Annotated in this window: 51 protein-coding genes (2 of these 51 cut by a window edge); 36 read left to right on the top strand and 15 right to left on the bottom strand. The window is 40.5% G+C overall.

What is annotated here, in order from left to right; all coding sequences use genetic code 11:
* Positions 1–802 carry the start of a PKD domain-containing protein gene (locus tag HY58_RS12195; protein WP_039132342.1) on the bottom strand. 1,562 nt of this gene lie to the left of the window's left edge, so the window shows 802 of its 2,364 coding nt (coding positions 1–802); it begins with the start codon at positions 800–802; its stop codon lies beyond the left edge, outside the window.
* Between the two features lie 244 nt (positions 803–1,046).
* On the opposite strand from HY58_RS12195, the gene HY58_RS12190 reads away from it, so the two are divergent.
* The 18 genes from HY58_RS12190 (at position 1,047) to HY58_RS12105 (ending at position 21,525) form a co-directional block, all read left to right on the top strand.
* The gene (locus HY58_RS12190) at positions 1,047–1,844 is read left to right on the top strand and encodes a polysaccharide biosynthesis/export family protein (protein WP_039132340.1); all 798 of its coding nucleotides are present in this window, start codon (positions 1,047–1,049) and stop codon (positions 1,842–1,844) included.
* 28 nt (positions 1,845–1,872) lie between these two features.
* Positions 1,873–4,170 carry a GNVR domain-containing protein gene (locus tag HY58_RS12185; RefSeq protein ID WP_039132337.1) on the top strand — a complete coding sequence of 766 codons (2,298 nt, stop codon included), beginning with the start codon at positions 1,873–1,875 and terminating at the stop codon, positions 4,168–4,170.
* Positions 4,171–4,301: 131 nt separating this feature from the next.
* Positions 4,302–4,835 carry a hypothetical protein gene (locus tag HY58_RS12180; RefSeq protein WP_039132335.1) on the top strand — a complete coding sequence of 178 codons (534 nt, stop codon included), beginning with the start codon at positions 4,302–4,304 and terminating at the stop codon, positions 4,833–4,835.
* 31 nt (positions 4,836–4,866) lie between these two features.
* Positions 4,867–5,787: a glycosyltransferase gene (locus HY58_RS12175; protein WP_039132333.1), complete on the top strand. Its 921-nt coding sequence runs from the start codon at positions 4,867–4,869 to the stop codon at positions 5,785–5,787.
* 5 nt (positions 5,788–5,792) lie between these two features.
* The gene (locus HY58_RS12170) at positions 5,793–7,049 is read left to right on the top strand and encodes an O-antigen ligase (RefSeq protein ID WP_039132330.1); all 1,257 of its coding nucleotides are present in this window, start codon (positions 5,793–5,795) and stop codon (positions 7,047–7,049) included.
* A gap of 12 nt (positions 7,050–7,061) precedes the next feature.
* Positions 7,062–8,522, top strand: coding sequence for an oligosaccharide flippase family protein (locus HY58_RS12165; RefSeq protein WP_039132329.1), 1,461 nt, complete (start codon positions 7,062–7,064; stop codon positions 8,520–8,522).
* Positions 8,522–9,706, top strand: coding sequence for a glycosyltransferase family 4 protein (locus HY58_RS12160; protein ID WP_039132326.1), 1,185 nt, complete (start codon positions 8,522–8,524; stop codon positions 9,704–9,706). The genes HY58_RS12165 and HY58_RS12160 overlap by 1 nt, the downstream gene beginning before the upstream one ends.
* A 445-nt stretch (positions 9,707–10,151) precedes the next feature.
* On the top strand, positions 10,152–10,883 hold the full coding sequence (locus HY58_RS19630; protein ID WP_172644657.1) for a glycosyltransferase: 732 nt from the start codon (positions 10,152–10,154) through the stop codon (positions 10,881–10,883).
* Entirely contained in the window at positions 10,880–12,034 is a 1,155-nt protein-coding gene (locus tag HY58_RS12150) for a glycosyltransferase family 4 protein (RefSeq protein ID WP_039132321.1), read from the top strand. Before HY58_RS19630 ends, HY58_RS12150 begins: the two co-directional genes overlap by 4 nt.
* 155 nt (positions 12,035–12,189) lie before the next feature.
* Positions 12,190–12,894 (top strand): polysaccharide deacetylase family protein, encoded by a 705-nt coding sequence (locus tag HY58_RS12145; RefSeq protein ID WP_172644656.1) that lies wholly within the window; start codon positions 12,190–12,192, stop codon positions 12,892–12,894.
* A 167-nt stretch (positions 12,895–13,061) separates the two neighbouring features.
* Positions 13,062–13,670 (top strand): hypothetical protein, encoded by a 609-nt coding sequence (locus HY58_RS12140; RefSeq protein ID WP_156123677.1) that lies wholly within the window; start codon positions 13,062–13,064, stop codon positions 13,668–13,670.
* Between the two features lie 34 nt (positions 13,671–13,704).
* On the top strand, positions 13,705–15,129 hold the full coding sequence (locus tag HY58_RS12135) for an MBOAT family protein (RefSeq protein WP_039132313.1): 1,425 nt from the start codon (positions 13,705–13,707) through the stop codon (positions 15,127–15,129).
* Positions 15,130–15,161: 32 nt separating this feature from the next.
* Positions 15,162–16,088, top strand: coding sequence for a hypothetical protein (locus HY58_RS12130; RefSeq protein WP_039132311.1), 927 nt, complete (start codon positions 15,162–15,164; stop codon positions 16,086–16,088).
* Complete coding sequence (locus HY58_RS12125) at positions 16,081–17,139, top strand: hypothetical protein (protein WP_039132308.1); 1,059 nt, start codon at positions 16,081–16,083, stop codon at positions 17,137–17,139. Before HY58_RS12130 ends, HY58_RS12125 begins: the two co-directional genes overlap by 8 nt.
* Positions 17,132–18,307 carry a delta-aminolevulinic acid dehydratase gene (locus HY58_RS12120; RefSeq protein ID WP_039132511.1) on the top strand — a complete coding sequence of 392 codons (1,176 nt, stop codon included), beginning with the start codon at positions 17,132–17,134 and terminating at the stop codon, positions 18,305–18,307. The genes HY58_RS12125 and HY58_RS12120 overlap by 8 nt, the downstream gene beginning before the upstream one ends.
* On the top strand, positions 18,298–19,032 hold the full coding sequence (locus HY58_RS12115) for a WecB/TagA/CpsF family glycosyltransferase (RefSeq protein ID WP_039132306.1): 735 nt from the start codon (positions 18,298–18,300) through the stop codon (positions 19,030–19,032). The genes HY58_RS12120 and HY58_RS12115 overlap by 10 nt, the downstream gene beginning before the upstream one ends.
* A gap of 3 nt (positions 19,033–19,035) precedes the next feature.
* Positions 19,036–20,127: a non-hydrolyzing UDP-N-acetylglucosamine 2-epimerase gene (wecB, locus tag HY58_RS12110; protein WP_039132303.1), complete on the top strand. Its 1,092-nt coding sequence runs from the start codon at positions 19,036–19,038 to the stop codon at positions 20,125–20,127.
* A 12-nt stretch (positions 20,128–20,139) separates the two neighbouring features.
* Positions 20,140–21,525, top strand: a complete 1,386-nt coding sequence (locus tag HY58_RS12105) for an undecaprenyl-phosphate glucose phosphotransferase (protein WP_039132301.1) — start codon at positions 20,140–20,142, stop codon at positions 21,523–21,525.
* A 4-nt stretch (positions 21,526–21,529) separates the two neighbouring features.
* On the opposite strand, the gene HY58_RS12100 is transcribed toward HY58_RS12105, so the two are convergent.
* Entirely contained in the window at positions 21,530–22,399 is an 870-nt protein-coding gene (locus HY58_RS12100; protein WP_156123676.1) for a hypothetical protein, read from the bottom strand.
* Between the two features lie 113 nt (positions 22,400–22,512).
* Here HY58_RS12100 and HY58_RS12095 point away from each other — a divergent pair, with 113 nt between their 5' ends.
* The 3 genes from HY58_RS12095 to HY58_RS12085 all read left to right on the top strand — a co-directional run bounded on the left by HY58_RS12095 (position 22,513) and on the right by HY58_RS12085 (position 24,899).
* A complete protein-coding gene (locus tag HY58_RS12095; protein ID WP_039132296.1) occupies positions 22,513–22,821 on the top strand; it encodes a hypothetical protein in 309 nt (102 codons plus the stop codon).
* 88 nt (positions 22,822–22,909) lie between these two features.
* Positions 22,910–23,395, top strand: a complete 486-nt coding sequence (locus HY58_RS12090; RefSeq protein WP_052324083.1) for an FKBP-type peptidyl-prolyl cis-trans isomerase — start codon at positions 22,910–22,912, stop codon at positions 23,393–23,395.
* Between the two features lie 76 nt (positions 23,396–23,471).
* Positions 23,472–24,899 carry an L-serine ammonia-lyase gene (locus HY58_RS12085; RefSeq protein ID WP_039132294.1) on the top strand — a complete coding sequence of 476 codons (1,428 nt, stop codon included), beginning with the start codon at positions 23,472–23,474 and terminating at the stop codon, positions 24,897–24,899.
* Positions 24,900–24,907: 8 nt separating this feature from the next.
* On the opposite strand, the gene mqnE is transcribed toward HY58_RS12085, so the two are convergent.
* Together mqnE and HY58_RS12075 are read right to left on the bottom strand one after the other, a co-directional pair.
* Positions 24,908–26,080: an aminofutalosine synthase MqnE gene (mqnE, locus tag HY58_RS12080; RefSeq protein WP_039132291.1), complete on the bottom strand. Its 1,173-nt coding sequence runs from the start codon at positions 26,078–26,080 to the stop codon at positions 24,908–24,910.
* A gap of 1 nt (position 26,081) precedes the next feature.
* Positions 26,082–29,708 carry a T9SS-dependent choice-of-anchor J family protein gene (locus HY58_RS12075; RefSeq protein WP_172644655.1) on the bottom strand — a complete coding sequence of 1,209 codons (3,627 nt, stop codon included), beginning with the start codon at positions 29,706–29,708 and terminating at the stop codon, positions 26,082–26,084.
* 180 nt (positions 29,709–29,888) lie between these two features.
* Between HY58_RS12075 and HY58_RS12070 the strand changes: the two genes are divergently transcribed.
* A complete protein-coding gene (locus HY58_RS12070) occupies positions 29,889–31,151 on the top strand; it encodes a NupC/NupG family nucleoside CNT transporter (protein WP_039132287.1) in 1,263 nt (420 codons plus the stop codon).
* Positions 31,152–31,153: 2 nt separating this feature from the next.
* Here HY58_RS12070 and HY58_RS12065 read toward each other — a convergent pair whose 3' ends face one another.
* The 3 genes from HY58_RS12065 to dnaE form a co-directional block, all read right to left on the bottom strand.
* Positions 31,154–32,929 (bottom strand): carboxypeptidase-like regulatory domain-containing protein, encoded by a 1,776-nt coding sequence (locus tag HY58_RS12065; RefSeq protein ID WP_039132285.1) that lies wholly within the window; start codon positions 32,927–32,929, stop codon positions 31,154–31,156.
* A gap of 186 nt (positions 32,930–33,115) precedes the next feature.
* A complete protein-coding gene (gene trxA / locus HY58_RS12060; RefSeq protein ID WP_256381584.1) occupies positions 33,116–33,460 on the bottom strand; it encodes a thioredoxin in 345 nt (114 codons plus the stop codon).
* A 66-nt stretch (positions 33,461–33,526) separates the two neighbouring features.
* Entirely contained in the window at positions 33,527–37,165 is a 3,639-nt protein-coding gene (dnaE, locus tag HY58_RS12055; RefSeq protein WP_039132281.1) for a DNA polymerase III subunit alpha, read from the bottom strand.
* A 73-nt stretch (positions 37,166–37,238) separates the two neighbouring features.
* On the opposite strand from dnaE, the gene HY58_RS12050 reads away from it, so the two are divergent.
* A complete protein-coding gene (locus tag HY58_RS12050; protein WP_082022156.1) occupies positions 37,239–37,919 on the top strand; it encodes a C40 family peptidase in 681 nt (226 codons plus the stop codon).
* Positions 37,920–37,937: 18 nt separating this feature from the next.
* On the opposite strand, the gene HY58_RS12045 is transcribed toward HY58_RS12050, so the two are convergent.
* On the bottom strand, positions 37,938–39,593 hold the full coding sequence (locus tag HY58_RS12045; protein WP_039132279.1) for a M1 family metallopeptidase: 1,656 nt from the start codon (positions 39,591–39,593) through the stop codon (positions 37,938–37,940).
* Positions 39,594–39,595: 2 nt separating this feature from the next.
* Here HY58_RS12045 and HY58_RS12040 point away from each other — a divergent pair, with 2 nt between their 5' ends.
* A complete protein-coding gene (locus HY58_RS12040; RefSeq protein WP_039132277.1) occupies positions 39,596–41,230 on the top strand; it encodes an ABC transporter substrate-binding protein in 1,635 nt (544 codons plus the stop codon).
* Positions 41,231–41,284: 54 nt separating this feature from the next.
* On the top strand, positions 41,285–42,019 hold the full coding sequence (locus HY58_RS12035; RefSeq protein WP_039132274.1) for an acyl-CoA desaturase: 735 nt from the start codon (positions 41,285–41,287) through the stop codon (positions 42,017–42,019).
* A 10-nt stretch (positions 42,020–42,029) separates the two neighbouring features.
* Here the strand turns inward: HY58_RS12035 and msrA are convergent, their stop codons facing one another.
* Both msrA and HY58_RS19755 read right to left on the bottom strand, forming a co-directional pair.
* Positions 42,030–42,719, bottom strand: coding sequence for a peptide-methionine (S)-S-oxide reductase MsrA (gene msrA / locus HY58_RS12030; protein ID WP_039132273.1), 690 nt, complete (start codon positions 42,717–42,719; stop codon positions 42,030–42,032).
* Between the two features lie 150 nt (positions 42,720–42,869).
* Positions 42,870–43,325 carry a YqaE/Pmp3 family membrane protein gene (locus tag HY58_RS19755; RefSeq protein ID WP_216593803.1) on the bottom strand — a complete coding sequence of 152 codons (456 nt, stop codon included), beginning with the start codon at positions 43,323–43,325 and terminating at the stop codon, positions 42,870–42,872.
* A gap of 57 nt (positions 43,326–43,382) precedes the next feature.
* Between HY58_RS19755 and prfB the strand changes: the two genes are divergently transcribed.
* From prfB to HY58_RS11985, 8 genes are all read left to right on the top strand, one after another.
* A protein-coding gene (prfB, locus tag HY58_RS12020) for a peptide chain release factor 2 (protein WP_371197912.1) occupies positions 43,383–44,481 on the top strand; the annotation gives its coding sequence in 2 pieces (ribosomal slippage) (positions 43,383–43,433 and positions 43,435–44,481; 1,098 coding nt in all).
* Positions 44,482–44,499: 18 nt separating this feature from the next.
* Positions 44,500–46,131, top strand: coding sequence for an L-glutamate gamma-semialdehyde dehydrogenase (gene pruA / locus HY58_RS12015; RefSeq protein WP_039132267.1), 1,632 nt, complete (start codon positions 44,500–44,502; stop codon positions 46,129–46,131).
* Positions 46,132–46,518: 387 nt separating this feature from the next.
* Positions 46,519–47,067 (top strand): porin family protein, encoded by a 549-nt coding sequence (locus HY58_RS18915; RefSeq protein WP_052324082.1) that lies wholly within the window; start codon positions 46,519–46,521, stop codon positions 47,065–47,067.
* 286 nt (positions 47,068–47,353) lie between these two features.
* Entirely contained in the window at positions 47,354–47,806 is a 453-nt protein-coding gene (locus HY58_RS12005) for an outer membrane beta-barrel protein (protein WP_082022160.1), read from the top strand.
* Positions 47,807–47,904: 98 nt separating this feature from the next.
* Positions 47,905–48,426 (top strand): bifunctional pyr operon transcriptional regulator/uracil phosphoribosyltransferase PyrR, encoded by a 522-nt coding sequence (pyrR, locus tag HY58_RS12000; protein ID WP_039132261.1) that lies wholly within the window; start codon positions 47,905–47,907, stop codon positions 48,424–48,426.
* Positions 48,427–48,445: 19 nt separating this feature from the next.
* Entirely contained in the window at positions 48,446–49,375 is a 930-nt protein-coding gene (locus tag HY58_RS11995; RefSeq protein WP_039132259.1) for an aspartate carbamoyltransferase catalytic subunit, read from the top strand.
* A 42-nt stretch (positions 49,376–49,417) separates the two neighbouring features.
* The gene (coaD, locus tag HY58_RS11990) at positions 49,418–49,894 is read left to right on the top strand and encodes a pantetheine-phosphate adenylyltransferase (protein WP_039132256.1); all 477 of its coding nucleotides are present in this window, start codon (positions 49,418–49,420) and stop codon (positions 49,892–49,894) included.
* Between the two features lie 2 nt (positions 49,895–49,896).
* Positions 49,897–50,373, top strand: a complete 477-nt coding sequence (locus HY58_RS11985; protein ID WP_052324081.1) for a hotdog fold thioesterase — start codon at positions 49,897–49,899, stop codon at positions 50,371–50,373.
* Here HY58_RS11985 and HY58_RS11980 read toward each other — a convergent pair.
* Positions 50,339–50,965, bottom strand: a complete 627-nt coding sequence (locus HY58_RS11980) for an NUDIX hydrolase (protein ID WP_039132254.1) — start codon at positions 50,963–50,965, stop codon at positions 50,339–50,341. The two genes, HY58_RS11985 and HY58_RS11980, sit on opposite strands and share 35 nt — an antisense overlap.
* A gap of 44 nt (positions 50,966–51,009) precedes the next feature.
* Between HY58_RS11980 and pyrE the strand changes: the two genes are divergently transcribed.
* Complete coding sequence (pyrE, locus tag HY58_RS11975; protein ID WP_039132251.1) at positions 51,010–51,645, top strand: orotate phosphoribosyltransferase; 636 nt, start codon at positions 51,010–51,012, stop codon at positions 51,643–51,645.
* Between the two features lie 23 nt (positions 51,646–51,668).
* A complete protein-coding gene (locus HY58_RS11970; protein ID WP_039132249.1) occupies positions 51,669–52,031 on the top strand; it encodes a heavy-metal-associated domain-containing protein in 363 nt (120 codons plus the stop codon).
* A gap of 137 nt (positions 52,032–52,168) precedes the next feature.
* Here the strand turns inward: HY58_RS11970 and HY58_RS11965 are convergent, their stop codons facing one another.
* Positions 52,169–52,597 (bottom strand): LEA type 2 family protein, encoded by a 429-nt coding sequence (locus tag HY58_RS11965; protein WP_172644654.1) that lies wholly within the window; start codon positions 52,595–52,597, stop codon positions 52,169–52,171.
* 318 nt (positions 52,598–52,915) lie between these two features.
* On the opposite strand from HY58_RS11965, the gene HY58_RS11960 reads away from it, so the two are divergent.
* Positions 52,916–53,566: a WbqC family protein gene (locus tag HY58_RS11960; RefSeq protein ID WP_039132244.1), complete on the top strand. Its 651-nt coding sequence runs from the start codon at positions 52,916–52,918 to the stop codon at positions 53,564–53,566.
* 17 nt (positions 53,567–53,583) lie between these two features.
* Here HY58_RS11960 and HY58_RS11955 read toward each other — a convergent pair whose 3' ends face one another.
* From HY58_RS11955 to HY58_RS11945, 3 genes are all read right to left on the bottom strand, one after another.
* Positions 53,584–55,053: a M56 family metallopeptidase gene (locus tag HY58_RS11955; RefSeq protein ID WP_039132242.1), complete on the bottom strand. Its 1,470-nt coding sequence runs from the start codon at positions 55,051–55,053 to the stop codon at positions 53,584–53,586.
* A gap of 1 nt (position 55,054) precedes the next feature.
* Positions 55,055–55,438: a BlaI/MecI/CopY family transcriptional regulator gene (locus HY58_RS11950; RefSeq protein ID WP_039132240.1), complete on the bottom strand. Its 384-nt coding sequence runs from the start codon at positions 55,436–55,438 to the stop codon at positions 55,055–55,057.
* A 348-nt stretch (positions 55,439–55,786) separates the two neighbouring features.
* Positions 55,787–57,671: the 3' portion of a sodium-translocating pyrophosphatase gene (locus HY58_RS11945; RefSeq protein ID WP_052324080.1), read on the bottom strand. The gene runs 542 nt beyond the window's last position; the window shows 1,885 of its 2,427 coding nt (coding positions 543–2,427); its start codon lies off the right edge, out of view; its stop codon occupies positions 55,787–55,789.

Raw genomic sequence — 57,671 nt, 5'->3', positions numbered from 1 at the left:
AGGGCCATTTGTAGATACCCATCTTGATATATGGAAGTTTGGCAAAATTACCTCCATACCAATTGGGGCCTCTATGATCTACAAGAAGTTTTCCATTTTTATAAACCTTCACGAACCCATCATCAGCAATTGTCCAGTTGCGGTTTATTGCCCAGTCTGTCCATTTATCAGTTTCGATTGGTCCCATATCATACTCCTTTGTTACCAATGTTGCTCCCGAATTGGCCTGAACATCATTTTTATCAGCAGTGATGGTTAGTATCCAACGGTTATTTCTCACCCAGATATTCATAGGGTTAGTCCAGCGTGAACTTGTTCCGCAAGGGAGAGGATAATCATGCACATTAAACACCACGCTTTCAGGAGCTCCTTCAGGTATACCATAACACCATTCAGGAAGGTAAACGGATAAAGCCATCCATGCCAGATCATAATCTGGGTTTTTGCAGGCATCATTCCATATCAGTTCAGAACCTGCATTGATTCTTTTTATATTGTCGGGATATTCAGCCCTGTCGAGCTGAAAGCGAGCACTGTACTTACCTGAGCGGGATACAGAATCAGTTCTCATCAGTGTGCTGTAAGGTTGGGAAACAAACATGCTGTTGGTTTCCTGCCAGTATTTAAGCCATCCTGTTGTTGGATCAGAGGAAAGAACCGGGAAGTTAATATCTTCAACCCCCTCCTGGAAGATGAATTTCTGCGCATTAGCAGGCAAAATTTTCAACAGCACAAGGCACAGCACTACAAAGGAATGCAAAATAATTTTGCTGACCTTTTGTTCGATGCAGGGTACATGCATAAACAAGGTTTTTACAGGGATTCGGATTAAATTCTATTGGTATTAACGCCAAATGAAGCATTTTCGTATCAGAGTTGGAATTGGCAATACCCAGATTCAATGATTTTTATGGTAAAAGCAATAGATTCTATATTTATTCCGTTTGAATAAGCTTGATAATCAATTAATTTTCGGTTTTTTACTGTATTGTTAGCTATATAAATAAATAAGGCCGTACCAGTATTTTTTTTAATATTAGCAGATAATGAAGTTGCGTATGCCCTATACAGTTTTTGGTGTTAGAAATTTATTTGTTTTGAGCCTGGTTGTTTTGACAGTTTCGTGCGCGAGTCCGGAAAAAGCCAGGTATTTTAATAAGCTGGGTGATGAGACCTTTCCCCGCCAGGAGCTGGTTTCTGCGCATGTTATACGCAAAGCTGATATACTTAGCATTAATGTTAGCAGTATCAATATTGAAGAGAACCAGATTTTCAATGCACCCAATATAGCGGTAGTTCCCGGCCTCGTTAATGAGAATCCAACACATGGCGCGGGATACCTGGTTGATAATGATGGTATGATCAGTTTTCCGATGATCGGTAATGTAAAGGTGGAGGGCCTCAATAAGAAGCAGGTTTCCGAGTTGATTCGCGATAAACTTATTTCAGCCAAGCTGATGCTCGATCCTATTATCACGGTTCGGATCCTTAACTTCAGGGTGACCGTTCTTGGTGAAGTAGCCAGCCCCAAAATCATAAATGTTCCCAACGAAAAGATCACCTTAATGGAAGCATTGGGTATGGCAGGTGACATGACGCTTTATGCTAAAAGAGATAATGTACTTCTCATTCGGGAGGAAGGTGACGAAAAGATCACAAGAAGATTAAACCTGAATAAAAAAGAATTACTTGAGTCGCCATATTATTATCTGAGAGCAAATGATGTGATTTATGTAGAATCAAATAGCGTGAAGCTTCAGAATACCAGCAGGCTAAATCAATTACTACCTACAGTGCTCAGCGGACTGGCCTTCCTCGCAATTATCATTGACCGTTATCGTTAAGACATCAACTTTAAGCTGTATACCTACAATGTCAAATGACTTTTCATACGACCCAAGAGAATCCGGATCGAATATCATTACCATAATAAAGAGGAAATTTCTTCCTTACTGGCCCCTGTTATTTCTTTTGGTGGGAGTGGCTCTGTTATTGGCAAATCTTTATGCACGGAGCCTCACGCCTGTTTACCAGATTTCTTCTTCAATTCTTATAAAGGATGAAAAGAAAGGGATCAGTGAGTCGAAGATGGTGGAGAGTATTGATTTTTTCGAAATGAATAAGATCGTTGAGAATGAAATCGAAGTACTTCAATCGCATACCCTCATGCGGAAAGTAGTGGAAGATCTTGGGCTCTATTGTACTTATTATGAAAATGGTGAAGGTAAATTGAAATCCGCCTATGCGACCGTGCCGGTGAAGATGAAACTTAAAGAGGTTTTGAAATCTACAGAAGGAAGCCCTATACCATTTATTATAAATGAGAATGCAACTATTGTTACGATCAATGAAAAGCAATATCCTGTAAACCAGTGGGTGCAAACAGAATGGGGCAATGCTTATTTCTACAGTGCCATCCGCGACAGTGCCGATCTTCAATGGAAGAACAAGAAATTTTACTTTACACTGGTGGATCCTAAAGTAGTGGAGAATGGTTTATTGGCCGGCCTCAAAGTGGCAGCTATTAATAAACTTGCTACTGTAGTTCATCTTAATATGAAGGATCCTGACCCGAGGAAGGGTGAAGATATTTTGAATGGATTAATAAAGGTATATCTGCAGGCTGAAGTTGATGATAAAAACCAGGCAGCGCTTAATACCCTTGCATCTGTTGAAGGCCGGCTCGACTTTGTTGTTGGTCAATTAGATTCAGTTGAAAATGCTATTCAGAAATTCAGGACCCGATCAGGAGTAATTGATATCAGCCAGCAGGGAAGACAGTATCTTGATGCCATCGGAATGTATGACAGGCAGTTGCAGGATATAAATATTAAAATGTCTGTACTGGATGAAATTGAAAACTATGTTGCTGATGGATCGAATGCAAGCAATATAATGCCTTCCACCATTGGAGTAAATGATCCTGCCCTTACACAATTGATGGGTAGATTAAACGATGCCCAGCTTCAGTTCGAGAAACTTAAGCACACAACTGGTGAGAATAGTCCCGTGCTACTTGCGGTCAAAGACCAGATAAAACAGATCAGACCTTCCATTCTTGATGCGGTGAAGAACCAGAAGGTGAATCTTGCTATTGCAAAATCAAATCTCAGTACAGCTTCAAGTAAATATTCTTCCCTGTTAAATTCAATTCCGCAAAAAGAAAAACAGTTGCTGGAGATTAGCCGTCAGCAATCTATAAAGAACCAGATTTATTCCTATCTGCTACAGCGGAGAGAAGAAGCAGCACTTTCCTATTCTACCACAGTAGGCAATACAAGGGTTATTGATTATGCAAGGTCATCGCTTGCCCCTGTTAGTCCAAACCGGCTTTTGCTGATGGTCATTTTCTCTTTACTGGGAATAATTGCTTTCATTGGATTTGTATTTTTTAAGGAAGATATCTCTTCGAAGATGCTTTTCCGTAAGGATATTGAAACCATTTCTGATTATGCTGTGGCAGGAGAGTTGTGGAAACATCCGGGAGGGGTTAAAGGTAAAAATAATTCACGGGTTGGGCAAGTGGTTGAGGAGCAGGTCAGGTTACTACGCAATCAGTTTTTCCTGAGTGATATTAAAGCAGACAGGTCGCTGCTGATAACTTCAGCCGTTAGAGGGGATGGTAAATCGTTCCTTGCGAAGAAACTCGCTTCAAGCCTAGGAGCAATTGGCAAAAAAGTACTCTTAATAGATTTTGATACAGTAAATCAAAAGCTGACCAATGAATTCAATATGTCTGGCAGGAAGGGGCTGGCTGACTTTTTGAATAAGAAGGCAACAATGGAAGAGTTAGTTCACAGGGTGGATCATGGTGGAGAGTACTATGTGCTTCCCGCCGGTAGTCGTGTTTTTGAAAGTGATGAATTGTTGGTTGAAGAATTGATCCCCATGCTTCTTAAAGAACTAGAAACCCGTTTCGATAATATTATTGGTGTAACCGCCCCGCTTGAAAATGATACAAATATGGTTTTGCTTAGCAAGCATTTTTCAAATACCGTTTTTGTATTGAAACAGGGGCATACCCCAAAGGCACAGGCAGCCCATTATATCGGCAGGAATCAGCCGCTTTTGCCCTTTGGCGCAAAGATTATTTTTAATGCAGTGCCAAAGAGAGGAATGGGCGCCTGGGGAGAAGAATTCGGATATGGATATTACTATACTACTACGTAAGTCTTATAGTAAAAATCCTATTTATTAGTAATATATACGATTAAATGTCGTTTTATAATTGACCTCTTTAGTACCCTAATGTGACTGAAGTGGCGAAGCTTTTGTGTAGACTGGAATAATTTTGAATATTTATGAATTGGTTTGTTACGAAATGTGAACGTGATCAGTTAAAGTCTGTATCCAGGAATCTTGAAAGGTATGGTTATGACATATTCAGCCCATACCTGATTGCAACCAGGAATAACAACAAGCACTTCATCCGTGGAAACGTGGAAAAGGATTTTTATCAGTTGTTGTTTATAGCAGGCAATAACTATCCATCGGATAAGGAACTGAGGAATTCAGGTGCCATACATCCTATGTATTATCTGAAGGAGAGGGCAATCATTACTGAAAGCGAGATCTCTATTCTCAGGTTATTGTTTCAAAAGACTGTACCCCTCATTGTTGAAAAATGTACTGTAAAATCCGATAATGCTGAATTTTCATATGGTCCATTTCTAATGAACCAGGAAATTGACATTGAAGTGGATAATGTTTATAAGATATCTATTCATCGCCTGGGTTTTTGCCTGCTTATAATAGATCCACTTAAAAATCTGGTAAATGATATTGAACAAATGATCAGAAGCAAATCGTCTGAGAACGTGATTAGGATTGTCTGATAGTCATTTATTTCAATCAAAATTACCATTAATGTTTTCAGTACTGCTTCCGGCATTCAAGCTCACCTATCTTCGTGAAGCTATTGATAGCGTGCTGGCTCAAAGCTTCCCTGATTTTGAACTTATCATTGTTAATGACCGATCCCCGGAAGATATTGCCGGCCTGGTAGCCACTTATTCAGACAATAGGATTTCCTATTTTGAGAATGAGTTTAATCTGGGAAGCAAAAATCTTGTTTATGCATGGAATCGCTGCATTGAGTTTGCAAACAGGGAATATGGGATCATTTTCTCAGATGATGATATTTTGCATCAAAGGTTTCTGGAGGAAATTTCCCTCCTTATAGCAAAATATCAGGCTCATGATCTTTTTTATGCCCGACCAGCGGTTATAGATAAAAATGGTGCACTGTTGCGTATGACCACCTCATCGCCCGAGTGGGAAGATGTTTATGATTTTATCTGGCATCGTGTAAGTGGTAAAAGAGACTTGTTTGCGCAGAATTTTGTTTTTCGCCTATCAGCCCTAAAAGCCATAGGTGGGTTTGTGGACTTCCCCATGGCCTGGGCCTCTGATGATGCCACCTGGTTCCTTCTTTCTAAATCGAAGGGAGTAGTCGCTTCCAGCAAGGCCCTGGTTTACTGGAGATGGAGTGAGATCAATATTTCCAATGCAGGAAATTTTAAGCACAGACTAGAAGCAGTTAAACTGTTTCAGGAATGGTGCCATAATTTTGTTGAAGGCCTGGATGATTTAAGCGGAGAACATCAGTTTATTAAAAACCAGATCATCCGGCAATTGCCCCTTCGGACCCTTCATTCTGAGCAGTATCTTTTATCGAGATTGTTCAGAACGAAAGGATCTCTCCGGGGCATTTTATTTTATATCCGGAACAGGAATCATTTTGGATTTGGTTTTAAAGGAATGTTGAAATTAATGTTTAGGGCCTGAAAGCTATGGTGCAATCGCTTCAGAAAATTGTCTTTTACCTCGTATTGTTACTGACAGCAATCAACATAGGCGTGTTTTTTTGTCCCTCCCCATATATTTATCTCGCCGATGCATTAAATATTGGATTGCTTGGTTTGTGCGTATGGCATAATAAAAAATTGGGAGCACTTCCTGGTACTGTAATACAGGCATGGAGTATTTTATCAGTTTATACACTTGTTCTGGTATTGAATACTGAAAATATCGTGAATCTTTCCAGCGGTCTTGCGGCAATGCGATCGATGTATCCTTATATGCTTTTTTACTTTATTGCATTATTAATAAGGAAAGAAGATATTCCGCGATTTATTAATTATCTGAATATCTTTTGTATCTCAGGTGTTGTACTGGCTATTATACAAAGTTTAAGGGGCTTGGAGCCTTTATTTCCTTATGGAAGTTTTTATAATACCGGTCACTGGGCAGGTCAGCAAATGATGATTAATGCATTCATGGCAAGAGTAATGCTACCTACACTTTATACAATACTGATAATGTTTCTTTTCAGTGTCACTTACCTTTTAGTAGTTCGGTTTAAACTGAAGTATGTGCTATTGGCTTTGGCATTTCTGATAGCAATATTTATTGGATACGCACGCTCACAATGGATTGCAACAATTATTTCTGTTATTCTTATCATGGCGCTCATTTTCGGATACAGACAGAACAGGATCCTCATGGTTCTATCAGTATCTGCCTTAAGTGTATTCACGCTTGTATTTTTATTGTCAAGTATTGACCTCCCTGTTTTGAGTGATCTTTCTCAAAGTCTCACCGAGAGGGTACGTGAGTTAACTTTTGATATACAAAACAGGGATGGAAACCTGGGTTCCAGAATAAGAACAGTTGAAAGGAGTATGCAAATATTTCAACGGAGTCCATGGTTTGGTGTGGATTATAATTTTCCTGCCATTTATGAGATGGGAGAGCTGACTGATGTGGGCTTTACCTATATGCTGATTACAACTGGAATAGTGGGGGTTACTCTGTTTGCTTATCTTTTCTTTATAGCATTAAGGAGTGCATGGTTAATGTACAAGCAAAGCTTTCGTGCAAATGATATCCTGGGTTTACTACTATCCATCCTGGTAATTGGGAATATCATTTTGTTTATGATTACACAATCATTTAATCAATTTTATTTTGTTACTGCAACGTTTGCAATAAGCTTCGGGCTTTATTGTAACTATTTTTCCCGGGAGAAAAAAATAGAAATAAGCTAGAGTACTGGAATAATGCAGAATATTGAAAATATTAGCTCCGCAGGGTTAAGAGGAGTTCTCGGAAAACTATTTAAGAATAAGGTTTTCAAGAATTTCTCTGTGCTAAGTGCCAGTAACGTTCTTGTACAGGCCCTAACTATTTTTTCCAGTATTAAGATTGCAAGAAGCCTTGGACCCGGCGATTTTGGAAAATATGGCTACTTCATTACGCTGAGTGGAATCTACAGTGTATTTGCTGGTTTTGGGCTTCGTACTATTATAACGCGTTATGTTTCAGCGAGAAATTATAATGGCATAAAGCTGGTACGGAACGTAATGTTAATAAGGGCTTTATTGCTTATCCCTATCAGCGTTATAATTTTCGTTCTAAATGCAATAAGTACTGAGTTGGTATTTGATGAGCTGCTTTTATTCATACTCATTGGCTATATATTTTCACTCCTTGCCTGGGATGCGCTTGAGGCATATGTTTTCGGACAGCAGAAGATGAGTTTTTCCTCTGTAGTAAATCTTTCCAGTGCCGTTCTATGGGTGTTAATTGTCCTGCTTATACCTAAAACACATATAACGGTAACATTATTATTAGTAATAACTTTTTTATTGGCATTACTGAAATCAGCATTTCTGTTTTTTCGTTTAAGGAACAATTCCATGTTGTCTGCTGCAGCAGTAAATGAAGAGATCAGTTTCATGGAACTGTTAAAAGAAGCATTTCCTTTTTTCTTACTCGCAGTATTCACGGTTTTCTCAACCAGGGTGCCTTATACTTTCCTGGCAATGAACTCAACAAAGGAAGAAGTTGGATTCCTGAATATTGCATTAAGAATTGCCAGTCCACTGCAGATGCTGGTACTTACCATGATGTCCGCAGTATTCCCAAATATTAATAAGAAATATAACGAGGATAGGAGTTCATTCATTGGAGGTGTTTCCTCATTGCTTGTACTGGTTGTGGGTGTGGGTATGGTGGGCGCTTTTGTAATAAGCATTTTCAGTAACGAAATTGCATTATTGATTTATGGGAAACAATACCTGCCTTCAGCTGATGTCATTGCATCACAGGTGTGGTATACCTTATTGTATGCTATCTTATGTTATATCGGAACTATTTTTAGTGTGCTTCATGAGCAGAACCTTATGGCAAGGTTATCTTTTGTGAATGCTATTTTATGTTCAGTTGTACTTTATATTTTCTCCTTTCAGGGGGCTGTTGGGCTCTCTAATGGTTTTATTGTGGCTTCAGTTATAGGAATAATTTTCCATTGGTATTATTTGCATTTGAAAATGCCAGTGAAAATTTCCATCAATCTTGTTTCAATGCTTGGGATAATAATGGCTTTACTTTATGTAGTGTCAATCCTGTTTGCAGATTCTGGTTTGATAATAAGATTATTAGTTGCAGGAGCAGCTTCTGGTATTATTGGAGTTGTTCTTTATAATTATTTTGTCAGGAATAGATTAAAGTTCCGTTAATGAAGATCTGTATAGTTACAAATTATCACGAGGAAGCTACTTCCTATCTTTATAAGCATCTGTCTGAACAACATGATGTGTCTATTATATACCTTGTTAATTCAGGAAATAAGAAGACGCATATTTTTGATTTAAGTATAGTGCCAGAAGGTCATTATGGTCTCGTGGAACCGGCGCTTTCAAGAGCTGTTCTGGAACCGTATACCAGCTACCTTACCAATACCAGCAAGATCCGGTTTTACGTATTTTCTAATAAAGGTTATAGTTCCGGTATAAATTATAAACTCTTTTCCAGATTATCTAAGATCCTTAAGCAGGAGAGGTATAACCTGGTGCATATTATAGGACAGAACCCTTTCCTGATGGTTCTTCATTATGGATTGGGCAACACTCCCATAGTTCAAACTTTACATGAGAGTTATGCTCATCTGGGTAAAACACACTGGAGTACCAGGCTATTCATGCGTTACCTTAAATCTGGTAATGTTAAAATGATATTTCATTCTGAAAATACGCGTAATCGGTTTTATCGGGGGAATGAAAAAAGATACCATGAATCAGCTGTAATACCGCTTGGTTTTCATGAGATACTTGGTGTATTCCGAAAGAATTCTTTACCCACCCTTAATAAGACAATATTATTTCTAGGATATGTGAAGCCATACAAGGGGGTAGAGTATCTTGTTGATGCGTTTAATCAGGTCAGGGAGCGTATAGCTGATGCGCATTTACTGATAGCCGGAAAGTGGTCAATGCCCGAACTCTATGAATCAATTAAGGAAAGGAAGGATATCACTATAATAAATAAAGTTGTTGATGTTGAAGATATGGTAGAGCTGGTTCAGCAATGTTATTTTATTGTTTGCCCTTATGTTACTGCTTCACAAAGTGGCGCTCCCTTAACAGCATTTGAATTTGATAAACCAATCATCACCACTGATGTAGAAGGTTTATCTGATATGGTTGAGCATGGTGTTAACGGATTTGTTGTAAAGAAGCAGAATGCCGCATCTCTTGCTGATGCAATTGAAGAGCTTTTAATTAACGAGAGCCTTTATTCAGAATTTATTTCTAACATCAATAAGTTCAGGTTAACCTCTGGCAAGTATACTCAATCAGTAATCAATAAAACGGTTTCGGTATATAGAAACGCAATGGGGATTTCATCTTTAGAGCATGACTAATTATACTATTGCCTACATGGGCACTAAAGGTTTCCCTTTTGGCTATGCCCAAATTGAAAGACAAAAACTGATAGCAAAAGGATTGATCCAAAATGGTGCGGAATTGATAATTGTATCAAGGTATGGGATCCATAATTCTTTTCCAATTCAATATGAACAAGGGGTTAATATATATGAGGGAATACCTTTTGTTTATAGTTCGGGCCAACCCATAAGGCCTGGAGGAATGCTGAAACGCACAAGCCTTAAAATACGTGGTCTTTTGAATGAGATCCGTTTTGTTCTGCAATGGAAAGGGGATAAACGTATTATGCTTGTCTCAACCAATTATTTCAGGAATATTCTTTTTTACAGGGTTCTGTCATCATTAAGCGGGTCGACACTGGTAGTAGATAATGTTGAATATTGGTCATCACATAAGAGAAAAGTATCCTTGCTTACTAAAATGGATAATTTTCTATATGACAGGTTCAGTCATAGGTTGGCTGATAAAGTTATTTGTATAAGTGACTTCCTGGTTAAAGAGGTAAACAGGGCAGATCCTTCAAAATTGTGGATTAAGATTCCCTGCATTGTTGACTACAGCGTTTTTGATGCTTTACCTGTAAAGAGGGAAAAGAGGATTTTATATTGCGGCTCATTGAATTACCTGGAGGTAATTTATTTTGTAATTGATGCATTTGAACAAAGTGGCATAGATGATCATACACTTACACTTGTTGCAAATGGCTCAAAAGAAAATTCTCTCCTTTTACAGGAAAGAATACAAAAGTCGCCTGTATCAGACATGATAAAGGTTTATCAGAACATGAAATATCCTGAGCTTGTTGAACTATATAAATCAAGTTTGGCCCTGGTCATTCCATTGAGAAATTCAGCTCAGGACGTTTCCAGGTTTCCTCATAAGATCGGTGAATATTGTGCATCATCAGCAGCGATCATTTCCACTAATATTGGAGAGATTAAAAATTATTTTACAGATGGCAATAATGCATTGATCGCTGGCGATTATAATACTGCGCAGGTTGCTGCAAAAATGAAATATGCAGCAATGTATCCTGATAAAGCCGTTGAAATAGGAAAGCATTCTTACTTAACTGGTAAGAAATACTTTGAGATGAACGCACTGGGTAAAAAGCTAATGGAATTTTTCGATTTAAAAGGTTCTACTGAATGAAGGTACTCTTTCTAATTCCTGATTTTCCGGTAGATCCTGCTAACATAAAAGGTGGCGTACATTCGTCATTGGTTAATTTGCTACAGGAATTCAGGGGAGTTGATGCTGAAGTATTGGTGATTACCTATACAAAATCGGTAACTGTACCTGCCATAGTGCAAATGTCCACTAATGTTAAGGTGATATATTATCCTAAAAGGTATTCGTCATTTCCTTTCATTCCTTCACTATTAGCTGCGGGAAGGGACCTTAAAGAAGCTATCCGAAGTTTTGCTCCTGATATTGTTCATTTTCAAATGGGCGGAATATTTCTTTTGTTCAGGTATTTCATTGATCCCTCCATTCCAGTTGTACTTACCATACATGGTATGTCCAAAATGGAATTAAAAGATGCGAAGGGATGGAAAAAGAGATCCCAGCTTTTTTTACATAACCAGGTATCAAAAATCACTATACCCGATAACCTGATACATCTTTCGGAGTCTTCCCGCCAATTGTCAGGATTCACTGAGGCAAAAAATCTTGCTATTATTCCAAACCCGGTAAGTCCGGTTTTTTTTCAAATTGATAGTTGCCATTTCAATCCCGGAAAATTATTATACCTGGGCGCTATCAATCCGAGAAAGAATTTGATTTTATTGCTGAATGCATTAGCAGAGTTAAGATCACTAGGATGTTTGTATGAGCTTACTATTGTTGGTGATTACCAGGAAGAAACCTATCGGAAAGAAGTTGAGTCAGTTGTAAGCAGTCTGAGATTGGAAGATAGTATTAGCTTTTTGGGATGGCAATCGCAGAAAAAGATCCTCGACATCATCAGGGAGATTGCAATTCTTGTAATGCCTTCAGAGCAGGAAAATATGCCAATGGCAGCGTTGGAAGTTATGGCTTCAGGCAAACCGGTAATAGCAACTAAAGTTGGTGGAATACCTGAGATCATCGATGATGGCAGTACGGGCTTTCTCTTTGAGAAAGGGGACGGCAAAGCATTGGTAGAAATCCTTAAGAATTTGTATCATAATCCCGGAATGATAATAAAAGCGGGTAAAGCAGCAAAAGAAAAAATGGAAGAATCATATAAGGCTGAGAGAATAGCTTCCCGGTTATTGCAATATTATCAGGATGTTTTAAAAAATGAATCCGGACAATGAAATTTCTGAAGGATAGCTTTGGTTTTTTGCTTTATAGGATAGGGAGATTATTTCCATTTGATCAAAAGACGAAGGTTCTTTCCCTTTATTGCCACCGTCCATCTGTATCATTTTTTGAAAGTCTGATCATATGGTTAAGGGAAAATGGTTTCAGAATGATCAGTCTTTCGGAGTTGGAAAAATTGCTTGAAGAGGGAATTGCAAAAGATAAATGCGTGGTTATCACACTAGATGATGCGCATATATCGAATAATAAATTATTGCCATCGATAGAGAAATATAAAGTGCCTGTTACTATTTTCGCACCTGTGGATCCTCTTTATGAAGGTTCTTATTGGTGGGACTATGTTAATGCAAATAGTGAAGGCATGAACGCAAAGCATTTGCTGAGGAAATGGAAGATGATGGATGTCAATTCATTTGATGTTATGATGGCTGATTTGAGATCTCAAAAATCAGTTCCCAGAACGTCTATGACTGTAGAGGAACTGCAGAAAGCTGCCAGTATAAAAACAATAGAGATCGGGGCTCACACCGTATCTCATCCCATATTAACTCAATGTGAGGAAGCAAGGGTCAGGATGGAACTGGAGGGTGGAAGATCAAGATTGCAGGAGATAGTTGGAAAACAAATTAAATATCTTGCCTATCCAAATGGAAATTATTCAGAAAAGATAAAGTCAACGGCCAGGTCTTCAGGATATAAACTCGCATTTACTGTTGAACAAAGACTGATTGATTTGAAGACTGATGACTGGCTGGCCTTACCCAGGTTTGCTCTTAATGAAGAAGGAGGACGTTTCGAAAATCTGGCTCGGGTAATGGGAACCTGGCAAAAGTTTTTTTTCTGGAAATTCTAAATTTCTAATACTAGTTTTTTAATAAAATAATTATGGCTTTATTGAGGAAGAGATTTTTATTTCTGTATGTTAATGAATATTGGTACACATATAAAGGGGGCTTATTAAATTGGATATCGTTAACAGCATGCTGTCATATGAAGGTGCCCTTCAGTAACAGTAACTTGATGAAAGAATCCCGTTCCTGGACTATAGAGAATGATCTTACCTTATCAGAGGAAGAAACACTAGCTGCTTATACCAAATCTATACGCCAGCAGATAAGGCAGGCCAGGGAAGGAGGTGTGATAGTTGTTTTTGCAAAAGAGATTAGTGAGTTTGTTGAATTTTTCAACGATTTTGCTGCGCGTCATAATTTAAACCCTACAAGTATAAGAAGGCTGGAGGAACTTGGAGATGATTGCCTGTTCAGTTATGCGGTTTATGAAGGCCAGAAATTATCGGCACATTCTTACCTGGTTGACCGTCCCAATAAAATTGTTCGTTCATGGCAATCAGCCTCAGGCAGAAACATAGAAGGGGTTGATAAATCTCTTGTTGGGAAGGCTAATAAATTGTTGCATCATGAGGATATGAAATATTTCAAGAGCCAGGGCTTTGAGGTTTATGATTTTGGGGGCTATACTATTGATCCACCCACCGATTCGCTGGCGGGTATAAACACCTTTAAAGCCTCATTCGGTGGAAAAGTGGTGGAGTGCAAAGATTACTATTCTTATCCTTTTGTGTTCCTGAAATGGTTGGGAGGTTTGTTTGGGCTGGTTGGTCGGGGATGACCTTCACCTATACAAAGATTCAAAGTAAGTAATTATGCTTTTTAATTCAATAGAGTTTGTTTTTTTCTTCATAATAGTTACGGGACTTTATTTCCTGTTACCACACAAGTACAGATGGTTCCTGTTGCTGGCGGCGAGTTGTTATTTTTATATGGCATTCGTACCGGTTTACCTGCTAATACTGGCGTTTACTATTGTGGTGGATTATTTCGCAGGAATTTATATTGAAAACAGCAGTGGACATAAAAGAAAACTATTACTGATTGCAAGCCTGGTTGCCAATATTGGTGTTCTGGCTGTATTTAAGTACTATAATTTCATCAATGATAATATAACTCATATCCTGGGGAATTTCGGCATACCTAATAATATACCGTACCTGCAGATCCTTTTACCCATCGGACTTTCCTTTCATACATTTCAGGCGATGAGTTATACCATTGAAGTGTACAGAGGCAATCAGCCTGCTGAGCGTCATTTTGGAATATATTCACTATATGTTATGTTCTATCCGCAGTTGGTGGCTGGACCAATTGAAAGACCACAAAACCTTCTTCATCAGTTTTATACTAAACACAGATTTGACTACAATAATGTAGTAAGCGGACTAAGGTTGATGTTATGGGGGTTTGTAAAAAAACTTTTTATAGCAGACAGGCTGGCCATTTACGTGAATGCGGTTTATGGCAACCCCGAGGAACATACAGGTATCACATTGATAGTAGCCACTGTATTCTTTGCATTTCAAATTTACTGTGATTTTTCAGGTTATTCTGAAATAGCCATTGGATCGGCGAGGGTAATGGGCTTTGACCTGATGAAGAATTTTAATCGTCCCTATCTGGCTCAGAATATCTCTGAATTCTGGAAAAAATGGCATATTTCACTATCAACATGGTTTAAGGATTACCTGTACATTTCTCTTGGAGGTAACAGGGTATCCCTGCCGCGTGTATATCTCAATCTGTTCATAGTTTTTCTTATAAGTGGTCTATGGCATGGGGCTAACTGGACATATGTTATCTGGGGGGGATTGAATGGAATTTACCTTATCACAGCCATGATGCGAAGGAAATATATAGATCAGTATATCGGGAAAATAATACCGGTGAATAACAGATTCATCAAGGTTGTAAACATCCTCATCACCTTTATCCTAATCTGTTTTTCCTGGATATTTTTCAGGGCTGAATCTTTGGACGATGCCATGCTTATAATAAGCCGTGTGTTTACTTTTTCGGGACCGTTATTTTATTACAATCCTTTAATGGCTTATTGTATAATGGCCATTGCATTCCTGCTGATTTCTGAAATTTTGCTCGAAAGGCATGGTAATATTATATGGAAGACCTATAATAGCAACCGTTTTCTTCGATACTCAAGTTATGTAGTTCTGGTATTGATCATTTTATTATTTGGAGTGTTTGATGGGGGGCAATTCATTTATTTCCAGTTTTAACTCCAATGAATTTAGTTAGTATTAACTCCGATATGAAAGCGTTCTTCAAGAATCTTCTGATTGTTTTATTTTTTATCGTATTGGCCGACCAGGTGGTGGGTGCAATGCTGAGGTATTTCTATTTCCGGCAGGAATCGGGACTTGAGTACCAGACCATATACTCAATGAACAAAACAAGTGAAGATGTACTTATATTCGGATCGTCAAGGGCAAGCCATCACTATATACCCTCAATCATTACAGACTCAACTGGATATTCTTGCTATAATACTGGCAGAGAGGGGAATTTTACGTTGTATGAACTTGCAATATTGCGAGGGGTTTTGAAACGCTATAAACCCAAGTTCATAGTTGTTGATTTTACAGTGAAGGAGTTCCTCGAATTCCCAGGCAGCTATGATCCTTTATCTAATTTATTACCCTTTTATAGGGGAAATCCTGATATACGTGATATTATTAAATTGCGGGGTGATTATGAACCATTAAAGCTCAGCTCCGCTATTTACCCTTTCAATTCATTGATGCCTGTTATATTAATCGGTAATATGGAATATAACAAGAAGCGAAAGGCGAATGATAATGGATATTTTGCCCTTCATGGGAAGATGAAACATCCACCACAGGAACTAAAACTAGACAGAACATATCCGATCGACAGTAACAAGGTCAATGCTTTTCGTTCCATTCTTGAACTATGTAACGCTAAAAACATTCCGGTAATGGTTGTGGTTTCTCCCTATTATGATAAATATTCATCACAGGATTATTCCGTTGAACTGGCAAAAGAAATGGCAGCCAAATATGATGTTCCTTTTTATGATTTTTTACAATATTCTCCGATAGCAGGAAACCCGGAAATGTTTCAAGATAAAGACCATTTATCATATTCAGGTGCAAGGATATTAAGTGGAAAAATTGCGAGCCTTATTAGGGAGAATATTTCCAGCAGCAATGAGTGATAAAAAAAGAATTTTAATTGCGGGACCTGTATTCCCCCCGGCTGGTGGTGTGAGCATACACCTGAAGCGATTATTTGATTTTTTTTCGGGCAGCTTTGATATTAATTTTGCCGATGAATCCAGAACGATAAAACCAGGCATCTTTAATATTCGTTCATTCAGACCCGGCACTTATATCAAATTGATCTTTGAGTCTGAACTTGTTTTCATTCATAGTGGAAGCCAGCTATTACGCTTTATTCATATTCTCATTGCAAGGTTATTCCAAAAACCGGTTCTGTTAACTTTTCATTCCTATCCCGTAACAAGACATGGTTTTGCAAAAAAGCTCGAATCATTTTTTTTAGCACGTGTAAATAAGATCATCGCGGTAAATGAAATTATTGCAAAACGAATTAATCTTCCGGAAAAGACCATTGTCAGGCATGCCTTTCTACCCCCAATATTAAGTATGGAGCCGGAATTGCCTGAATTTATAAGAAAATGGATTGATAATAAAAGGGAAGAGGGATGCCAACTGGTATGCTGTAACGCCTCTCAATTAGTTAAGTTTAAGGGTGAAGATCTCTATGGCCTGGATCTCTGTATTGAATTAGCGCGCAGATGGAAATTACAAAATATGAAGCTGGCGATTGTATTTGTAGTGTCATCGCTGGAAAAGAATGAGGAATATTATAATGAATCGGCGGCAAAGGTTATAAGCCTGGGTATTTCAGACCTATTCCTTCTTGTTAAGGAGCCGGTATCCTTTGTGAGCCTGATCAGGCACTCAGATATCGTATGCCGTCCAACAATGTCAGATGGGGATTCATTGACCGTTCGGGAGGCAATTGCTTTTTCAAAGCCGGTTGTGGTTTCAGATGCTGTGGAACGTCCAGAAGGGTCTATTCTATTCCGTTCGAGAGATATCAATGATCTTGAAAAAGTGATCGCCCAAACAGTAAACGAAAAGCTGGATGGCCTCAAAAAAGAAACAGTAAGTTTTGATGGATACTATAAGCCATACGAGATATTATTTAATGAACTTATGGCAGGGAAAAAGTATGAATAATGATATTTTGGAAGCTTTCGAAAAGCTGAAAACTTATTGCATTAAGGAAGGATTCAAGGGATATGATCCTTACGATGGGTTAAATAGTAAATTATTTAACTCAATACCTGTTTTTTCAAAGAATCGTTTAGCCAGGCTTGCGTGGATCCAATTTTTTAAAAGGTTTCCTTTTAATCTGAGACCATTGGCAGGTATTGAAAAGGATTATAATCCCAAAGCATTGGGATTATTTCTTTCAGCTTATTGCCGCATTTTCAGAAATGACCCCGATCCCGAAAATGAAAAGTTGCTTCGATTTCTTGCAGACAAAATAATTGAACTCCGTCCTGATGGGTGGAGTGGTGCCTGTTGGGGTTATAATTTTGACTGGCAGGCCCGTGCTTTTTTTCAGCCACGCAATACTCCCACAGTAGTAGCCACGAGTTTTATTGCCCATGCATTATTTGATGCTTATGAAATTTTTAAGGAAGAGAGTTGGTTGCAGACGGCTATTTCTTCCGCTGATTTTATATTGAAAGACCTTAATCGGACAATGGGTGAAAACGATGAATTTACTTTTTCCTATTCTCCATTGGATCATTCCGTAGTTTATAATGCAGGCTTACTGGGCGCGGGGCTTTTAGCCCGGATATCAAGCTATACGGGTGATATAAAACTCGCGGGTATATCGCGGAATGTTGTGGCATTTAATACCAGAAAGCAGCAGCAAAATGGATCCTGGGCTTACGGTGATCTCAGCTATCATCAATGGATAGATAATTTTCATACTGGATTTAATCTTGAGAGTATATCAAAGTACAGGACTTATACTGGGGATCAAAGTTTTAATGCGGCATTAGAAAAAGGTCTGGATTATTATTTGAACACATTTTTTACTCCCGAAGGCATTTCCCGGTATTATAGTCATAAAACATATCCGGTGGATATTCATGCACCTGCGCAGTTGGTCGCAACAATTGATGCCCTTGGTGAATGGGATAGGGCAGGAGGAATTATTGAGTCTGTTCTTGGCTTCACAATTAAGAATATGCAACATAGGGATGGATATTTCAGTTACCAATTAAACCGCTTTATAAAGTCTGAGGTTCCCTATATGCGCTGGGCACAGGCGTGGATGTTCTATGCGTTTTCGATTTACATAAATCATGAGAAAGAGGTATGCGAGTAACAATTTGTGATATTCCTATTGATGCCCTTACAATGGCGGAAACATTAGGAAAAATTGATCAGGCAATAACCAGGAATGAAAGAATTCACCATGTTGTTGTGAATGCCGCAAAAATGGTGAATGCACAGCATGATGTAGCACTTAAAGCCAGCATTGTTGATTGTGATATAATAAATGCGGATGGACAATCAATTGTTTGGGCATCGCGTATTCTCAACCAACCACTTCCTGAAAGGGTTGCAGGAATAAACCTGATGGAACAATTGGTGGAACTGGCATTTATGAAGGGTTATAAAATATTTTTCCTGGGTGCCCGGGAGGAGATAGTAAAAAAGGTGGTTACTGTTTACACCCAAAAGTATAGTTCAGATATAATTGCCGGATACAGAAACGGATACTTTGGGAGAGATGAAGATAGCGTGGTGGCAAAGCAAGTAGCGGATTCAGGGGCACATATCCTTTTTGTTGCCATTTCATCACCCCGAAAAGAGATATTCCTCAATGAATACAAAGATATTATACGTACTCCCTTTATTATGGGAGTAGGGGGAAGTTTTGATGTGGTAGCAGGTTTTGTAAAAAGGGCACCAATATGGATGCAGGAGTGGGGACTGGAATGGTTTTACCGCGTGATACAGGAGCCCAGGCGCATGTGGAAACGCTATCTTGTGGGCAATACCAAATTCATCTTACTTATACTTAAGGAAAAATTCAGAAAGAGCTGACCAATGAAAATTACAATCGTAGCAGGAGCAAGGCCAAATTTTATGAAGATTGCTCCCATCATCAGGGCGATAAAAGAACATAATAATGAGGGACCTAAAATTGAATTCAGACTGGTTCATACCGGGCAGCATTATGATAAGAAGATGAGTGATGATTTTTTTGAGCAATTGAGAATCCCGCAGCCGGATAATAATCTGGGTGTGGGAAGTGGAACCCAGGCTGCACAAACCGCGGCAATTATGGTCGGATTTGAAAAGGAACTACAGGAAAATCGGCCTGATCTTGTTCTGGTAGTTGGGGATGTGACTTCTACCATGGCTTGTGCAATTACGGCAAAAAAACTTTGCATTGATGTTGCCCATGTGGAAGCAGGTATCCGTTCGGGTGACCTCACTATGCCCGAGGAAATTAATAGAATAGTTACCGACTCCATTACTGATATATTCTTTACTACAACCCAGGAAGCTTCCCAAACTTTGGAGACCTCCGGTAAAACAGCTGAAAGTATATATTTTGTAGGTAATACAATGATTGATACTTTATTCCAGAACCTTGAAAATTTGCAGGCACCCACCTGGTGGAAGGAAGAGGAGTTTACTTCAAAGGAATATTTCCTGGTAACACTGCATCGTCCGGGAAACGTTGATGATATGAACAACCTTGTCAATCTCTTGCAGAATATAATGAAAGGAACATCTCCTTCCCGTGTTATATTCCCCGTTCATCCACGAACAAAAAAAGTAATAGATCAATCCGGCTATGCTCATCCCGACCTTTACTTAACCGACCCGATGCCCTACCTTGAGTTTTTGTATCTTGTCAAAAATGCTAAAGCTGTAATTACTGATTCGGGCGGAATAACTGAAGAAGCTACCGTTCTATCAGTTCCATGTATGACATTGAGAAGCAGTACGGAAAGACCTGAGACCATAACCATTGGTTCCAATGAACTTGTAGGAACGGATCCTGTCAAACTGGTACCTTTTCTGGTAAAGGTTAATGAAGGAAAATGGAAAAAAAGTTCTATCCCTGAATTATGGGATGGTCACACATCCGAAAGAATAGTTAAGATCATTGCTGACCGTTACCAATAGCCGTTTGTTTTTATGAATAAACTTTCCTTCATTTTTTACAGGTCAATATTATGGTTGTGGGACCTTATATCATTGAATGCCGTTCTGCTGCTTGTAAGCCTGAATGTTGAATGGGCCGATTTGTATGCAAAAAGGGAATACCATGTTTATATGGCCTTCTTCAATATAGCCTGGCTTTCAGCGGGGTTTCTCTCCTCCCTTTATCTTAGTAAGCAGTGGCTTGACTTCTCTGTTTTTATAAGAAAGACCATTAAGAGCTTTGTAATAACCATTGTTTTTTTAATGGTGTTTCTCTATCTGTATGAGTTCCAGTTTTCAAGATTCTATATTATCTCATCTATTGGTTTATTTGGACTACTCACCCTTATCAATAGGGTTTTATTCAATGTGCTTGTTATGGCACTTCGTAGTAGATTCCGCATGGAAAAGAAAGTTGTTATACTTGGGTATAATGATATTTCAAAAAGACTGATCAGGTATTTTCGAAGTGAGTCCAAACTGGTAAAGGTTTCTGGTTGTTTTGAAGATAAGGAAAGGGTCAATGAACTTTCTGATTTCCCCATTCTTGGCGGGCTACAGGATTGTCTGGAATATGTAAAGACAAATAATATTGCTGAAATATATTCAACCCTGGCTCCGGAGAAATATCCTTATTTATATGATCTTGCCAAAGAAGCGGATAAACTATTTGTACATTTCAAATTCGTTCCTGATTACAATGTGTTTGTGAACCGGAACATCTATGTTGACTTTGTTGATAATATCCCAGTTCTTTCCCTGCGTTCTGAACCATTGGAGGATACAGGCAACCGCATTAAGAAGCGTCTTTTTGATATAGCCTTCAGCCTCTTTGTAATCATTTTTATATTGTCGTGGCTGGTTCCCATTGTTGCGATCCTGATAAAATTGGATTCAAAAGGTCCTGTTTTCTTTATACAGCAGCGTTCCGGTAAAAATAATCGTCCCTTTGCCTGTATCAAATTCAGAAGCCTTCGTCTTAATGATGAATCAGATACAAAACAAGTAACAAGGAATGACAGGAGAATTACTTTTTTTGGGCGATTCCTTCGGAAGTCAAATATTGATGAGCTCCCTCAGTTTTTTAATGTATTGATTGGAGACATGTCGGTTGTAGGACCAAGGCCGCATATGTTAAAACATACGGAGGATTTCTCAAATATTTATAAGAAATACATGATCCGGCATTTTGTAAAACCCGGACTGACGGGATGGGCCCAGGTGCACGGTTTCAGAGGTGAGATCACCAATAATGAGTTATTACGCCGAAGAATTGAATATGATCTATGGTACCTTGAAAACTGGACCATTTTCATGGATGTGAAAATTATATTCATGACGATAATGGTAACAATCAGGGGCGATGAAAGGGCATATTGAGTTCTTACTCTACAATAACCTTTTTGCTATTATAGAAAAGTTTTAATGAATCCCTGATTCGCGCGGTATCAGATGGGCTTGCCGGCAAGCTGAAGTATAATTTGTAGGTAACCGAATCACTGGTTTCCATTAAGATAGATTTACCCATTGTTTTCAATTGGTCATATCGCCTTAGAGCCCTGCCCCTGGCTGCTTCTTCGATAATAAATTTCCATCTTCCTGTTTCAACGGAACCAGCCAATGTTACTGGCCTTCGGCTGATAGAAGTATCTGAATTCCGAAGGCTATCAACAGGATTCATAATTGTATTAGAATCAGGAATAATATTCAGGCTGTCTTGTTCTGGTTCGGATATGGGAACTGCTGTTTGTTCAGGTAAATTAGTCTCACTATTTTGTTTGAATAAATACCATGCGCCCCATCCTACCAGACCAATCGTGAGCACTATCAGAAATATCACAATTAATCTGGAGGCTACATTTTGCTGGTCATACCTCGGTGCTGTTTCATCAAAAGCCGAAGGTTGAGTTGGTCGGAGGTCCTCCAGCCGTTCTGTAACGACGCCCCCCGGCGTAAATTCAAAATCACCTTCCTTTGTTTTTACAAGTGTTCCGATACCTTCCATGTACAATGCTTTCCCGATATTCAGAAACTGTTTATTAAGCATTATAAAAGATTCAAGGTCGGAAATGGCAAGGGATTGCATTTTGCCGGTATGTGTCTTTATGTAGTTAACCAGGTCCTGGCTTAACTCCTTATCAGAATCATTATCAAATTGTACGGATCCGCCATCAGTAGTAAAAGTTCCGATTCCAGGCAGGCTCAATCTCTTATGCTGGTATAAAAACTGGGTAAGTAAATTATCAACTTTCAAAGCTGGATAGATTGGTTTGACACAAAATAAGGAAAAATCGGCTCTTCCTGCTATTACCATTTAAAGCAAGGCAATGGGCCACTGAATGTTCTTAATTTTGCAAAAAAAGGTTCATGCTTACACAAGAGGAAAAGGATTTCATAGTGTATTGGGAAGCAAATCGTTTGAAACAAAAGAAATATTTTCGTTCATGGTTGGTGGGTTTACCGGTGGGACTGCTTTTTGGTATACCCATTATTCTTAACTATGCAACTGGTTGGTACAAAAGAGCAGCTATGGTAGCAGGTTCCAAATTCAATCCCATGGTGCTGATCATAGCGATTCTCCTTATAATAACATTTTCTGCCATATTTTACCGCCAACACCAATGGGAGCAGCATGAACAGAAATACAGGGAACTAAAGCAACAGGAAGGCCTTTAGGCATTCATTTTGATGTGTGATGCAACAGATGGGTCTGAAAAGGGGTCATTATCAGGTCAACTACTATATTTGCGCATAATTTAAAAAAATGGTGAAAAGAATCGGTTTTGTCTTATTGTTAATGATGGTTGTGCTGGGAACCTGGCATTGCTCCAAAAGTGATACCAGCTGTAATCCTGTTCCCCCGCAAAATGAAGAATCTGCAATTAAACAATATATAACAACCAATAACATTACTGCCGTAAAAGATCCTTCGGGTCTTTATTATCAGATAATAGAAGAGGGGTCGGGTTCTGCTCCCACAGTGAATTCCAGGATAGCTGTCACCTACAGCGGTTACCTTACGAATGGCAATAAGTTTGATGAAATGACAAGTCCAATCCAGGATCCAACAAAATGGTGGCCATTGGGGGGATTGATACAAGGTTGGCAGATCGGAATTCCTAAAATCAAAAAGGGGGGAAAGATCAAGATGATTCTTCCCTCTGCCTTAGCCTATGGATGCACCGGCGCGGGTTCCATTCCAGCCAACTCTATTCTTGTTTTTGATGTGACTCTGGTAGATTTCAATTAATACCATTTACATTAATATTTCAGGGCCCCTGTTTAGCTGCAGGGGCTTCCTTATTTTCGCATTAAACCAGAAAACTTTGCCAAACGAACCGATCTCCGTATTCGATATTTTCAAGATAGGTGTGGGGCCATCCAGTTCACATACACTTGGACCATGGCGCGCTGCCCAATACTTCACCGCGTCTTTGGAAACTGCCAGCAAACTTGAACTTGTTACCCAGGTGCAGGTTTTGTTATATGGCTCACTCGCTAAAACGGGGAAGGGGCATGGAACTGATATCGCGGTACAAATGGGATTATTGGGTGAAGATCCAGTGACCTGCGACGTAAACGGGATAGCACATATCATATATAATCTTCAGAACAACAAAGAACTCATTCTTGCAAAAAAGCATCCTATCCCATTTGATCCATCAGGAGATATTATTTTCCTGATGAACGAAACACTTCCTTATCATCCTAATGCGCTGAGTTTCCTCGCCACCCTTTCTAATGGAGAGCATATTTCTGAAACCTATTATTCTATAGGTGGGGGATTTGTTCAGCAGGAAAATGAGCAGGTGGATTCCAGGAGCCAGGTGCAACTGCCTTTCCCGATCGATAAGGCTGACGATCTCCTGCATTGGTGCAGGAAAACAGGCCTGGGTATTCATGAGATCGTACTGGAAAATGAATCAGCATGGCGCTCACCGGAAGAAACCCGCCAAGGCCTTGTTCGGATATGGAATGTAATGAAAGATTGTATGTACAGGGGATGTCATCATGAAGGAGTACTTCCCGGTGGGTTAGAGGTGAAGCGAAGAGCAGCAGCACTCAATAAAAAATTACTTGCAGGAATTGAATACTCAGGATATGATGAATGGATCAATGCAATAAGGCAGGGGGGGAATGATTTTAAGTATATTCTTGACTGGGTGAGTTGTTTTGCACTGGCCGTAAATGAAGAAAACGCTTCTTTCGGAAGAGTAGTAACAGCGCCTACCAATGGTGCCGCCGGTGTGATACCAGCAGTGCTTCAATATTTTGTTGTTTTCTGTAAAGGCGATTCAGAAGATGCAATTCTACAGTTCCTGCTCACAGCATCAGAGATCGGAAGTATATTCAAAAAGGGATCTACTATTTCAGCGGCCATGGGAGGATGCCAGGCTGAGATCGGTGTGTCTTCTTCCATGGCCGCGGGGGCAATCACTGAAGCTACCGGAGGCACTCAAAGGCAGGCCTTGATGGCTGCTGAAATTGCCATGGAACACCACCTTGGGTTAACTTGTGATCCAATAGGCGGACTGGTTCAGGTTCCCTGCATTGAAAGAAATACAATGGGAGCCATAAAAGCTATAACGGCTTCTCAGCTTGCATTGCAAAGTTCGCCTGATTTCGCAAAAGTATCTCTTGACGCAGTGGTAAAAACTATGTGGGATACTGCCCAGGATATGAGCAGTAAATACAAGGAAACATCCGATGGTGGCCTTGCGCTGAATATCCCACTGAGCCTTCCTGAATGCTGATCAAATCTTTAATTGTGAACAGGATTCACCTGTTGATCAACAATGACGGAATCTGAATAATCATTTATGACATTATAAAGCGTGTCCCTTTCAACCGGCTGTCTTTTAACCTGCCTGATAAGGCTTACTAGTTCTGCAGTAGTCATAGAAGGAGATTGTTCCTCAGAACCTGCCATTGAATAGATCTTTGTTGAATCGTCAATTGTGCCATCCAGATCATTAACACCAAATGATAAAGTTAGCTGGGCACTATTTCTCCCAAGCATAGGCCAGTAGGCTTTCAGATGTGGGAAATTGTCCATATAGATCCGCGCCACAGCATACATTTTCATGTCTTCCACAATAGTACTTTCCGGGATATGACTCATCTCATTATCCTTATTACGGAACTTTAATGGGATGAATGTATTGAAGCCCCTTGTTTTATCCTGCAGGTTTCTCAATCGCTCCATATGATCAACACGATGATGGTATGATTCTATGTGACCGTAAAGCATTGTAGCATTGCTATGCATACCCAATGCATGCGCCACTTCATGTATCTTAAGCCATCCTTCCGCATCAACTTTGTCGGCACAGATCTGCTCCCTGATATCAGCACTGAAAATTTCGGCCCCACCTCCTGGTAAGGATTGCAGGCCCGCTTCATGCAGATACTTCATTCCTTCTTCCACACTAACTTTCGCTTTCCTGAACATATAATCCAACTCAACCGGTGTAAAGCCTTTTAGATGCAGGTCGGGCCGGTGTGATTTTATTTTGCGAAGAAGATCGGCAAAAAACTCCAACGTTAATTTGGGATGTACACCACCAACAATATGCACTTCCGTAACTGGTTGACCATCATATTTTCGAACTATATCGAGCATCTGTTCCGTTGTCAGTTCCCAGCCCTCTTCCTTGTGAGCATACAATCTTGAATAAGAACAAAACTTACAACTGAATACACAAACATTAGTTGGCTCAATATGAAAATTCCTGTTGAAATAGGTTTTTTGTCCATGCAGTTTTTCCCTGACATGATTTGCCAGACTACCCAGCCAGGAAAGGGATCCTTTTTCAAATAATATCACTCCTTCTTCAGGAGTTATCCTTTCTCCCGCAATCACTTTCTCCCCGATCTTTCTTAATGACTGATCCGTAAGAGTAATATTCAATTGCCCTAATTCTATATTGGTCATATTATCTGATGGTCTTTATGATTCTGGTTGTTCTAACCTTATTATTGTAAATCAAACGTACAATGTAAATACCTGCTGGTTGCCGGGATATATCTGCATACACCAGGCTGGATGCATTTCCATTATAACTGGTTGCCCAAACCCGCTGCCCCACCATATTGATCACCTCTATTTTCTTCAGCTTTTCGAGATCGAGATAATGTCTTATCTGAATATTTCCGGTAGTGGGATTAGGAGTTACGAGCCAACCCTGTTCCTTCAATTTAGTTGGCAAAGTTACATCATAGAGCCTAATATCATCCAGATAAAGATTGTTGTTGCGGTTACTGGTATTTCGGAAGATCACCTGTATTACATCGTTTTCCTGCACTATTCCGGTAAGATTTACTGAATCAGTTCGCCAATGGGCCTTTTGAGTTGGTTTAAATTCTACAGTGCCGGGGAAATTCGGGTCATTAACAGTCTGTAATGCTGTTCCCCATTTCTTATAAACCAGTTGGAGTGGCAAGTTACAATTGCGGGTTATAAAAATTTCTAATGTATCGGTGGGGTCACCCTCCGCTCTGGAAGCGATATGGGCCAGATCAAATCGGAGGAAAACAGAATCCGGGTTTTGAAAATTTATTGGTGAAGAGTAGAGTTCGTCGATATCCCCTGGAACGGGATTAATGTAATTACGAATAATAGCCGATCTCGAACCATTCGTAGCAGCTTCTTTATTTAATTGCCATCCAATACCATTATCAGGGTTTATTACATTCCAGTTAACGGGTGGGAATGAATTCTGCTCAAAGCTTTCCTTAAGGGGAGGCTGTTCAATGCGGAATAAAAATACCTCCTGGGTGATAGTGTCATTTAAAGGTTGTTGGTCAGCACTTCCATTAGGTTGTGATACCCATACCCGGAATTGATTTCTTCCCAAATTAGTTGCACTAAATAAACTGTCATAATCTAACTGGTAAAGCTGACCGGTATTGATATTTATCCCATCAATCAAACGGCTTATGATTTCACCATCATTCCATTGCAAACTTACCCTGAAAGACTCTACCGTTTGAAGGCCGTTGTTACGAATTTCGATTAATGGTTCAAAGTTTCCCCTGCACTCATTGGGTAAAGGACTAATGAGTTTATTGATACTGATGTCTAATTGAGGTAGCGTATATGCCTGCACGTTAATATCATCGAGATATATATTTTGGCCGAATTTGTTGACCGATACCCATGCGAATGAAACATTTTCTGCACCATCAAAATAACTCACCGGTAGCCGGATTGAATTATCAGCCCATTCATTGTCACCCGGTACCCAGTTAATATCTCCGGTAAATCCGGCGGTGCTTGCTAATCCTGTTCCACCTTCTTTCCAAAGTACGTTGGTAAAGCTGTTTCCACAATCAAGGGAGGCCATCAATTTCAGTGTATCGGCAAAACTAGAGGAGCCCGAATATGCTTTATAAGCATGAGAAAAATTGATAAAGACAGAATCGGTATTTATTAAAGAAATTCCTGGGGAAACCAGGTAATCCTCATCACCAACACCATTATAATTAAAGAGATTCATGTAAGTGGATGCAATGCCGGTTCTGCTGGCATTAAGTGTTCTGGTCCAGGTAACCGAGCCTGCATTTGGATTTAATACTGTCCAGCCATTTGGAGGAAACACAGCATCTTCAAATCCCTGGGAGAATGATCCGGTTGCAGGTTGACGTACATTAATATTTACTGAAAGAGTATCATTCGAATTTCTTTGATCAATACTATTATTAGGATTAGTAATAAATATTTTTATGATAAAGGGTCCATTACCTGTAATGGTTACCGGAAGTGTAATTTCTTCCGATTCCCCATAAGTCAGGGAACCATTCCAATTGATCATTTGAATGGTTCCATTGTTGATTTGCCAGTTAATACGTGCAGAAGTGAGTGTGGTATTACCGCTATTCCCTATACGAATTCTTGAAACTATATCGGCGGCATCGCAAAACACTTCGCCATTGAGAGGGGATAGTATTGTATAAAGCTTGGCATCCAGATCTTTATTGGCTGCCAGTTTCACTGAAGCAACTTTTGTTCTCCACCCGCCCGGGTCACCATACATCGAGGTGAGCCAGAATATTGAATCATTTACAGGGTCGGGTGCCATCATATTATAATCTCCCCATCGTGAGGAGAAGGTGCCATATCCTGTTCCATTTACAACCATTGTTTCATCTGCCGGCAGACTTCCTGGCGGGTCATTTGCATTTCTGCCAGTTACCGTAATGGATGGCCAGATAGTTGTTGAAGAACTGTTATAGACTGCCATGATCTGTCCAAAAGCATTCATATTCATCGAGGGGTAAAATCGGTGTGTATCATCCGGTGAATAGGTGCCCTCCTGGAACAACTGCCAATCACCCGAAGTTCTTCGCAATTCGTGCCATCGAATACCAGCGATGCCTGCCCCCCCTGCATTTACAGTGTGATAAACTAATATCGATTCATGGGTATCGTACTTACGCCAAATGGGTTTGTCCATCACAAAAGACGTGGTGGCCATAAGTTTACTATTGTTACCGGGAGTAGTAACACAAGCCTGGAAATAGCCGCCCTCATTACATAAGGTAGTGTTGAAAGGTGCTGTAAGGTGAGAGCTTAAGGTATAAAAATTACTGTTGGAAGGATTTTGAAAGTCTACATCAAAAGCGAGTAACACCACACTGTCAGCATCAGCTGCAATAGTTCTTCCATCATCATTACGAAAGGTGAACAATCCCGGTGAACCCTGAGTGGGTGCTGATGGACCAAATGCATTGATTGGTGCTGCTCCATCATATTTCTCCGCATCGGTAAGCCTCACCCGCTGCAATTGCACATTGGGTTCGCCAGCTATCATTTGGGATTTATTGAATGCATAAAATGAAATCCCGGCAAAATTGTTATCGGGTAAGGTAAAATCGCGACTGGTTGCAAACCAGGCATCCGTCCACACAGAGAACTTGGGATAATCAGGGAAATAACCCGGGTCAGTGAATTTATATATATACCAGCTACCTAATGGATTATTGGTAGCAGATACAAACATCACAATAGTATTAATGTCAGTACTTCCATCAGGTGTTCCAAATTCTGTCATTACAAATCTGTCAGCATATTGGTCATAAAGGCAAATACCATCACCTGCGCCACTATAACCTGCACCATCAACAAGGTTATCTAAATATATAGCCTCTGTAAAAGCATTTCCCGATTTGTCATACACCTGAAAATAAGCACCGGATGGCCCATTCACCATTTGAATGATATTATCTGGTCCAACACATAGGGTGGGGTCGGCAGGAGTAATTCCGGTTGACCCAATGCCCTCCCTGTTGGTGATAAATTCAGGTGATAATGTTTTGTTTTCACTAAGTGTTTGGGAAGGCCGGCGTACAGGTCTGTTCCGTAAGGGATCTTCTTTAAGGAAAACCGCTTTTGGATCATTACTGATCACAGGCGGCTTTCGTTTACCACGATTCCACAATAACCCTTTGTTATCTCGAACAATGGTATTCTTTTTCCCCTTTTCCGGAACAAAGCCACTGAGCTCACGGGAAATACCTATCCGCTCACCATTTGTGATCACGATCTTACCTTGCTGGGCCATAAGCCATGGGGATAGCAGGAGTAGGAAAAAGATAAGGAATAAAATATTTTTTATCATTGGGCTGGGCCTGGCAGAAATACAAATATAACTGCCTGTGACCAAGCTTACAACAATGCAGGAGGCTAACCGTGCGATTAAACCAAAATCTTTTATCTTTCCTGCCAGTAAAACTTCAACTGCATGGGTCGGTTTCAGGGAATCATTGGAATAATTCTGATATTAGGTATTGCTTATCTGTTCTCCAATAATAAAAAAAAGATCAACCTGAGGGTTATCGGAAGTGGCATTGCACTTCAACTCCTGATAGCTATCCTGGTTTTAAAAGTTCCTGCTGTCACAAATTTTTTCCAGATACTCGGAAAGGGTATGGAGAAGATCGAAATATTTGCCCGTAAGGGTGCATCTTTTGTTTATGGCGGTATTGCAGTAGCCCAGCCAGATGGTTCTGTCGGGAATTATCTCAATTCAGGTTTTGTATTCGCGTTCAATGTTACTGCCACGATCATTCTTGTTTGCGCACTTGTTGCGATCCTCTATCATTTCGGGATCATGCAGAGGATTGTAGCTGTGATCGCTAAAGCAATGAATTGGGTAATGAGGGTAAGTGGGGCAGAAGCGTTGAGTAATGTTGCCAGTGCTTTTGTTGGACAGGTAGAAGCCCAGGTGATGATCAGGCCTTATCTTCAAACGATGACCATGAGCGAACTTCTTGCGAGCATGAGCGGTAGCCTGGCCTGTATTGCAGGTGGCATTCTTGTGGTTTATGCTAATATGGGTGCCCAGGCAGGGTTTGATCTTGCCCCCAAATTAATTATGGCATCGCTGATGGCTGCTCCTGGTGCATTGGTCATTTCCAAGATTGTGTACCCCGAAACGGAGGAAAGCCAAACAATGGGACGTGTAAAGCTTGAAGTAAAAAGTCATTATACCAATGTAGTTGATGCCATTTCTCATGGTGCGGGAGATGGGTTTAAGATCGCAATGAATGTAATTGCCATGTTGATCGGCTTCATTGCGGTGATTGCATGCGTTGACTGGATCCTCATTAAGGCAGGGCATATTTTTAATCCCAACTTTGATCTTAGCCTAAACTTTATTTTTGGAAAAATATTCTATCCTTTCGCGTGGGCGATGGGAGTTCCCGTTGACGATGTTGACAGTGTGGCAACATTACTCGGACAAAAGCTAACTATCAATGAATTTGTTGCATTTCAGAATCTGACCAATAATTCAGTTCCCGTTGTAACTGATAAAGGATTATTAATTGTGAGTATTGCCATTTGTGGTTTTGCAAATTTTAGTTCAGTTGGAATGCAGATAGGTGGCATCGGGGAGATAGCTCCGGGTAGAAGGGCCGACCTTGCGCGGCTTGGAATGAAAGCACTGCTTTGCGGTACCCTTGCTTCTTACCTCAGCGCTACCATTGCAGGGATTTTAATGTAGGATCAGAATTTCCTCAATACTTTAAAATGGATGGAGAAAGGAATGATTTTTCCTGTACTACTGTCCCGAAGTTTGCCTGAACAACTCCCCTTTATAAATTCCCCGGGCGCACCATAATCTGTAACTTCCATCGCTATAACACCTGATGGCGTAAACTGCAGTTTTTCCTGTCGGATGCTCAATGTACTTACAGGATAATTGCCCGGCTTGGATGCACCCGCAAATGTAAAGCTCACTGCCTCTTTATTCTTGTCAGCCTCCCTATAACAAAGAATTGTGGTCTTATTATCCTGGTTGATTGCTGCCTGAACCAATGAATCAGTTGGTGCCTGGAGAAGATAGTTAGTGCCATTTATTGTGTAACTTATATATTGATCGGTCTGCTTGTTACAGGCATTAATTTCTATATTATCATAATGTCCACTGCTTACTTCCTGCTGAAAAGGATGGCTCTCAATACCACCTGCATCATCAACAACTATGAGAGTAGCTGTTGTTATTTCTTTGGTACACCTTGGAAGGCTGATCTCAAAAAAACCATCACTTATACTTGCCCTGAAGAGTTTACCATCCAGCATTATTTTTACATATCCTGAATGAATAGGGGCATTCTTGCAATTCATCATTTTTCCGGATAGCACAACTGTTGTTGATTCGTTATTTTCTGAAACTAATTTCCCCAGCCAGGTGGTGCCTGTACCAGTCCCGAATTTTCTGGTGCCAATTACTGAACCACAATCATCTGAAATTTTCATCAGGAGCGAATAGTTGCCATGTACAGGCATATTAATATATCCTTTATCATCCGCACGAAGAATACCTGAAAGAACACTGCCATCATTTGCATCAAATAATTGAACCCTTGAAAAGGAAAGTCTGTTTCCAGACTTGTCAGTGATGTTAGCATTTATTGTTGCTATTGGGTCACCTATTGCTACCGACCATGTTGCTATTCTGCTCAGATTAGCTTTGTAGATATTTCCTTCTTTAATTGCCTTTCCTTCTTCAATCCATTGCCCATTAACTTCATCATAATACCATAATGAAGCTGTTGCAGGCGCATTGGTTGCATCAGCAATCGGAAACTGAACAGATAAGTGGTCGCCTGCTGAAATTTCAAGTGGTTGACCGGATGAGCCTGTGAGTTCAAGCAGTAGCAAACTGAAAAATCGAAGAGCTGCGTCTGATCCGTCTAATCGGAGGCCTCTTATGGTGGGAATAAGCGAATAAAATGATGTTGATGACGGATCAATTATGAATCCGTCCATTCGTGTATTTCCTGAAAATGAGGTATTGCTGACCTTATCAATGATCACGCCCGAAGGGATAGAGATCTGTCCATCTTTTTGAAGCAATAGCGTTCCGCCGGATTCAGCACCAAACAAAAGATGTTGGTCTTTCTGCTTTAAGGTTATGTTGTTATATTGTTTCGACCCATCAAGCACTTCAAGTGACTTATAATCCCGGAAATATCCCTGCGCTTCCACTTCTATCATAGTGGCATTTGCACATGTATAGATAGATGAGAAATGGTAATGACCATTTCGATCTGTTTGGGTGAGTTGGTTGCCAGCTCTTACAAAGGCATTGCTTAAGGGTTCGTCTTTCTCATTGGTTATTCGTCCACTGAGGCCTATCCTTGCATATTTTGTAATTGATTTATTGAGGGACGGAGAATCAGGAAGCGAATCTTCATTCACTCCTGTTTTGGAGCAGGCATTGGTAAGCAGCACCAATAGGGCCAGAAGCAGGCTGACACCTGGAATTGGACGTATCATAGGCTTGGATCTAACCCTCTAACGAAAAATCATCATCTTTCGTATGTATGGCTGACCAATTACAAATAAGGGGGGAAAATGCTACTTTCAATTAAAAAGCGCCGGGTATTTCCCGACGCTTAAAATAGTATCTGACTAAGGTACTTATAGCTGTCTGACATCTGTCATGACCTGTGTCAGAAGGGATTAAATGTGTGCTTCTATTTTTTTGATGAAATTAGCCTTGGGTTGGGCGCCTACAAGTTTGTCTACCACCTGTCCGTTTTTCACAAACAAAATTGCTGGGATAGACGTAATTCCATAATTAATAGAGAGTTGTGGGTTGTTGTCCACATTCACTTTACCGATTTTCACCTTACCATCGTATTCTTTGGAAAGTTCCTCAATAACCGGCCCGATAGCGCGGCAAGGGCCACACCATTCAGCCCAGAAATCGATTACACTGAGTTTATCTGAAGCCAATACTTCGTTCTGGAAGTTGGCGTCGGTGAATTCTAATGCCATAATTATTGTTGTTTGTTTTGTTTTTATAAGAACGCAAAAATAGTTCCCTTGGTTTAAATGAGCTGTTATGACATCCCTAATTGTTAAGTGCTGTTAATTTGTATCCACTTTTACTTCCATTTCTGGCATATCCAGTAACCAATCGGTCAATTCGTCATTCATTTCCAAACCATTTTCTATACTATAAAGGCTTGTTATTGATTGAGTCCTTTGTTCCATCAAATTTATACGCAGACCTGTTTTGCCAGGGAATTTTCTAATATTGTTCTCCAGAAAGCTTATTATTTCATTTGAAAGATGCCTGGGTTCAACATAAAGCACCAATTGTTTGGTCAGTGACGCCTTAATGGTTTCAAGCAGGTTTATTCGCTCCACTTTGAATTCATATTTTTCACTATTGAATCTCGAGCGAAAACTGCCCACTACAAAAAGGTTTTTCCCTTTATCCAGGTAATCTTTGAACCGCATATAATCATCCCCCCAAAGCATAATTTCAGTTTTGCCGGAATAATCTTCCAGAGTGAGGGATCCGAAATTTCTCCCTGTGCGGGTCATGCGGTGCTGACCTTCTATTACTAATCCGGCCAAACGGAACTGTTTTCCACTTGCCTGAAGAAGCGGATTTTCGGCAACTTCATTAAAATCTGCCAGTGACATAATATTATAATGGCGCATTTCGAATTTGAAATGATCTAGCGGATGGCCGCTCATGAAGATACCCGTTACTTCTTTTTCATGATCGAGCCTATCGGTGAGCGACCATTCATCGCAGGCAGGGATCTTTGGTGAAGGCAGGTCTAAAACTGCTGGCAGGTCACCAAATAAAGTATTAGTACTGCCCTGCGATTGCGCCTGGTAAACATTTCCGAATTTGATTATCTTTTCTAACCCGGTAGAGGTATCACCGGCAGGAATATGGAAATACTGTGCACGGTGCAATTCAGGAAAACAATCAAATGCTCCTGCATAGGCAAGACTTTCCAGGGTTTTCTTGTTTACTGCTCTCTGATTGATCCGTTTGATCATATCAAAAATGGAAGTAAAGGGGCCGTTTTGCTGGCGTTCACTTATTACACCCTCTACAGCGGCTTCTCCAACACCTTTCAGTCCACCCAGTCCAAACCGGATGGCACCACCTTTATTTACGGCAAAACCCTTCAATGATTCATTTATGTCAGGTCCCAATACTTCAAGCCCCATTCGTTTACATTCCTCCATAAAGAATGTGATCTTTTCAATGCTGCCCGCGTTATTCAGAACCGCTGCCATATATTCTGAGGGGTAATGAGCCTTCAGGTACGCAGTCTGGTAGGCTACAAATGCATAGCAGGTTGAATGTGATTTGTTAAAGGCATATTGTGCGAATGACTCCCAATCGGTCCATATTTTTTCAAGTTTATCGGCCGGGTGGCCTTTTTGAACGGCACCTGCTACAAACTGAGCCTTCATTTTATCAAGTACTGACTTTTGTTTTTTACCCATCGCCTTTCGAAGGACATCAGCATCGCCCTTACTAAATCCACCGATCTTCTGCGCCAGTAGCATTACCTGTTCCTGATACACCGTGATTCCGTATGTTTCTTCCAGGTATTCTTTCATTTCTTCCAGGTCATAGGAGATTGCCTCTTTACCATGTTTCCTGTCGATGAAATTGGGGATATATGCCAGCGGACCAGGACGATATAACGCGTTCATAGCAATCAGATCGGCAAACTGGTCGGGACGAAGGTCACGGAGATATTTCTGCATTCCGGGACTTTCAAACTGAAAGGTCCCAATTGTATCAGCGCGCTGATATAATTCAAATGTCTTCAGATCATCCAGCGGAATTTCATCAATCTCGATCTCTACACCGTGGTTGGCCTTGATCAATGCAAGAGCATTTTTGATGATGGTTAGGGTTTTCAACCCAAGGAAGTCCATCTTGATAACACCTGCATCCTCAATGATGCTACCTTCTATCTGCGTTACCAGCAATTCCGAATCCTTTGCGGTGCAAACCGGAATAATATTCATCAGGTCATCTGGTGCGATGATAATTCCTGCCGCATGTAAGCCCGTGTTCCTAACTGAGCCTTCTAAGCGTTCTGCTTCTTTGAGAACGTGTGAGCGGATATCGGTACCATTGTAGATCTCCCGCAATTTTTTCACATTATCAAGGTCCTCCGACTGAAGTTGCTCTTTTTCCTCTAATGATTTTGGACCATCTTTTACTGTTAGAGGAGCTTTCAAGACCCGGCGAAGTTCGATTCCGGGTTTATCAGGTACCATCTTGGCGAGCGCATTTGATTCGGAAAGAGGCAGGTCAAGAACCCGAGCCACGTCCTTTATACTCATTTTGGCGGCCATAGTACCATAGGTAACGATTTGAGCCACCTGGTTCTTACCATATTTCTGAACAACGTAATCGATAACCTTCTGCCGGCCATCATCATCAAAATCAGTATCAATATCTGGCATGCTTTTTCGATCGGGATTCAGGAAACGCTCGAAAAGAAGGTTGTATTTAATCGGATCGATATTAGTTATACCTATACAATAAGCTACTGCCGAACCCGCTGCCGATCCCCGGCCCGGACCAACAAATACGCCCAACTCACGTCCGGCGCGTATAAAGTCACTCACGATGAGGAAGTACCCGGCAAACCCCATTGTTTTGATGGTGAACAATTCAAAGTCAAGCCGCTCCTGGATATCAGGAGTAAGGTCGTTGTAGCGGTTCCGTGCCCCTTCATATGTCAGGTGACGCAGAAACTCCCACTGATTGAGGTTGGAATCTCCATGCACCTGAAATTCTTTTGGAATGGGAAAGGCAGGGAGGAGGATATCTTTTTTCAGGTTAAGCAATTGCACCCGATCCACGATCATGTTGGTATTGTCAATTGCTTCCGGAACATCGCTGAAGAGCTTTTTCATCTCATCGGTGCTCTTGAAATAAAACTGGTCGTTGGGAAATTTGAATCGCCTGTTCCGGATATTGGCATCATCATTCACGAAATCGTCAAAACCCGGCGTGCTCTGTTTTTCACCTGTATTGATACAGAGAAGAATATCGTGTGCGTTTGCGTCATCTTTATCTGTATAGTGACTGTCGTTGGTAGCAATCACGGGCACCCCGTATTTTTTTGCAAACTTCAGCAGGCTCTGGTTGATGATTTCCTGCTCCTTCATTGCATGACGCTGCAGTTCTATGAAATAATCTTCCCCAAACATTTCAAGCCACCATTTGAACTCTTTCTCCGCAGCATCTTCACCTTCATTTAATATTGTTTGCGGAACATATGCTCCGATACAACAGGTTGTTGCTATTAGACCTTCATGATATTTTTCTATAAGTTCCTTATCGATACGAGGGTATTTACTATACATCCCCTCTGTAAAACCCAGAGATGTCAGTTTTATCAAATTCTGGTAACCAACTGCATTTTTTGCAAGTAATACCTGGTGAAATCGCTGGTCTTTCTGTTCCTTAGTAAAAGTTTTTCGATGCCTGTCCTTTACCACGTAGAATTCGCATCCTACCACGGGTTTCACAAGTGGATTCCCATCCTCTCCCTTATGCTTATACGCTTCCGCAACAAATTCAAATGCACCAAACATATTACCATGATCGGTAATGGCAATAGCGGGCATTTTATCGTTAACCGCTTTTTTATATAGTGACTGTATAGAAGCTGCACCGTCTAGCAGCGAATATTGCGTATGACAATGAAGATGTGAGAAGCTGGACATAGACCTGCAAGTAACAAATTTTCCCCTTTCGGCCATAAAATCAAAAAGCGTTATTTTTGCACCAATTCATCCCATGGCAAAACAGATATCCTTTAAGAAAATCATATATGTTCTGGCAGTATGCATAACTGCATCTGCCTGCGGCATTTCAAAAAATGCAGATGGCAGGGTTTCTTCTACAGTGAAGCGTACCAGGCACTCAACTCCCAGATTTATCGAATCAATTAATATGACGCCGGGGGCCGAAGCACCTGGAAGTGGTAATGAGGCTAATACCGGGATGCTTAATGGGCCATCATCCAAAAATACTTCTGGTTTATATACCAATATTGAAAGCAGTACTGAACTTCAGTTTAAATACGCAGTGATGTTAAATGAAACGGTTGAGAATCTCAACAATTTATCACTGCTTCAATTTATCGAGCAATGGTATGGAACAAGGTACCGGTATGGTGGTTCTACCCGAAGTGGTATTGATTGCTCAGGGTTTACCTGCAATTTAGCCAATTCTGTGTATGGCAAAACACTGCCGAGGACTTCGCGAGAGCAATTCGAGCGGAGTCAGAAAATTCCGGTTGAATACCTGCAGCAAGGTGACCTTGTCTTCTTTAATACAAGCGGTGGTGTTTCTCATGTAGGCGTTTATCTTACTAACAACAAATTCGTTCATGCATCAACGTCAAGTGGTGTAATAATAAGTGATCTTAACGAAGATTATTTCAGGCGCAGATTTATTGGTGCAGGAAGATTATAAATTAGCCATAAAAACCGATTAACTTTTTTTCAGGGTAATATAAAAATTCCTGTCTGCCTTGAGGGTAGCCGGATTTCCCTTTTTCTTTTTCCAGGATGTAGTTGCTGATAACCAGGTTTCCTTACCATCAAGAAACACTTTAACAGGCATTTCAAATCCAGGAACTGTGTTTTCCCATCGGTAAAGCATTTTTTTGCCTTTGGGTTTGTAAGTAAGTTGCGGAACCTGTGTTGTTCTCAGATACTGGTCAAAAATTTTCGACAAGTCTCTTCCACAATAATCACTAATATATTTTTCCAATACTGAAGAACTGACTGTCTGGTGGTAAAATTTCTTATTCATATCGCGCAGCAATGACCTGAATTTCTGATCATCATTGATCACCTGCCTGATATTATGGATCATATTGGATCCTTTATAATACATATCGCCACTTCCTTCCCTGTTTACTCCATAAGCTCCTATAATTGGGATATCATTCTTAATATTTTTGCGGATGCCCACCAGGTAATCATTTCCTGCCTCTTTTCCATACTGGCATTCAGTGTAAAGGGTTTCACTATAATTGGTAAAACTTTCATGCACCCACATATCTGCAATATCATTTGTAGTGATATTGTTGCCAAACCATTCGTGGCCAGTTTCATGGATTATGATAAAATCCCATTTCAATCCCCAGCCTGATCCTGAAAGATCGCGTCCCAGATAGCCATTCTTAAATTTATTACCATAAGCAACAGCACTCTGGTGTTCCATTCCCAGATGTGGTGATTCAACCAACTTATAACCATCTTCATAGAATGGATAGGCACCAAACCAGCTTTCAAAACATGTCATCATTGGATGTACCTGGCTGAATTGCTTTTTTGCGCTATCAAGGTTTTCCTCAAGCACCCAATAGTCTAGATCGAGAATTCCTTTCTCCCCTTCATGTTTTTCACTCCAGTGAACGTATTTTCCTATATATGGAATGATATTATAATTATTAATGGGATTAGTCACTTCCCAGTACCAGGTGCTGCTACCATCGGGCATGGAGTCAGTTTTGAGCAATCTGCCATTACCCACCCCTGTGAGCCCGGGAGGTACAGTAATAGCAAGTGATGCACCCTTTTCAGGTTCATCAGACTGATGGTCTTTGCAGGGGTACCAAACACTTGCGCCTATTCCCTGGCAGGCAACACTCATCCAGGGATTACCACGACTGTCTTTGCGCCAGATCCATCCACCATCCCAGGGAGGCCTGATAGCCTCAGTAGGTATTCCAGAAAATGATAAACTGATAGATTGTAAAGAACCCCTTTCCAGGACCTCGTTTATGTTGACATGATATACATTTCCCTCTCTGTTGAACTTCAATTCCTTTCCATTTAGAACAGCCTCATTTAGTTGCATGGGGTGCTGCAGGTCTATCTGCATCATATTCCCTATTTCTTTGACTGTAAATTTCATGATTACCTTACCATTGATGGTCTTGCCGGCAAAGTTGGGCGTAACACTGATATCATAGCGTGTTACATCCCACCATGAACGTTCATTATTAATACTGCCTCGAAGACTATCCTGCCTTGTTGGAATGGCGTTCCCTGTTCCGATCTGGGCTGTAGCAGCCAATGCAATAGAAAATGTAATAAGGGATGTGATAAATGATCTGGCGATTGATGTAAGTTGCATAGATGCAAAATAAACATAACTGTTTAATTCTGTTGTTCGTTGGATTGTTTGTTTTCCTGGTTTCCTGCAGTAGTACCGAGAAGCAGGAAGAAGGTTTTTTTCTGTATAATGAATCATCGGGAATTGCTTCCTTAGATCCGGCGTTTTCTAAGAATCAAAGTATCATGTGGGCTGTCCACCAATTATACAGCACATTGGTAGAGGTAGATTCAGCATTGAAAATAAAACCTTCAGTAGCCAGCCATTGGGAGATTTCTGAAGATGGTCTTACATATACTTTTTACCTCCGAACTGATGTTTTCTTCCATGATAATGATTGCTTCCCCAAAAGCAAAGGCCGGAAACTAGTTGCAGAGGATGTCGTATACAGTCTCAAAAGGATTATGGACCCGGTAACCTCAAGCAGTGGGGCATGGATATTCAATGATCGCGTGAAGAGAAAGAATGGTTTCAGGGCTTTAAATGATTCAGTATTTCAGCTTGAACTGATCCGTCCCTTTCCTCCAATTCTGGGTATACTAAGCATGCAATATTGTTCAATTATTCCAGAGGAAGCTGTTTTACATTATGGTAATAAATTCCGCGACCACCCTGTTGGATCGGGACCCTTCCGGTTCATAGCTTTGGAAGAAGGACAGTCGCTCATAATGCGAAAACACGAGAACTATTTTGAAATTGACAGTGTCGGAAATAGACTGCCTTATCTTGCTGGCATCAAGGTTAGCTTTTATGATAGTAAAGCAACTGAATTTCTTCTGTTCAGACAGAAAAAATTGCATTTTATAAATGATATTGATCCCTCTTTTAAAGATGAGGTTCTGAACAAGCGCGGACAATTGCGAGAAGAATGGAAGGGGAGAATTATCCTTTCAAAGTATCCATACCTTAATACAGAATATCTTGGTATCCTTGTTGAGAGCGCAAACCCTGCTGTAAAAAATTCTCCATTGCGATTCCGCGAAATAAGGCAGGCAATCAACCACGGATTTGACCGAAAAAAAATGATGCTCTATCTGCGTAATTCAATTGGTATCGCCGCGGAAAGTGGATTTATACCTGCTGGTTTACCTTCCTTTAATGCGGAAAAGGTAAAGGGATATTCATATGATCCGGAGCGCTCAAAAGAATTGATACGAAAGGCTGGGTTCACCAATGGTAAGGAAATGCCTTCCATCACCCTGTTAACAATTCCAATATATGCAGACCTTGCAAGTTATATAGCCCGTGAGCTCGAAGAGATTGGTATTATTGTCAAAGTGGAAGTGGTACAGAAAAGCCTCTTACTTGAACAAACTGCACAGGGGACGGCGTTTTTTTTTCGCGGCAGCTGGATCGCAGATTATCCTGATGCAGAAAATTATCTCAGTGTATTTTATTCAAGGAATCCAGCCCCACCAAATTATACGCGGTATAAGAATAAAGAGTATGACCAATTATATGAAAAAGCGCTGCAGGAACCAAATGATAGTAGTAGATATACTTTATACCAGGAAATGGATGCTATATTAATAAATGATGCGCCTGTAGTTCCTTTATGGTATGATGAGGTAATTCGGTTAGTACAACCCGGAGTATCAGGATTTTATCCAAATGCACTTAATCTTTTAGAGCTCCGGACTACAGTTTTAACTCGATAAATTTATTTTAATGTTGTAACTTTGCACCTTAATTTTTGTCTTTAATAGTGCAGTATGGCAGTTATTCTCATTTTCTTCTTTACACATTGGTTCCTCTCTTTGTTTTTCCACACTTTTTTCCTGCATCGATATGGTTCCCACCAGATGTATACTACAAGTAAAACCTGGGAGAAAATATTTTATCTGGGTACATGGATCACACAGGGTTCATCATATCTTGTTCCCCGGGCTTATGGTGTTATGCATCGAATGCATCATGTTTATAGTGATACAGAGAAAGATCCTCATAGTCCGCATTTTTTCAAAGATGTATGGGGGATGATGATGCATACACGGAATATCTATAATAGTTTCGTGACGCGCACAAATATGCCGGAAGAGCAATTCACTAAAGAATACCTTCCTGTTTGGGAAAAGCTTGATCGCTTTGCAGATCATTGGATAGTGCGATTGAGTTTCGGGATAATTTATACGCTGGTATATGTATTTTTCGCACCAAGTTTTTGGTGGTTCCTGTTGTTGCCAATACATTTCCTGATGGGTCCAATACAGGGTGCAATAGTTAATTGGTGTGGTCACAAATATGGATATGCGAATTATGAGAATGGCGACCATTCAAAAAACTCCGAGCCATGGGGAATATTTCTGCTCGGAGAATTGTTTCAGAACAATCATCACAAGCAGGGCACCAATCCAAACTTTGCGCGTAAATGGTTTGAGATGGACCCAACTTACATAGTAATGAAACTTATGAATGCGGTGGGAATAATAAGGTTAAATAAACAATAGAAGCTTTTTCCTATTGTTTCTTCGTTTGAGCCTGGTTTGTGCGTTTCAATTTATCGCGGAATACCTTTTCAAATTTTTCCACTTTAGGACGAATAACAAAATAACAATAGGGCTGGGCGCCATTGTTTAAATAATAATTCTGGTGTTCCGCTTCTGCTACGTAGAATCCTGTAAAAGGCGCTATTTCTGTGACAATTGGATCCTTCCATGCACCGCTTTTATTCAGCTGGTCCTTATAATATAATGCTTTTTCTTTCTGCGCCTCATTGTGATAAAATACAGCACTCCGATATTGGGGGCCAACATCATTACCCTGCTTGTTAAGTGTGGTGGGATCATGTGTTTGCCAGAAAACTTCCAGAAGTTCATCAAACGTAATTATAGCAGGATCAAATACGATCTGTATAACCTCTGCATGACCTGTATTCTTTGCACATACCTGCTCGTAAGTTGGGTTCTTCACATGGCCTCCTGAATAACCAGAAGTCACTTTATGAACACCATCTAATTGCTGGAATAATGCTTCCACACACCAGAAACATCCTGCACCAAGGGTGGCAGTATCAGTACCGGGCCTGTAACCGGCATAGGCGACATCATTACTCATGCTTTTATTTGGGTTTTCTTTCTGTGCACAACCCGGGAGCAGTTGCGAAAGGGAGAGAAGCACTAATCCTAGGTATAAATTCAATCGCTTCATAGTGACTTTAATGATAAACAGTGCAATTTACGAAGGCCAACACTTACTGTATTACAGTATATGTTAATTCCTAAACCTTTAGGAAAGCCTTAACGCAGGAAGGAAATAAAAAAGGGAGCGGTGGTTACCACTCCCTGAATTATGAAGTTGTCAGATTGCATCAAAAACAACAAGAAGCGCGAGAATAACCGCGGCTAGCCATAGATACCAGCCACCAAAGAAGATCGGCAGGATTAAAATCAGACTCACCCAAAACTTCCAGGTCAGGGCTCTTTCTTTCAGGTAAATAGCCAGAGGTGGAAGTAGAATTGCCAGGATAGCTAACAAAATCAGGTTGGTGTCGGCATCCATTAACCGCCCGGCTTTTTTATCAGCCTTAAGATCTTTTATCATTTTTTTGACTTCCTTGAAACGGCTCTTTTTTTCTTTTTTATTCAGTCCGTTAAATTCTGCAACTGCTTTTTCCAATTCGGCCTGGGCAGCCAGGTCGGGATTGGTGACCGGTTTTTCTGTAGAAGTCTTTAGGGGTTCAGTTGCCACTGCAAACATAACCGGAGCAAAGGCCAGCACCAGCAAAGTGGTGATAAGGATGGAGAGTTTCTTCATAGTGTTAACATTTGATGCCATGAAAATAGGTCTTTTCACAATATATTTGCAACCTCTATGACACAAGAAAATTTGAAAACATTACGGGAGCGGGTTTCGGTTCTAAGGAGGTTTCTTTGACGTCGCTAACAGAAACGACAAACTCCAGCAAGACAAACAACTAACCCTGGCCTCCGGCTTCTGGGATGATAACCAGCGGGCCACAGCCATATTAAAAGAGATTAAGGTTCAGGAATACTGGCTCGGACTGTTCAACAATGTTGATACGGCCGTGGAAGATTTTGCTATCCTGCATGATTTCTGGAAAGCTGGTGAAACATCTGAAGAGGAAGTGAAAGAGGCTTATGACAAGGCTCAGGAGATGATTGAAGAGGCTGAATTCAAGAGCTCACTAAACCAACCTGAAGATGAATTGCCTGCTGTTGTTCAGATCAATAGTGGGGCAGGAGGAACAGAAAGCCAGGACTGGGCCCAGATACTTTCACGCATGTACAGAATGTACGGTGAAAAACAGGGCTGGACAGTTACTGAACTCGATTGGCAGGATGGTGATGGGGCTGGTATTAAAAGTGCAACCTTTCAGTTTGATGGTCCCTTTGCTTATGGATTCCTCAAAGGAGAAAGTGGCGTACATCGTCTCGTTCGTATTTCCCCTTTTGATTCCAATGCACGGAGGCATACATCATTTGCTTCAGTTTTTGTTTATCCGCTGGTAGATGATACCATTGAGATAGAAATAAAGGATAGTGAGGTAAAAATGGAAACGGCCCGGAGTGGGGGTGCAGGTGGACAGAATGTAAACAAGGTTGAAACAAAAGTGATGCTAACGCATATTCCCACTGGTATTGTGGTTATCTGCCAAACGGAGCGTACCCAACTGGGTAACCGCGAAAAAGCAATGCAGATGTTGAAAAGCCGCCTTTATGAGGAAGAACTACGCAGGCGGGAAGAAGCTAAGAATGCAACCAACTCTACCAAGAAAAAAATCGAGTGGGGTAGCCAGATCAGGAGTTATGTATTCCATCCCTATAAAATGATTAAAGACCACAGAACAGATTTTGAAGTGGGTAACGTTCAACCGGTTATGGATGGGGAACTGGATGGTTTTATTAAAGCTTATCTGATGAGCCAGGCTGACGAAGTACCTTCTAATTAACAAATAAAAAAATCTAACATGAGTTTAGGTTATTTCTCATATCCTATGCCCGCCAATGAGCCGGTATTAAATTATGCTCCCGGTTCACCTGAGAAAGCAACACTTAAAAAAGTGCTGGCTGAGCTTAAGAAAAAAGAAGCGGATATACCAATGTACATTGGAGGTAGAGCAGTGCGTACCGGAAATAAAGTAAGTATCCATCCTCCTCATGAAAGAAATCATGTTCTTGGTTATTTTCATGCCGGAGAAAAGAAACATGTGCAGCAAGCGATTGATGCAGCGCTAAAAGCAAAAGCATCCTGGTCTGTAATGAGTTGGGAAGAACGTGCCGCAATATTTCTTAAAGCCGCTGACCTGATCGCCACAAAATATCGCCCATATCTGAACGGTACAACTATGCTTGGACAAAGCAAAAATGTTTACCAGGCAGAGATTGACAGTGCATGCGAGATCATTGACTTTCTTCGTTTCAATGTTCATTTCCTAAGTGAAATTTATAAGCAACAGCCGATTAGCGGAGCAGGTATGCATAACCGTATGGAATGGCGACCACTGGAAGGATTCGTACTGGCAGTTACCCCTTTCAATTTCACAGCTATTGGAGGCAACCTGCCTACCTCCGCAGCTATGTGCGGTAATACAATTGTTTGGAAACCTGCCAATACACAGATTTATTCTGCCCAAATGTTTATGCGCATTCTCCTGGAAGCAGGGCTGCCCGACGGTGTTATCAACCTTGTTTATGTTGATGGGCCTACTATTGGTGAAGCATGTTTCAATCATCCAGATTTTGCAGGCGTACATTTCACCGGATCTACGGGAGTATTCAATCATATGTGGGCAACAATTGGAGCTAATATGCCAAAGTATAAAAGCTACCCCAGAATAGTTGGGGAAACCGGTGGTAAAGATTTCGTTATCGCACATAGAAGTGCAGATCCTGATGTTGTTGCAACAGCACTTGCCCGTGGGGCATTTGAATACCAGGGACAGAAATGTTCAGCAGCATCAAGGGCATATATCCCTTCCAATATTGCAGAAGCAGTTAAGAAAAAACTTATTGATCAGGTATCTCGTATGAAGATGGGAACCGTGGAAGATTTCACCAATTTTGTGAATGCAGTTATTGATGAGAAAAGCTACGATAAACTTAAGAAGTATATTGATAATGCCCGGAAAGATAGAAAAGCGAAGATCCTGGTAGGTGGAAACTGCGATAAGAAAAAAGGATTTTATATTGAACCAACAGTTATTGAGGTTAAAGATCCCAGATATGTTACCATGTGCGAAGAATTGTTCGGACCAGTTCTGACAATCTATGTGTATGATGCCAACCAATTTGAAAAAGCACTTGACCTGGTAGACAGTACATCCCCGTATGCGTTAACCGGATCAATAATTGCGGTTGATCGCAGTGCAGTTGAACTCGCTACCAGCAAACTTCGAAACGCTGCTGGTAATTTCTATATAAATGACAAGCCAACAGGAGCAGTTGTAGGTCAGCAACCTTTCGGAGGTGCTCGTGCAAGTGGTACAAATGACAAGGCTGGTTCAATGCTGAACCTTTATAGATGGCTGAGTGCGAGAACTATCAAAGAAACATTTAATCCACCAATAGATTTCGGGTACCCATTCCTGCAGGAATCCTAATTTCTAATAAATTTTTACATTATAAGAAGCCTTCTCAGAAATGAGGGGCTTTTTTTTCTTTGAGATTGAAGGTTAAATCAGAACGAAATAAACCTGATTTTACAGAATCAATTCCGAAGATGGCTACTACAATTGACGCCACATTATTAGAAGCCGTAATGGCACCGAGTACCAAATTTTGCCATATCCTTACTTACAACTTGTAATGGTGAATGAGTTTATAAATTGCTATGCCAGCTTTTTTGCCATTTGAATTATAACAAAGGACATAAGGACTGGAGAATTGAAGAAAAATCTATCAAATACTTATCGAGATCGTTTTTTTTAAAAAAAAAACGAAATAAACAAATGATTTCTAGCGTTCAATGCCGCATTAAAACATTTCAAATGAAAAAACTAATAACCTTTACCACATGTTTCTTTCTCGTATCATCATTTGCTTTTGCCCAGACTGAAACTGGCAGGTTGATGATTGGTGGCGATGCACAATTTGCGTCGGCCAAAACATCTGAGTTTGATATTAAAACTACAACACTTGCATTTAATCCTAACGTTGGTTATTTCTTTATTGATAATCTCGCCGGAGGTATTCGAGTTGAAATAGGGAGTACAAAAGTGAAATTTAACGAATTTGAAGCAACGTCAACTTCTACATCAATTTCACCTTTCATCCGCTATTATTTCTTGCCGCTTTCCGATAATATTAAATTGTTCGGTGATGCATCATATGGTTTTGGTTCAACCAAAGAGGAGAGTGAGGGTGATGAGGAAAAAACTGATTATAACGGTTTTACTATTTCCGCTGGACCTGCGATATTCCTAACGGATAATACAGCCTTGGAAATTAAAGCGTTTTATAATTCCACTAAGATTAAAGATATTGATGGAAGAACAAATATGTTTGGTCTGGGAGTTGGATTCCAAATTCATCTATAGAATCTGAATATTTTATTGGCAAGGGGAGGCTCATCATTTTTGATGAGCCTCTTTTTTTATTGTGAAAATTCTGATAATATGTTTTCAGTAATGCCATAGACACAATCAAACCAACAGACAATTAACTAGCTTATACATGCGTTTATTATTCAATGTAATTCGTATATTCATATGGTAATTTAAACATATAAGCCTTAATCCAACACGTATGAAAAGCTGTTGATAATCTGCTATTACCATTTCTGCCGTTCCTTAATTTTCTCAGAAAGGCCATAATCAGCTTGGAATCGGGGCCGATATTGCGTTTCCTACAGGAGATTTTAAAGATGGAGTAAATACCGGATTCGGCGGCTATGTCAAAGGATTACTTGGTGTGGGCACCAACGGCCAGGTTACATTCACGTCAGGATACACATCGTTGGGCTGGAATGATGATTTTGAAGTAGATGGAAATTTCACCATTATTCCTTTACTGGCAGGATATCGCCAGAATTTTAATAGTTTTTATGTGGAGCCTCAATCAGGCTTGGGTATCTATAATTTCAGAATGGAATTTATAGGTGAAAGTGAATCGGATTCTGAATCTGCATTCACATGGGCAGTGGGATTGGGTTCTGTGATAAACCAGGCATTTGATATTGGCTTTAGATATCAGAGTGCTTCAAAAGATGGAGATGAGTTAAATCATTTTGGATTGCGATTAGGTTATAATTTCAGTCTAGATGGAAGGGCCCAATAATACGGTTATGAAATTTTCCGGATATTTTTTTAAAGAGCCGCTTGCGGTCCTTTTTTATTTAAATTGACGATACATTAATTTAGCTGAAATTTGACGAATTGAAAACCATACTAAGTGATCAGCAGCTTGCCATAACCATCAAGCGGCTTAGTCACCAGATTCTCGAAAATAATGATGACCTCAGTAATACCTGCATAATAGGCATCCAGCCCCGTGGGGTATGGTTCAGCAATCGTATTGCTAAAGAGATCAGAGCCATTGCTCCCGGTACCAGTTTGGAATATGGAATTCTGGATATAACCTTCTACCGTGATGATGTCAGAAACGAGCTTCATATTGCAAATCAAACCGATATCCCATTTTCCATTGAGGGAAAAAATGTGGTTCTTATTGATGACGTTTTATATACAGGCCGCACTATCAGGGCAGGCATGGATGCACTCCTAGATTTTGGCCGTCCCCGTAAAGTTGAGCTCTGTGTACTTATCGACAGGCGCTTCAGCAGAGAGTTACCTATCCAACCCGACTACTCCGGTAAAGCCATAGATTCTATCATTTCGCAGAAAGTTAAAGTCTGCTGGCAGGAAAATGAAGGAAAGGATGAAGTGGTATTACTGTAACAATTAACTTTGCACCCTAATGCAACTTAGTACAAAACATCTTCTTGGCATTAGAGACCTTCTACCGCAGGATATCCAGACTATTTTAGACACTGCCACACAGTTCAAGGAAGTATTACAGAGACCTATCAAGAAAGTACCCTCACTTCGGGATGTTACAATAGTCAATCTTTTTTATGAGAACTCCACCCGAACAAGGATATCCTTTGAGCTTGCCGAAAAAAGGCTTAGCGCCGATACCATCAATTTTTCATCCAGTGGCTCTTCAGTTTCTAAGGGCGAAACCTTGTTAGACACGGTTAACAATATCCTAAGCATGAAAGTTGATATGGTTGTTATGCGCCATAGTGCCAGCGGTGCCCCTCATTTTCTTGCTAAACATATTCCGGCCGCCATTGTAAATGCAGGAGATGGTATCAATGAACACCCCACACAGGCACTCCTTGATGCATTTTCAATCCGTGAAAAACTAGGCACTCTGGAAGGTAGTAAGATTGCCATAATTGGAGATATTATGCATTCAAGGGTTGCCCTCAGTAATATCTACCTTCTTAAAAAAATGGGAGCCGAGGTTATGGTAGCCGGTCCTCCCACACTGATCCCCAAACATATGGCAGAGGCTTTTGATGTTAAGGTAGAGTACAACCTGAAAAAAGCATTGGAGTGGTGTGATGTTGCCAACGTGCTGAGGATACAACTGGAACGACAGAACCAGGTGTTGTTCTCATCCCTACGTGAATATAATCTGGCCTATGGCGTTAAAAAAAGCATGCTCGATAACCTTAACAAGGAGATACTGATAATGCACCCAGGTCCTATTAATCGCGGAGTTGAACTGGACAGTGATGTGGCTGATAGCCATCATAGCCTGATTCTGCAACAAGTGGAAAATGGTGTAGCCGTCCGTATGGCAGTTTTATACCTGTTGGCAGGCAGAGGTGAGTCGTAAAGAATTGTAGCATTCAAAAATTTATTTACACAAATTCTGATTATGGAGCGTATTTGCTTGTTTCCCGGCACATTTGATCCTATCACCCTTGGTCATGTGGACATCGTTACGAGGGCGCTTCCATTATTTGACAGGATTATCATCGGCATTGGACTTAATGCAGCCAAAGCACCTATGTTTTCACCCGAACAACGGTTACTCTGGATCAGAGAAATATTCAAAGGAGAACCACAGGTTGAAGGAGCTATTTATGAGGGACTTACAATAAAATTCTGCCAGGATATTGGTGCACAGTTCATACTGAGAGGGATCCGTTATGTGAGTGATTTTGAATATGAGAAGACGATTGCAGATGCAAATCGTACTATGGACAAAAAAATTGAAACTATCTTCCTCACCGGTGAGCCTAAATACACATCTGTGGCCTCTACCATTGTACGCGATATTATTCGTAATAATGGCGACGCCTCACCATTCATTCCCGATGTTGTATTTAATAGTTTACAAAAAAGCAGCTAATCATGTCCGTTATTTGGTTCGATCCCGGGCTCAACATCGAGCAGCTACGCTTATTATCGACAGACACAATGGGCGATCACCTTGGTATAGAATGGATTGAAGTAGGTCCGGATTATATCAGTGCACGTATGCCTGTTGATCATCGTACCAGGCAACCTTATGGCCTCCTCCATGGAGGAGCATCTGTGGCCCTTGCCGAAACATTGGGTAGTGTTGGAGCAGCGATGAGTGTGGACAGTTCAAAGTTCATTGCTGTTGGAATGGAGATCAATGCAAATCATGTAAAAAGTGCAAGGTCAGGGTATGTAATTGGTACCACAAGAGCCCTGCACCGCGGTGCAACTAGCCAGGTTTGGGAAATCCGCATTGAAGACGAGCAAGGCAAACTGATATGCATAAGCAGAATAACGGTAACAATTCTTAAAAGGAAAGATCGGGACTCTATTACCCCTTCTTCAATTCAGCCAGAACATCCCTGATACTTGGGAAAGTATTCTCCATGATGTCTTTCCAACCGGAGGGCATTAACCATTTGATGGCATGGATATCTTCTTCTGTTTGGGGGTTGAGTACCTGTTTCCCATCCACTTTCATTTCAAACCAGAAAGATTCCTTCAGAATATGCTTACCACTTTCATAATAAGTATGATAGGTAGTGATTAAAGGCTTAGTTATAACAGGATATTGAAGTCCTGTTTCTTCTTCCACCTCACGGATGGCACATTGTTCAATTGTTTCTCCTTCATCCAGTTTGCCTTTTGGCAGATCCCATTTACCCCGTCTGAAAATAAATAACAGTGCACCATCTTCGCCCCACACTGCTCCACCTCCAGCTTTGATAAGCGTGAATTTTTTCCAGAATGCCATTTTCAGCGCTTTCAGGTCATTATGTTTTAATATACCTGCATGAATATGTGGGAGATCCATTTCATAAATCATCGATTTTAACGCCGGAGTAGAAAATTCGTCAATGAAAACTGCATCATCATGGTGGAGATAAGGCTCCAGGTCAGGGGTAATCTCATCACATAAGAAAAGAGGCTTTTCGCCAAAATAGATTTTGATGTACATAAAGGCTATGGGTATTTTTGCGGCGGTTTAAAAATAAAGATACTATGAAGTCAAACGAAAAAGCTGTTGCTGAGAAGTTGTTACAGTGTAACGCAGTGAAGTTGAGTCCCGACAATCCATTTACCTGGGCCAGCGGCTGGAAAAGTCCTATTTATTGTGATAACCGGCGGGTTCTATCCTTTCCCTATGTGCGTGATTTCATTAAATCCGAAATGTGCAATATCATTTTTGAGTCTTTCCCTGAGGCCGATATGCTGGCCGGAGTAGCCACCGCAGGGATAGCCTGGGGGGCAATGGCAGCCGATCAGTTAAAGCTTCCCTATATCTATGTACGGCCTAAACCCAAAGAGCATGGTCTCGGTAACCAAATTGAAGGATATTATGAGCCAGGTCAGAAGGTTGTAGTCATTGAAGACCTTATATCTACAGGAAAGAGCAGTCTGCAAGTAGTGGATGTATTGCGGCAAGCTAACATAGAGGTGGTAGGTATGGTTTCTATCTTCACATATGGATTTGCTGTGGCTGACAAGGCTTTTCAGGCTTCAGGTGTACCTTACCGTTCACTTACCAACTACAGCAATCTTATACAACTTGCATTGGAGAAGGGAATAATTAGTGCATCTTTAGAACCCATATTGTTAAATTGGCGCGAAGACCCGGCCAGCTGGGCAGGAGTTTAGTAAATTAGCTCAAAATAATTTTAATGAAGAAGATTTTTATGTTGGTTCTGGCCCTATTTGCCATTGGGGGCACAGGTATGGCCCAGGCGAAAAAAGCCCTTCAGACAGTGACCATAAGTACACCTACGGTTCAGTGTGAGAGTTGTAAAAAGAAAATAGAATCCTTCCTGTTGAGGGAAGATGGGGTCACCAAAGCAACAGTTGACTATAAGCGCAAACAGGCTAAGGTGAGCTTTTATACCGATCGTACCAATGTCGAAAACATTAAAACGGCCATTGCCAATGTTGGTTATGATGCCGATGATGTTACAGCCAATGAGGAGAGCTATAAAAAGCTCCCGAAGTGTTGTAAAAAACCGGAAGACGGGGGAGGGATGAAGCAATAAATCGCAATGGACAACAGGCAATAATCAATAGGCATTGATAAATCATACTAAAAAAGCTACCGCATTCGGTAGCTTTTTTAATGCTGGTAACCTGCGATAAGGTTGCCTCCATCCCTCCATCTCTCCATCCCTCCACATCACCATTGTACCTGCTGCTTACCCGAATAGTTAACGGGCATATTAAAAAACACCCCCGACTTCCCCAATTTAACTGTTCCATTTACTTTAACGTCAATCTCCGAATTCATTAATAATGCAAGTGCATTATTGAATAGCTGTTTCATATCCACCTTCATTTTAACGGGCAATAAAAAGGTGTCTTTCCTGGGTATTATAATTAGCGTATCCAAAACACTTCTCCCTACAGCTTTATCATTTAGCGTAACACCCAAATCAGCTCCTTTAAGTTGAAGGGCAAAATCATTTGGATTATAATACTTAAGGTCTGCCGAAACGACAGATTCCTTTAATCCCATTGAATTGATCCTGAAGTTCTCAAAAGCCTGGTATTCGGGTATCTGGGGTTGCCGGCAACCTACCATTACCAGAATAGGGAGTGCTAGCATTATCAATTTAAGCCATTTTAAGCGAGTACGTTTCTGTTTGATCATAATACCAGCAAAATAGGGGAAAGGTCAATTATCAGCAAATTCAATTTGTAATATTGGACTATCTTTAACGCCAATAATTTTGGGAAGCACACTAAGTATCTCCCTTTTAAAGTAAATATTCAGTAACTATAAAATTTAGTATTTAAGTTTTATGTTCATTTAATTGATTAACAAATAATAATAGCATAAATCAATTTATTTTAAGTTCTTTTTTAAAGGGAAATATTCAATTATTCAGATAAATATGTGCTATTTTAAAAATGTATGACGACCATGAGTAATTCAAGAGTATTAATAACTGATTTACAGTATTTTGCAAGTGTTAATTGGTATATAAATGTATATAATTATAAAGATGTCATAATTCATTTATATGAGTCTCATTCCAAAATGAGCTTTCGTAACCGATTGTGGCTTGCCGGAGCTGATGGAAGGCTTTCGCTGTCTATACCGGTAAGTGATTCCCGAAATGAAAAGCAACTATATCGCGACTTGAAGATTGTATCTGGCAGATGGCCTACTGAACATTTACGAGCCATAATATCATGTTATAACAGAAGTCCTTACTTTGAATATTACCGCGACGAATTGGCAGATTTATACTCAAGACCTTTTCTGTTTTTGATAGATTGGAACTTTGCCTGTTTTGAATGGATGGAGAAATGTTTAGGTAAAAAGGTTGGGTTAACGATGGTAGATCTGCATAATAAAGGTGAAATGCAGGAGCGTTTCAACGGCGCAGAAATGGTGGATGAGAGAAATCATATTCGTCCCTCAGCACTTGCTCGATTATCAGGAAATCAGGATGGAGTAATCCGGTATAGACAGGTGTTTGAGGACAGGGTAGGATTCATCCCGGACTTGTCTATCCTCGATCTTTTGTTTTGTACTGGCCCAGCTGCGAATGAAAAGTTAGCAGGATGATATCAAAGTCAATAAGCTTAAAAATGAATCACTCTTCCGGGAAGTTTGAGGCTGCGGGCACTCTTGATCCTATTGGATTGTGTGGTGGTATCAATTTGGTCAAATGCCTGGAAACTATTCCTCGGAACATAAGGGAGCCGTGCGCCATAGGTTATTGTCTCTGGAAGAATTGGTTCAGGTGGTGAACTTAGGGTAAAGTCGATCTCCATGCGTTCAACGGCTCTTACTGCGATGATACTTGCATTTTCAGTAGTATGCTTAACAATAACTAATGGTACTTTAAAAAAAGAGGTCTCCATTTGTTGGTGACCGGGAAAGGACTTTTCAATCTTTTCCTGAAGATCTGTTTCTCCCTTTTTAGCAATGAATGTTCGAGGTGGGGCTGAGAAAGATTTTTTATTAATGGTAGCTGGCAATAATGCTGGTTTTACAGGAAGATTATTTGTGACGCTTGTAATAGTCAGTGGCATCTTGTGAATTGTGGAAGATGAATCAGCTGGTTTAATAACGGGTTGAATGCTTAATCCCGCCGTTAAAATGGCGAGAAATAATACTTGAATAAATACGTAAGTCCTTCTTGTTGAATTCTTTATTGGCAATTTAAGCATTCTTTGAACCCTTGCCAGAAGCAATTGCTTATTATTTCCTCCTGCGCCCAATAGTAAACCAGAACGGATATTGCGGTCCTGTTCCAATTTTAATAAAGCGATCGCATAATCATGGGGAATGAAAGGAAATTGTAATACCCAGTCATCACAGGCATGTTCTCTTTCTTCCCTGATTATTTCAATAAGGCACTTTGCAAATGGGTTAAAAAAGAAAATCATTCCGGCAATAGTTACCAGAACATTCCAGAAATAGTCGTTTCTCTTAATATGTGCCAGTTCATGAATCAATATGGCTTCAACTTGGTCAGGAGTAAGTTGGCTGGCAAGAGATACAGGGAGTAATATAATTGGCTTAAGCCAACCGGTTATAACTGGTATATCTATCCGGTGAGAGACTTTAATATCCACAAAGCGGCGAATATGCATATGTCCGCACATTTCCTGCAGAAACAAACGCCACTCAACCGGTGCTCTTTCCAATCCTTTTGAACGAACTATTTCATTCTGGTAGAATGATCGCCACAATCCCAAGCAACTAAATACCAGCCAGATCAAATAGGCGAAAGATAACCAGGGAAGGATTTTCGAAATATTATTCCGCCATAGAAAATAGTTTTGAACCAATTCATCATTTTGTAAAGAAATCGTAGGAGTGGGGATTGCATCCCGGCTTAATGTAAGTAATAATCCCACCCCAAACCATATGACCCCTATGCCCAGCAGTAATCTCGCCAGATTATAGCGGGTTGCGGCTGACCGTAGCGGTAGGAGCCATTTCAAAAACAGATACAATACCCACAGAATCCCAAATTGCCACCAACTGTTCAGAAGTGACCAGCCCAGCGCCTCCAGATACAATGCCTGGGGCAGATGGGGCATATTAATGCTTTTTAAGGTTGTTTAATAAATCCTGTATCTCCTGCAATTCCTGTTCAGAGGCCTTATGGTTACCCAGGGCCTGAAGTATTAATTGGGTAGGTGAACCACCAAAGAGTCCATCTATCATTTTTCCTAACAAATGCTTTTGGGTCTTTTCACGACTAACAGCAGCCTGGTAGATATGTGATTTTACAGATTCATCGCGTTTTACCAATCCTTTTTCATTCATGATCTGCATTAGTTTGAGCGTAGTGGTGTATCCCACATCTTTTGTTTGTGACAACTCTTCATGAACTTCCCGGACACTGGCCAGGCCTTTAGCCCATAGTACCTGTAGAATTTCCAGCTCACTTTCAGTTGGTTTGATGTATCTCGTTGCAGCCATAGCAGGTGATTTGATTTCGAATATACGATTGTTTTCGTAAACAAAAGTTAAGAGAAATTAAATTCCACATGCCTGCTTTCTAAAAGAAACCACCAAAGTTGATATATCAAATATAATTGAGTCAAATAAGATAAAATGCTACAAAAAGCCTATGGTTGCGAAAAACCGTTTCGTTGCTTTGCAGGGAATCCTTCCTGATGAAATAGAAATCGCTAGATCAGTGCTGGCAAAAGATCATTGAGAATTGTAGTGAAAAATCAGATGGATAGAAAACAAAAAAGCCCCGGCGTAGACACGTCGGGACTTTTGGTATTTGGATCTGATTAGTTTCTAAAACAAATGTAGGAGTTATTTCTCATCTACATTGATCGAAAAGGATAATTCCTCCTCTAAATCAAGAAATTTTTCATATTTCTTAACGACCTCAGCCGATTGCTCAGTACCGTTTACTACCAGTTGTCCGCCTTTATAAGCTACCGCCAGTTTGCCGTCTTTACTGAAACCATCACGCTGTAATGCTTTTACCAGGCCATTTAAAGCCTCATCCGCATTTGATCCGCTGATCTGAACTTTTGCATCAGAATTTCCATTTGTATCAACGCGAATTTCCATTTTATTCTCGATCTTCTGGGCAACGGTCACCGCTTCTCCGCGTGTATTGTGGAGGTCGGCCAGTGTCGGTGCTATCACCAAAGAAACAATACTCATAAGCTTGATCAGGATATTCATAGAAGGTCCGGAAGTATCTTTAAAGGGATCTCCAACAGTGTCTCCTGTTACAGATGCTTTATGTGGCTCTGATTTTTTGTAGTACATCTCACCATTAATTTCGACCCCTTTCTCAAAAGATTTTTTCGCATTATCCCATGCACCACCGGCATTGTTCTGGAACATTCCCATCAATACACCACTCACTGTAGCACCAGCAAGAAATCCACCTAATGCTTCTGGACCAAATGCAAATCCAATGATAAGAGGAGAGATGATAGTAATAGCGCCGGGAAGCATCATTTTCTTAATAGATGCATCGGTTGAAATGGCAACGCATTTATCATATTCCGGTTTTCCCGTTCCTTCCATAATTCCAGGAATAGTACGGAACTGTCTGCGTACTTCTTCCACCATTGCCATGGCAGCTTCACCAACGGCACGGATAGCGAGGGAAGAAAAGATGAAAGGAATCATACCACCAACAAACAGGCAGGCAAGTACATCTGCCTTATAAATATCAATTCCATCGATGCCGGCTACTCCAACAAATGCCGCAAAAAGCGCAAGAGCAGTAAGGGCGGCAGAAGCGATGGCAAATCCTTTACCGGTTGCTGCAGTGGTATTTCCAACTGCATCCAGTACGTCTGTTTTTTCCCTAACCTCTTTTGGCAGCTCACTCATTTCAGCAATACCACCCGCGTTATCTGCAATAGGTCCGAATGCGTCGATGGCAAGTTGCATTGCTGTTGTAGCCATCATACCTGCAGCTGCTATTGCAACACCGTATAATCCGGCGAAATAATGTGCTCCATAGATTCCTGATGCCAGCACAAGTATGGGAAGGAAGGTAGATTCCATACCAACAGCCAAACCACCAATAACATTGGTAGCATGACCTGTTGCTGATTGCCTGATGATAGATTTCACCGGGCGTTTACCCATAGCCGTGTAGTATTCAGTAATGATACTCATTAAAGTTCCTACCACCAGTCCAACTACTATAGCATAAAAAACATCCATTCGGTTGAACTCAAACCCGCGAAGACTCATGGTTGTATCCGGAAGGATATATTGTACAAGGAAGAAAGACGCGATTGCAGTTAAAACGATGGAACCCCAGTTTCCCATGTTCAATGCTTTCTGTACAGCGTCGGTACTGATTCCGGCTGAATCAGAAATGCGGACAAACCATGTTCCAACAATTGAGAAGAGAATTCCAACACCCGCTATCAGCATGGGAAGTAAGATAGGAGAGAAACCAGCAAATGAATCAGTTGCTATCGTTTCCTGCCCAAGTACCATGGTGGCAAGTACAGTTGCAACATAAGAACCAAAAAGATCGGCGCCCATACCTGCAACATCACCCACATTATCACCCACGTTATCTGCGATGGTCGCCGGGTTACGGGGATCATCTTCAGGAATACCTGCTTCTACTTTACCTACAAGGTCAGCACCAACGTCTGCAGCTTTTGTATAAATACCTCCACCCACACGTGCGAAAAGTGCAATTGATTCAGCC

This window comes from Flavihumibacter sp. ZG627 (assembly GCF_000814325.1).
Classification (GTDB): Bacteria; Bacteroidota; Bacteroidia; order Chitinophagales; family Chitinophagaceae; genus Flavihumibacter.
This window is presented reverse-complemented; position numbering and strand designations above follow the sequence as displayed.

Excerpts from the sequence above, each read along its gene's own strand:
- HY58_RS19755 (WP_216593803.1), bottom strand. The coding sequence starts at position 43,325 with ATGAAGAAACTCTCCATCCTTATCACCACTTTGCTGGTGCTGGCCTTT.
- HY58_RS12165 (WP_039132329.1), top strand. The coding sequence starts at position 7,062 with ATGCAGAATATTGAAAATATTAGCTCCGCAGGGTTAAGAGGAGTTCTC.
- pyrE (WP_039132251.1), top strand. The coding sequence starts at position 51,010 with ATGAAGTCAAACGAAAAAGCTGTTGCTGAGAAGTTGTTACAGTGTAAC.
- HY58_RS11970 (WP_039132249.1), top strand. The coding sequence starts at position 51,669 with ATGAAGAAGATTTTTATGTTGGTTCTGGCCCTATTTGCCATTGGGGGC.
- HY58_RS11995 (WP_039132259.1), top strand. The coding sequence starts at position 48,446 with ATGCAACTTAGTACAAAACATCTTCTTGGCATTAGAGACCTTCTACCG.
- HY58_RS11950 (WP_039132240.1), bottom strand. The coding sequence starts at position 55,438 with ATGGCTGCAACGAGATACATCAAACCAACTGAAAGTGAGCTGGAAATT.
- HY58_RS12125 (WP_039132308.1), top strand. The coding sequence starts at position 16,081 with ATGAGTGATAAAAAAAGAATTTTAATTGCGGGACCTGTATTCCCCCCG.
- HY58_RS12185 (WP_039132337.1), top strand. The coding sequence starts at position 1,873 with ATGTCAAATGACTTTTCATACGACCCAAGAGAATCCGGATCGAATATC.
- HY58_RS12160 (WP_039132326.1), top strand. The coding sequence starts at position 8,522 with ATGAAGATCTGTATAGTTACAAATTATCACGAGGAAGCTACTTCCTAT.
- HY58_RS12145 (WP_172644656.1), top strand. The coding sequence starts at position 12,190 with ATGATCAGTCTTTCGGAGTTGGAAAAATTGCTTGAAGAGGGAATTGCA.
- HY58_RS12075 (WP_172644655.1), bottom strand. The coding sequence starts at position 29,708 with ATGGCCCAGCAAGGTAAGATCGTGATCACAAATGGTGAGCGGATAGGT.
- HY58_RS11960 (WP_039132244.1), top strand. The coding sequence starts at position 52,916 with ATGAGTAATTCAAGAGTATTAATAACTGATTTACAGTATTTTGCAAGT.
- HY58_RS12150 (WP_039132321.1), top strand. The coding sequence starts at position 10,880 with ATGAAGGTACTCTTTCTAATTCCTGATTTTCCGGTAGATCCTGCTAAC.
- HY58_RS12035 (WP_039132274.1), top strand. The coding sequence starts at position 41,285 with ATGGCAGTTATTCTCATTTTCTTCTTTACACATTGGTTCCTCTCTTTG.
- HY58_RS12135 (WP_039132313.1), top strand. The coding sequence starts at position 13,705 with ATGCTTTTTAATTCAATAGAGTTTGTTTTTTTCTTCATAATAGTTACG.
- HY58_RS12105 (WP_039132301.1), top strand. The coding sequence starts at position 20,140 with ATGAATAAACTTTCCTTCATTTTTTACAGGTCAATATTATGGTTGTGG.
- HY58_RS12045 (WP_039132279.1), bottom strand. The coding sequence starts at position 39,593 with ATGCAACTTACATCAATCGCCAGATCATTTATCACATCCCTTATTACA.
- HY58_RS19630 (WP_172644657.1), top strand. The coding sequence starts at position 10,152 with ATGGATAATTTTCTATATGACAGGTTCAGTCATAGGTTGGCTGATAAA.
- HY58_RS11965 (WP_172644654.1), bottom strand. The coding sequence starts at position 52,597 with ATGCTAGCACTCCCTATTCTGGTAATGGTAGGTTGCCGGCAACCCCAG.
- pruA (WP_039132267.1), top strand. The coding sequence starts at position 44,500 with ATGAGTTTAGGTTATTTCTCATATCCTATGCCCGCCAATGAGCCGGTA.
- HY58_RS12130 (WP_039132311.1), top strand. The coding sequence starts at position 15,162 with ATGAAAGCGTTCTTCAAGAATCTTCTGATTGTTTTATTTTTTATCGTA.
- HY58_RS11980 (WP_039132254.1), bottom strand. The coding sequence starts at position 50,965 with ATGTACATCAAAATCTATTTTGGCGAAAAGCCTCTTTTCTTATGTGAT.
- HY58_RS12190 (WP_039132340.1), top strand. The coding sequence starts at position 1,047 with ATGAAGTTGCGTATGCCCTATACAGTTTTTGGTGTTAGAAATTTATTT.
- HY58_RS12040 (WP_039132277.1), top strand. The coding sequence starts at position 39,596 with ATGCAAAATAAACATAACTGTTTAATTCTGTTGTTCGTTGGATTGTTT.
- HY58_RS12115 (WP_039132306.1), top strand. The coding sequence starts at position 18,298 with ATGCGAGTAACAATTTGTGATATTCCTATTGATGCCCTTACAATGGCG.
- HY58_RS11985 (WP_052324081.1), top strand. The coding sequence starts at position 49,897 with ATGTCCGTTATTTGGTTCGATCCCGGGCTCAACATCGAGCAGCTACGC.
- HY58_RS12090 (WP_052324083.1), top strand. The coding sequence starts at position 22,910 with ATGGTGAAAAGAATCGGTTTTGTCTTATTGTTAATGATGGTTGTGCTG.
- wecB (WP_039132303.1), top strand. The coding sequence starts at position 19,036 with ATGAAAATTACAATCGTAGCAGGAGCAAGGCCAAATTTTATGAAGATT.
- msrA (WP_039132273.1), bottom strand. The coding sequence starts at position 42,719 with ATGAAGCGATTGAATTTATACCTAGGATTAGTGCTTCTCTCCCTTTCG.
- dnaE (WP_039132281.1), bottom strand. The coding sequence starts at position 37,165 with ATGTCCAGCTTCTCACATCTTCATTGTCATACGCAATATTCGCTGCTA.
- HY58_RS12050 (WP_082022156.1), top strand. The coding sequence starts at position 37,239 with ATGGCAAAACAGATATCCTTTAAGAAAATCATATATGTTCTGGCAGTA.
- HY58_RS12120 (WP_039132511.1), top strand. The coding sequence starts at position 17,132 with ATGAATAATGATATTTTGGAAGCTTTCGAAAAGCTGAAAACTTATTGC.
- HY58_RS12065 (WP_039132285.1), bottom strand. The coding sequence starts at position 32,929 with ATGATACGTCCAATTCCAGGTGTCAGCCTGCTTCTGGCCCTATTGGTG.
- coaD (WP_039132256.1), top strand. The coding sequence starts at position 49,418 with ATGGAGCGTATTTGCTTGTTTCCCGGCACATTTGATCCTATCACCCTT.
- mqnE (WP_039132291.1), bottom strand. The coding sequence starts at position 26,080 with ATGACCAATATAGAATTAGGGCAATTGAATATTACTCTTACGGATCAG.
- HY58_RS12175 (WP_039132333.1), top strand. The coding sequence starts at position 4,867 with ATGTTTTCAGTACTGCTTCCGGCATTCAAGCTCACCTATCTTCGTGAA.
- HY58_RS12170 (WP_039132330.1), top strand. The coding sequence starts at position 5,793 with ATGGTGCAATCGCTTCAGAAAATTGTCTTTTACCTCGTATTGTTACTG.
- HY58_RS12140 (WP_156123677.1), top strand. The coding sequence starts at position 13,062 with ATGAAAGAATCCCGTTCCTGGACTATAGAGAATGATCTTACCTTATCA.
- HY58_RS18915 (WP_052324082.1), top strand. The coding sequence starts at position 46,519 with ATGAAAAAACTAATAACCTTTACCACATGTTTCTTTCTCGTATCATCA.
- HY58_RS12070 (WP_039132287.1), top strand. The coding sequence starts at position 29,889 with ATGGGTCGGTTTCAGGGAATCATTGGAATAATTCTGATATTAGGTATT.
- HY58_RS11955 (WP_039132242.1), bottom strand. The coding sequence starts at position 55,053 with ATGCCCCATCTGCCCCAGGCATTGTATCTGGAGGCGCTGGGCTGGTCA.
- HY58_RS12095 (WP_039132296.1), top strand. The coding sequence starts at position 22,513 with ATGCTTACACAAGAGGAAAAGGATTTCATAGTGTATTGGGAAGCAAAT.
- HY58_RS12180 (WP_039132335.1), top strand. The coding sequence starts at position 4,302 with ATGAATTGGTTTGTTACGAAATGTGAACGTGATCAGTTAAAGTCTGTA.